This window comes from Erythrobacter sp. CCH5-A1 (assembly GCF_001557115.1).
In the GTDB taxonomy this organism is placed as follows: Bacteria; Pseudomonadota; Alphaproteobacteria; order Sphingomonadales; family Sphingomonadaceae; genus Erythrobacter.
Window position 1 is genome coordinate 1 of the sequence record NZ_LSKQ01000012.1, and the last position, 50941, is coordinate 50941.

At 68.7% G+C, this 50941-nt stretch carries 54 protein-coding genes; 21 read left to right on the forward strand and 33 right to left on the reverse strand.

The features are described 5' to 3' along the window. The first annotated feature begins 362 nt into the window (after window positions 1-362). The 8 genes from argB to AX708_RS19615 all read left to right on the forward strand — a co-directional run bounded on the left by argB (window position 363) and on the right by AX708_RS19615 (window position 6232). Entirely contained in the window at window positions 363-1286 is a 924-nt protein-coding gene (gene argB, locus AX708_RS00535; protein ID WP_066530386.1) for an acetylglutamate kinase, read from the forward strand. A 120-nt stretch (window positions 1287-1406) separates the two neighbouring features. Continuing rightward, on the forward strand, window positions 1407-1688 hold the full coding sequence (locus tag AX708_RS00540) for a YggT family protein (protein WP_066530388.1): 282 nt from the start codon (window positions 1407-1409) through the stop codon (window positions 1686-1688). Continuing rightward, entirely contained in the window at window positions 1688-2584 is an 897-nt protein-coding gene (folD, locus tag AX708_RS00545) for a bifunctional methylenetetrahydrofolate dehydrogenase/methenyltetrahydrofolate cyclohydrolase FolD (RefSeq protein ID WP_066530389.1), read from the forward strand. Before AX708_RS00540 ends, folD begins: the two co-directional genes overlap by 1 nt. Then, window positions 2581-3360 carry a hypothetical protein gene (locus AX708_RS00550; protein WP_066530391.1) on the forward strand — a complete coding sequence of 260 codons (780 nt, stop codon included), beginning with the start codon at window positions 2581-2583 and terminating at the stop codon, window positions 3358-3360. Before folD ends, AX708_RS00550 begins: the two co-directional genes overlap by 4 nt. A 19-nt stretch (window positions 3361-3379) precedes the next feature. Then, complete coding sequence (locus AX708_RS00555) at window positions 3380-4006, forward strand: MarC family protein (protein ID WP_066530406.1); 627 nt, start codon at window positions 3380-3382, stop codon at window positions 4004-4006. 9 nt (window positions 4007-4015) lie between these two features. Then, window positions 4016-4519, forward strand: coding sequence for a hypothetical protein (locus AX708_RS00560; RefSeq protein ID WP_066530393.1), 504 nt, complete (start codon window positions 4016-4018; stop codon window positions 4517-4519). 164 nt (window positions 4520-4683) lie between these two features. Then, on the forward strand, window positions 4684-5265 hold the full coding sequence (locus AX708_RS00565; RefSeq protein ID WP_066530395.1) for a TerD family protein: 582 nt from the start codon (window positions 4684-4686) through the stop codon (window positions 5263-5265). Window positions 5266-5332: 67 nt separating this feature from the next. Next, on the forward strand, window positions 5333-6232 hold the full coding sequence (locus tag AX708_RS19615) for a TerD family protein (protein WP_082747185.1): 900 nt from the start codon (window positions 5333-5335) through the stop codon (window positions 6230-6232). Between the two features lie 60 nt (window positions 6233-6292). Here the strand turns inward: AX708_RS19615 and dnaE are convergent, their stop codons facing one another. The 4 genes from dnaE to AX708_RS00590 form a co-directional block, all read right to left on the reverse strand. After that, window positions 6293-9793, reverse strand: coding sequence for a DNA polymerase III subunit alpha (gene dnaE / locus AX708_RS00575; RefSeq protein ID WP_066531007.1), 3501 nt, complete (start codon window positions 9791-9793; stop codon window positions 6293-6295). 78 nt (window positions 9794-9871) lie between these two features. Continuing rightward, window positions 9872-10351, reverse strand: coding sequence for a glutathione peroxidase (locus AX708_RS00580; RefSeq protein ID WP_066531005.1), 480 nt, complete (start codon window positions 10349-10351; stop codon window positions 9872-9874). A gap of 25 nt (window positions 10352-10376) precedes the next feature. Beyond that, a complete protein-coding gene (locus AX708_RS00585; protein WP_066530999.1) occupies window positions 10377-11057 on the reverse strand; it encodes an ABC transporter ATP-binding protein in 681 nt (226 codons plus the stop codon). After that, complete coding sequence (locus tag AX708_RS00590) at window positions 11050-12303, reverse strand: lipoprotein-releasing ABC transporter permease subunit (protein ID WP_066530997.1); 1254 nt, start codon at window positions 12301-12303, stop codon at window positions 11050-11052. The genes AX708_RS00585 and AX708_RS00590 overlap by 8 nt, the downstream gene beginning before the upstream one ends. Window positions 12304-12521: 218 nt before the next feature. Here AX708_RS00590 and purF point away from each other — a divergent pair, with 218 nt between their 5' ends. The 3 genes from purF to AX708_RS00605 all read left to right on the forward strand — a co-directional run bounded on the left by purF (window position 12522) and on the right by AX708_RS00605 (window position 15223). Continuing rightward, complete coding sequence (gene purF, locus AX708_RS00595; protein WP_197426162.1) at window positions 12522-14009, forward strand: amidophosphoribosyltransferase; 1488 nt, start codon at window positions 12522-12524, stop codon at window positions 14007-14009. Window positions 14010-14015: 6 nt separating this feature from the next. Further along, the gene (locus tag AX708_RS00600) at window positions 14016-14738 is read left to right on the forward strand and encodes an SDR family NAD(P)-dependent oxidoreductase (protein WP_066530994.1); all 723 of its coding nucleotides are present in this window, start codon (window positions 14016-14018) and stop codon (window positions 14736-14738) included. 137 nt (window positions 14739-14875) lie between these two features. Then, window positions 14876-15223, forward strand: a complete 348-nt coding sequence (locus tag AX708_RS00605; RefSeq protein WP_066530981.1) for a PilZ domain-containing protein — start codon at window positions 14876-14878, stop codon at window positions 15221-15223. Between the two features lie 22 nt (window positions 15224-15245). On the opposite strand, the gene AX708_RS00610 is transcribed toward AX708_RS00605, so the two are convergent. The 3 genes from AX708_RS00610 to AX708_RS00620 all read right to left on the reverse strand — a co-directional run bounded on the left by AX708_RS00610 (window position 15246) and on the right by AX708_RS00620 (window position 19002). Beyond that, window positions 15246-16475, reverse strand: a complete 1230-nt coding sequence (locus AX708_RS00610; protein ID WP_066530979.1) for a serine hydrolase — start codon at window positions 16473-16475, stop codon at window positions 15246-15248. A 70-nt stretch (window positions 16476-16545) separates the two neighbouring features. Further along, a complete protein-coding gene (locus tag AX708_RS00615; protein WP_066530978.1) occupies window positions 16546-17937 on the reverse strand; it encodes a deoxyribodipyrimidine photo-lyase in 1392 nt (463 codons plus the stop codon). Window positions 17938-18051: 114 nt separating this feature from the next. Further along, complete coding sequence (locus AX708_RS00620; protein WP_066530977.1) at window positions 18052-19002, reverse strand: metal-dependent hydrolase; 951 nt, start codon at window positions 19000-19002, stop codon at window positions 18052-18054. 94 nt (window positions 19003-19096) lie between these two features. Between AX708_RS00620 and AX708_RS00625 the strand changes: the two genes are divergently transcribed. Then, on the forward strand, window positions 19097-20047 hold the full coding sequence (locus AX708_RS00625) for an alpha/beta hydrolase (protein ID WP_066530970.1): 951 nt from the start codon (window positions 19097-19099) through the stop codon (window positions 20045-20047). Then, entirely contained in the window at window positions 20044-20526 is a 483-nt protein-coding gene (locus AX708_RS00630) for an RNA pyrophosphohydrolase (protein ID WP_066530968.1), read from the forward strand. The genes AX708_RS00625 and AX708_RS00630 overlap by 4 nt, the downstream gene beginning before the upstream one ends. A 4-nt stretch (window positions 20527-20530) precedes the next feature. Here AX708_RS00630 and AX708_RS00635 read toward each other — a convergent pair whose 3' ends face one another. Both AX708_RS00635 and AX708_RS00640 read right to left on the reverse strand, forming a co-directional pair. Next, window positions 20531-21028 (reverse strand): hypothetical protein, encoded by a 498-nt coding sequence (locus AX708_RS00635; protein WP_197426161.1) that lies wholly within the window; start codon window positions 21026-21028, stop codon window positions 20531-20533. Window positions 21029-21090: 62 nt separating this feature from the next. Next, window positions 21091-22269: an RsmB/NOP family class I SAM-dependent RNA methyltransferase gene (locus AX708_RS00640; RefSeq protein ID WP_066530960.1), complete on the reverse strand. Its 1179-nt coding sequence runs from the start codon at window positions 22267-22269 to the stop codon at window positions 21091-21093. 42 nt (window positions 22270-22311) lie between these two features. Here AX708_RS00640 and AX708_RS00645 point away from each other — a divergent pair, with 42 nt between their 5' ends. Further along, window positions 22312-22722, forward strand: coding sequence for a hypothetical protein (locus AX708_RS00645; RefSeq protein ID WP_066530957.1), 411 nt, complete (start codon window positions 22312-22314; stop codon window positions 22720-22722). Window positions 22723-22736: 14 nt separating this feature from the next. Here AX708_RS00645 and guaB read toward each other — a convergent pair whose 3' ends face one another. From guaB to AX708_RS00660, 3 genes are all read right to left on the reverse strand, one after another. After that, window positions 22737-24191, reverse strand: coding sequence for an IMP dehydrogenase (guaB, locus tag AX708_RS00650; RefSeq protein WP_066530951.1), 1455 nt, complete (start codon window positions 24189-24191; stop codon window positions 22737-22739). Between the two features lie 87 nt (window positions 24192-24278). After that, window positions 24279-25796 carry a M28 family peptidase gene (locus tag AX708_RS00655; RefSeq protein WP_066530948.1) on the reverse strand — a complete coding sequence of 506 codons (1518 nt, stop codon included), beginning with the start codon at window positions 25794-25796 and terminating at the stop codon, window positions 24279-24281. Then, entirely contained in the window at window positions 25793-26554 is a 762-nt protein-coding gene (locus tag AX708_RS00660) for a 3-hydroxybutyrate dehydrogenase (protein WP_066530941.1), read from the reverse strand. Before AX708_RS00660 ends, AX708_RS00655 begins: the two co-directional genes overlap by 4 nt. Window positions 26555-26654: 100 nt before the next feature. Here AX708_RS00660 and AX708_RS00665 point away from each other — a divergent pair, with 100 nt between their 5' ends. Together AX708_RS00665 and AX708_RS00670 are read left to right on the forward strand one after the other, a co-directional pair. Continuing rightward, the gene (locus AX708_RS00665; RefSeq protein WP_066530939.1) at window positions 26655-27530 is read left to right on the forward strand and encodes a neutral zinc metallopeptidase; all 876 of its coding nucleotides are present in this window, start codon (window positions 26655-26657) and stop codon (window positions 27528-27530) included. A gap of 5 nt (window positions 27531-27535) precedes the next feature. Beyond that, window positions 27536-28042, forward strand: a complete 507-nt coding sequence (locus tag AX708_RS00670; RefSeq protein WP_066530937.1) for a hypothetical protein — start codon at window positions 27536-27538, stop codon at window positions 28040-28042. Window positions 28043-28097: 55 nt separating this feature from the next. Here AX708_RS00670 and AX708_RS00675 read toward each other — a convergent pair whose 3' ends face one another. Both AX708_RS00675 and AX708_RS00680 read right to left on the reverse strand, forming a co-directional pair. Then, window positions 28098-29798, reverse strand: coding sequence for a M56 family metallopeptidase (locus AX708_RS00675; protein ID WP_066530936.1), 1701 nt, complete (start codon window positions 29796-29798; stop codon window positions 28098-28100). After that, window positions 29795-30184, reverse strand: coding sequence for a BlaI/MecI/CopY family transcriptional regulator (locus AX708_RS00680; protein WP_066530933.1), 390 nt, complete (start codon window positions 30182-30184; stop codon window positions 29795-29797). The genes AX708_RS00675 and AX708_RS00680 overlap by 4 nt, the downstream gene beginning before the upstream one ends. 126 nt (window positions 30185-30310) lie before the next feature. On the opposite strand from AX708_RS00680, the gene AX708_RS19620 reads away from it, so the two are divergent. Beyond that, window positions 30311-31894, forward strand: a complete 1584-nt coding sequence (locus AX708_RS19620) for an esterase-like activity of phytase family protein (RefSeq protein WP_082747186.1) — start codon at window positions 30311-30313, stop codon at window positions 31892-31894. Here AX708_RS19620 and AX708_RS00690 read toward each other — a convergent pair. The 10 genes from AX708_RS00690 to sdhC all read right to left on the reverse strand — a co-directional run bounded on the left by AX708_RS00690 (window position 31891) and on the right by sdhC (window position 39604). Next, entirely contained in the window at window positions 31891-32274 is a 384-nt protein-coding gene (locus AX708_RS00690; protein ID WP_066530914.1) for a PaaI family thioesterase, read from the reverse strand. The two genes, AX708_RS19620 and AX708_RS00690, sit on opposite strands and share 4 nt — an antisense overlap. Next, window positions 32271-32840 (reverse strand): TetR/AcrR family transcriptional regulator, encoded by a 570-nt coding sequence (locus AX708_RS00695; protein WP_066530912.1) that lies wholly within the window; start codon window positions 32838-32840, stop codon window positions 32271-32273. Before AX708_RS00695 ends, AX708_RS00690 begins: the two co-directional genes overlap by 4 nt. 17 nt (window positions 32841-32857) lie before the next feature. Continuing rightward, entirely contained in the window at window positions 32858-33316 is a 459-nt protein-coding gene (locus AX708_RS00700; RefSeq protein ID WP_066530909.1) for a YiiD C-terminal domain-containing protein, read from the reverse strand. A 317-nt stretch (window positions 33317-33633) separates the two neighbouring features. Then, complete coding sequence (locus tag AX708_RS00705) at window positions 33634-34629, reverse strand: C13 family peptidase (RefSeq protein ID WP_066530905.1); 996 nt, start codon at window positions 34627-34629, stop codon at window positions 33634-33636. 46 nt (window positions 34630-34675) lie between these two features. Beyond that, complete coding sequence (locus AX708_RS00710) at window positions 34676-35098, reverse strand: thiol-disulfide oxidoreductase DCC family protein (RefSeq protein ID WP_066530902.1); 423 nt, start codon at window positions 35096-35098, stop codon at window positions 34676-34678. Then, window positions 35095-36222: a saccharopine dehydrogenase NADP-binding domain-containing protein gene (locus AX708_RS00715; protein ID WP_066530900.1), complete on the reverse strand. Its 1128-nt coding sequence runs from the start codon at window positions 36220-36222 to the stop codon at window positions 35095-35097. The genes AX708_RS00710 and AX708_RS00715 overlap by 4 nt, the downstream gene beginning before the upstream one ends. Window positions 36223-36226: 4 nt before the next feature. Next, entirely contained in the window at window positions 36227-36907 is a 681-nt protein-coding gene (locus AX708_RS00720) for a hypothetical protein (RefSeq protein WP_067489163.1), read from the reverse strand. A 49-nt stretch (window positions 36908-36956) separates the two neighbouring features. After that, the gene (sdhA, locus tag AX708_RS00725; RefSeq protein ID WP_066530897.1) at window positions 36957-38825 is read right to left on the reverse strand and encodes a succinate dehydrogenase flavoprotein subunit; all 1869 of its coding nucleotides are present in this window, start codon (window positions 38823-38825) and stop codon (window positions 36957-36959) included. Then, the gene (gene sdhD, locus AX708_RS00730) at window positions 38825-39211 is read right to left on the reverse strand and encodes a succinate dehydrogenase, hydrophobic membrane anchor protein (protein ID WP_066530896.1); all 387 of its coding nucleotides are present in this window, start codon (window positions 39209-39211) and stop codon (window positions 38825-38827) included. Before sdhD ends, sdhA begins: the two co-directional genes overlap by 1 nt. A gap of 12 nt (window positions 39212-39223) precedes the next feature. Further along, on the reverse strand, window positions 39224-39604 hold the full coding sequence (gene sdhC / locus AX708_RS00735) for a succinate dehydrogenase, cytochrome b556 subunit (protein ID WP_066530891.1): 381 nt from the start codon (window positions 39602-39604) through the stop codon (window positions 39224-39226). A gap of 110 nt (window positions 39605-39714) precedes the next feature. Here sdhC and AX708_RS00740 point away from each other — a divergent pair, with 110 nt between their 5' ends. The 4 genes from AX708_RS00740 to AX708_RS00755 all read left to right on the forward strand — a co-directional run bounded on the left by AX708_RS00740 (window position 39715) and on the right by AX708_RS00755 (window position 43162). Further along, entirely contained in the window at window positions 39715-40437 is a 723-nt protein-coding gene (locus AX708_RS00740; RefSeq protein ID WP_066530888.1) for an SDR family NAD(P)-dependent oxidoreductase, read from the forward strand. Beyond that, a complete protein-coding gene (locus tag AX708_RS00745) occupies window positions 40427-41326 on the forward strand; it encodes an MBL fold metallo-hydrolase (protein ID WP_197426160.1) in 900 nt (299 codons plus the stop codon). The genes AX708_RS00740 and AX708_RS00745 overlap by 11 nt, the downstream gene beginning before the upstream one ends. Beyond that, window positions 41323-42243, forward strand: coding sequence for a 50S ribosomal protein L11 methyltransferase (locus AX708_RS00750; RefSeq protein WP_066530879.1), 921 nt, complete (start codon window positions 41323-41325; stop codon window positions 42241-42243). Before AX708_RS00745 ends, AX708_RS00750 begins: the two co-directional genes overlap by 4 nt. Window positions 42244-42340: 97 nt before the next feature. After that, window positions 42341-43162 (forward strand): sterol desaturase family protein, encoded by an 822-nt coding sequence (locus AX708_RS00755; protein WP_066530877.1) that lies wholly within the window; start codon window positions 42341-42343, stop codon window positions 43160-43162. A gap of 3 nt (window positions 43163-43165) precedes the next feature. Here AX708_RS00755 and AX708_RS00760 read toward each other — a convergent pair whose 3' ends face one another. From AX708_RS00760 to AX708_RS00800, 9 genes are all read right to left on the reverse strand, one after another. After that, a complete protein-coding gene (locus tag AX708_RS00760; protein WP_066530876.1) occupies window positions 43166-43753 on the reverse strand; it encodes a DUF1989 domain-containing protein in 588 nt (195 codons plus the stop codon). Then, window positions 43750-44475: a guanitoxin biosynthesis heme-dependent pre-guanitoxin N-hydroxylase GntA gene (gene gntA, locus AX708_RS00765; protein ID WP_156443435.1), complete on the reverse strand. Its 726-nt coding sequence runs from the start codon at window positions 44473-44475 to the stop codon at window positions 43750-43752. Before gntA ends, AX708_RS00760 begins: the two co-directional genes overlap by 4 nt. Window positions 44476-44553: 78 nt before the next feature. Then, window positions 44554-45741, reverse strand: coding sequence for an RNA polymerase sigma factor (locus AX708_RS00770; protein ID WP_066530874.1), 1188 nt, complete (start codon window positions 45739-45741; stop codon window positions 44554-44556). Between the two features lie 29 nt (window positions 45742-45770). Next, the gene (locus AX708_RS00775) at window positions 45771-46130 is read right to left on the reverse strand and encodes a YciI family protein (RefSeq protein WP_066530872.1); all 360 of its coding nucleotides are present in this window, start codon (window positions 46128-46130) and stop codon (window positions 45771-45773) included. A gap of 93 nt (window positions 46131-46223) precedes the next feature. After that, complete coding sequence (locus tag AX708_RS00780; protein WP_066530871.1) at window positions 46224-46715, reverse strand: CinA family protein; 492 nt, start codon at window positions 46713-46715, stop codon at window positions 46224-46226. A 16-nt stretch (window positions 46716-46731) separates the two neighbouring features. Then, window positions 46732-47415 carry a hypothetical protein gene (locus tag AX708_RS00785; protein WP_066530870.1) on the reverse strand — a complete coding sequence of 228 codons (684 nt, stop codon included), beginning with the start codon at window positions 47413-47415 and terminating at the stop codon, window positions 46732-46734. Between the two features lie 6 nt (window positions 47416-47421). Beyond that, on the reverse strand, window positions 47422-49488 hold the full coding sequence (gene ligA, locus AX708_RS00790) for an NAD-dependent DNA ligase LigA (RefSeq protein ID WP_066530864.1): 2067 nt from the start codon (window positions 49486-49488) through the stop codon (window positions 47422-47424). Beyond that, window positions 49478-49858: a putative quinol monooxygenase gene (locus tag AX708_RS00795; RefSeq protein WP_066530861.1), complete on the reverse strand. Its 381-nt coding sequence runs from the start codon at window positions 49856-49858 to the stop codon at window positions 49478-49480. The genes ligA and AX708_RS00795 overlap by 11 nt, the downstream gene beginning before the upstream one ends. A 13-nt stretch (window positions 49859-49871) precedes the next feature. Next, window positions 49872-50774 (reverse strand): alpha/beta hydrolase, encoded by a 903-nt coding sequence (locus AX708_RS00800; protein ID WP_066530858.1) that lies wholly within the window; start codon window positions 50772-50774, stop codon window positions 49872-49874. Between the last annotated feature and the right edge of the window lie 167 nt (window positions 50775-50941).

The window sequence follows — 50941 nt, forward strand, 5'->3', positions numbered from 1 at the left end:
TGCGGCGGTCGGTGCCTGAGCGGCGTTCGGCCTGGCGGCGGTCGGGGCCCTCGAAGGGGAGCTGCGCCTTGCGGCGGTCGCCCGCGCGGCGGCCTCCGCCCGAGGGGTCTGCGGCGGGGGGCGGGGGGCTGCTACTGCTGTCGTCGCTCATGGCCGCGTCTCCTCGATCCCGTCCTCCCCGGCTGGCGGGAGGGCGGCTGATGGTGATGTGTCAAATCTGCGACCGCGTTATGATTAACATCAACTTTCGGAAAAACCTAATCATGTTAGTGAGGTGCACCAACCGGCTTGGCCGCGCCCGCGCAAGCGGCTAGGGCGCCGCCGAGGACGCGCGGGAGCGCGCGCGACGCGAAGGACCGCCGGTGACCGACAAGCTCAACCCCACGCCGCCCCGCGCGGCGGCCGACACGCCCGACCTCGCCAAGGCCGAGGTGCTGATCGAGGCGCTGCCCTACTTCCAGCGCTATGCCGGGCGGACCTTCGTGGTGAAGTACGGCGGCCACGCGATGGGCGACCCCGAGGCCGCGCGCGACTTTGCCGAGGACATCGTGCTGCTGAAGGCGGTCGGCATCAACCCGGTGGTGGTCCACGGCGGCGGCCCGCAGATCGGGCAGATGCTGAAGCGGCTCGGCGTGGAGAGCACCTTCGTCGATGGCCTGCGCGTGACCGACAAGGCTACCGCGCAGGTCGCCGAGATGGTCCTGTCTGGCGCGATCAACAAGGAGCTGGTCGGCTGGATCGCGGGCGCCGGGGGCAAGGCTATCGGCATCTCGGGCAAGGACGGCGGGCTGGTGACCGCGAAGAAGGTCACCCGCACCACCCGCGATCCCGACAGCAACATCGAACAGGCGGTCGACCTGGGCTTCGTCGGCGAGCCGGCGGCGATCGACACCACGGTGATCGACACGCTGGTCGCGGCCGGCATGATCCCGGTGATCGCCCCGATCGCTCCCGGAGAGGACGGCGCGACCTACAACATCAACGCCGACACCATGGCAGGCGCGATCGCGGCGGCGCTGGGCGCGGCGCGGCTGTTCCTGCTGACCGACGTGGCGGGCGTGCTGGACGCGGACGGCGAGCTCCTCACCGACCTTACGCCCGCCGCCATCGAGAAGCTGCGCGAGGAAGGCGTGGTCCGCGGCGGCATGGTGCCCAAGCTCGAAACCTGCGTCGCAGCGGTGCAATCGGGCTGCGAGGCGGCGGTGGTGCTCGACGGGCGGGTGGGGCACGCGATGCTCCTCGAACTCTTCACCGCGCGCGGTGCGGGCACGCTGGTTCACGCCTGAGGCAGGAACACAGACTGGCGCGAGGCGTATTAACAGGCTAATACGCCTCGCAAGGGACTTGAACGGGCACTGCTGCTCGCCAGATGCAGCGCAGCGCCCTCGCAACGGAAACGACAAGCAATGACGCAAGCTCTCGTGGATATTCTCGGCATGGTGATCAGCACCGCCAACATGCTGCTGATCATCTGGTTCATCATCGGCCTGCTGTTCGCCTTCAACGTGATTAGCCCCAGCAACCAGTTCGCCTTCGCGGTGCACGATGCGCTCGGGCGCCTGTTCGAGCCGGTGCTGCGCCCGATCCGGCGGGTGATGCCCGATACCGGCGCGATCGACTTCTCGCCGATGGTGTTCATGCTGCTGCTGGCTGCTGTCGCGCGGATCCTGCAATACGCGGCCTATTGATGAGCGAGGCGCTGCGGATCGACGGGAAGGCCTTCGCCGAGGGCCTGCGCGCCCGCATCGGCGCGGGCGCGGCGGCGTTTCTCCAGCAGACCGCGCGCCGGCCGGGGCTGGCCGTGGTGCTGGTCGGCGATGATGCCGCGAGCCAGGTCTATGTCGGCGCCAAGGCCAAGGCCTGCGAGGAAGCGGGGATCGCCAGCTTCGAGCATCGTCTGCCCGCTACCGCCAGCGCCGCCGAATTGCTGACGCTGGTCGAGCGGCTCAACCGTGATCCCGAGGTTGACGGCATCCTCGTCCAGCTGCCCTTGCCGCAGGGTCTCGACGAGCAGGCGGTGATCGCCGCGATCGACCCCGACAAGGACGTCGACGGTTTCCATGTCATCAACGCCGGGCGGCTGGCGGTGGGGCAGAGGGGCTTCGTCCCCTGCACGCCGCTGGGGTGCCTGATGCTGCTTCAGGATCATCATGGAGACTTGAGCGGGCTCGAGGCGGTGGTGATCGGCCGGTCGAACATCGTCGGCAAGCCGATGGCGCAGTTGCTGACCGATGCGAACGCGACCGTCACGCTGGCGCACAGCCGCACGCGGAACCTCGCCGAGGTGGTGCACCGCGCGGACATCGTTGTCGCCGCCGTGGGCCGTCCGGAGATGGTGCGCGGGGACTGGATCAAGCCTGGCGCGACCGTGATCGACGTCGGTATCAATCGCCTGGCTCCCACCGAGGACAAGCCCAAAGGGCGCCTCGTGGGCGATGTCGCCTTCGCCGAGGCGGCGGCGGTCGCGGGCGCGATCACGCCGGTGCCGGGCGGGGTCGGGCCGATGACGATTGCGGTCTTGCTCAGGAACACGCTGGTGGCGGCCCATGCGCACGCGGGGCTGCCCGCGCCGGATGGACTATGACCCGCGCCTCCCTGCTGATCGCCGCCGCGCTACCGCTGATGCTGGCCGCCTGTGCCGGGAGCGGCGCGCCGCCCAAGCCGAGCAAGCGTCAGGTGGCGATGATCGACCGCGCGCTGGCCCGCGCTCCCGGGGCCGCGCAGCCGAGCACCATCGTCGCCGCCGAGATCGCCTTTGCCCGCGATGCGCAGGAGCTGGGCCAGTGGACCGCCTTCGCCAAGTATGCCGCGCCCGGCGCGCTGCTCCACGGCAGGAATGGCCCCTTCCCGATTGCTCCGTGGCTCGCGACCCAGAGCAATCCGCCGCAGGCTGTCACATGGAAGGCCCGCACCGTGGTGATGAGCTGCGACGGGGCGGTCGCGGTCAGCCAGGGGCGCCTGCGCGAGCCTGACGGCACGGTCGGCAATTTCGTCACCGTGTGGGAGCGCCAGCCGGACGGCGAATACCGCTTTGTCTTCGACGTTGGCGGGGCCGACGTGCCGCAGCCCCCGCCGCAGCCCAAGGTGGAGGAGCAGCCGGGCGACATCGTCGTGACCGAGATCGACGCGGTCCAGGGCCTCGTCGCCACCTGCCCGCGCGGCGATGCGCCGGTCCCGCCGCCGCCCGCCATCTCGCTCGGCGAGGACGGCAAGACCGAAGCGCGCCTTTCGCGGGACACCACCCTGCGCTGGCGCTGGGAGCACCGCGCGGACGGCACGCGCTATATCCTCGCCGAATACTTCTATCAGGGCCGCTGGCTGACAGGCATCGAACAAAGCCTTGTGCCGACCGGCGATTGATGGGAGGGGCCAGCCCGTGCTGACCGAGACCTTCCTTTCCGCCTTCGTCACGCTGTTCGTGGTGATCGACCCGCCGGGGTGCGCGCCGATCTATGCCGGGCTGACCAAGGGCGCGAGCCCTGCGCAGGCGCGCTCCATGGCGCTGCGGGCGACCGGGATTGCGAGCGTCATCCTCCTGATCTTCGCGCTGTTCGGGCAGGAGCTCCTGGGCGCGCTGCATATCGAGCTCAATTCCTTCCGCATCGCGGGCGGGCTGATGCTGTTCTTCATCGCCTTCGACATGGTGTTCGAAAAGCGCACCCAGCGCCGCGAGGAACGCGCCGAGAAGATCGCCCAGACACCCGAGATCGAGGACGTCTCGGTCTTCCCGATGGCGATGCCGATGCTCGCCGGGCCGGGCGCCATCGCGGCGGTGATGCTGCTGATGAACGAGGCCGACGGCAACCTGCCCGAGCAGGGCCAGATCCTCGCCGCACTCGCCGCGGTGCTGATCATCACCGCGGCCGCGCTGGTCGCGGCGGGCCCGCTGATCCGGCTGCTCGGCGACAAGGTCGAGGCGGTCATCACCCGGCTGCTCGGCGTATTGCTGGCCGCGCTCGCAGCGCAATATGTGATTGACGGGCTGAAGGGCAGCTTCGGGATATAGAGGGGCGCGATGACGGGCGAGACCACTGTCTGGAAAGGCCAACCCCATCAGGGCCTGCTGCTGCGCCCGATCGATGCCTTCCTCATCCCGTTCAGCCTGTTATGGAGTGGGTTCGCCGCGTTCTTGATTTTCGAGGTCTGGAGCAGCGGCGCGCCCCTGTTTTCCCAACTCTTCGGCCTGCCCTTCCTCGTTTTTGGGGCCTACGGCACGTTCGGTCGGTTCTTGCTCGATATCTATCTGCGCCGCGCCACCAGTTACACCATTACCACCGAGCGGGTCGTAATTGTGCGCGGATCGAAGACGGTCTCACTCGACATCCGGCATCTCCCGGCGCTCGAACTGACCGAGCTTTCCGACGGATCGGGCACGATCCGCTTCGGTCCGGCAACCAGCGTGTTCGACGGGCGCAATTTCGCCATCTGGCAGCCCAGCAGCGACCCCGTGCCCCAATTTCTGCGCATCCCGCGCGCGCGCTCGGTCTATGAGTTGATCCGTAAGCAGGCGGGGCGATGAGGGCTGCGCAATCAATTCACCGCATTGCACCCGGCCTTAATAAAAACGTAACGATAACAACACTAAGCCCCCGGCAATCCCTTCGGGCGCGGGGTTGACACCCTCGGGGCCTTCGGGGATACCCTGTCCCGTAACGGGACAGATCGCAGCGTCACGGGGGATCAGTGGGAATATCGCTCCAGAAGAGCCAGTCGGTCAGCCTCGCCAAGGAGGCGCCGCACGGTCTCACCCAGATCAGCCTCGGCGTGGGTTGGGACGTCGCCAAGAAGGGCGTCTTCGGCGGCCTGTTCGGCGGCAGCGGCGATATCGACCTCGACGCTTCGTGCATCACCTTCGATGCCGACCATGCGGTCCTCGAACAGGTGTGGTTCGGCAAGCTCGCCAATGCCGCCGGCACGATCCGCCACAGCGGCGACAACCTTACCGGCGAGGGTGACGGCGATGACGAGAGCATCGCGATCGAACTCGACCGGCTCGACGCGCGGGTCGAGCACATCGTGCTCACCGTCAATTCCTTCCGCGGGCAGACCTTCGACAAGGTCGCCAATGCCTTCGCCCGGGTGGTCGACAAGAAAAGCGGGCGCGAGCTGGCGCGCTTCGCCATTTCGGATTCCGGCCCGCACACCGGGCTGATCCTCGCCCGCCTGTCGCGCGCCGGCGGCCAGTGGGACTTCAAGGCGATCGGCGAGCGCACCTCGGGCCGCACCGTCCACGATCTCACCGCGCCCGCGCGCGCCATTCTGTGATCTGAACTCATCCCGGCCCGGCGCGCGAGGGGCGCGGCGGGCCTCTCAACACCGGGAGCAAATTCGCATGCAGCTGCAACGTGGGGAAAAGCGCTCGCTGTCCGACCTGGGGGTCGCCGGCAATTGCGAGGTGAAGGTCGAATTCGGCCTCGCCGGGATCGACATCGCCGCTTTCGGCCTCGAGCCGGGGCAGAAGATCGGCGATGATCGCTACGTGGTGCTGTTCTCCAACCCCGCGACCCCGGGCGGCGAGGTGCGGATGACGACCAGCGGCAACACGGCAAGCTTCGCGCTCGAGCTCGACCGCCTGCCCGCGAATATCGACCGCATCGTCTTCACCGCCACGCATGACAGCCGCGCCGTGGGCGAGAGCCGCCCGCTGATGGTGACGCTGGATGGCGGCAAGGCGAGCTTCGATGCCGCCGCCGCGCTCACCAACGAGAAGGCGGTGATGCTGGCGGAAATCTATCGCCATTCCTCGGGCTGGAAGATCGGCACGATTGCCGCAGGCTTTGCGGGCGGGCTGGCCGCCCTGATCCGGCATTTCGGCGGCGAGGTGGACGAGCCTGCCCCGGCCCCCGCTCCGCCGCCTCCGCCGCCCCCGCCGCGCCCCGTGTGCAACAGCGGGCCGTTCATCGTGTTCTTCGATTTCGACCGTTCGGACATCAGCCCGGAAGCCGGGAACATCCTCAACTCTGCCGCAACCGCCTACAGCAATTGCGGCATGGCGCGGGTGATGCTGGCCGGGCACACCGACAAGGCCGGGAGCGCGCAGTACAACCAGGGTCTGGCCGAGCGCCGCAATGCCGCGGTGCAGAGCTATCTCGCAGCGCGCGGGGTGCCGTCGGGCCAGATCATGTCGCAGGCCTTCGGCGAAAGCCAGCCGCGCGTGCCCACGGCTGACGGCGTGCGCGAGCCGCAGAACCGCCGCGTGGAAGTGACCTACGGCCCGGGTTCGGGGATGTAATTCACCTCGCCCGAAGGGTTTGACTCGAGGAAGGGGCCGGAGCGATCCGGCCCCTTTCTTCTATGCGACGAGCCGCAGGTTGCCGCGCTTCTTCAAGGGCGCAAGGTTGACCTTGGCGATCCCCCCGACGCTCGCAAGCCGCTCGGCCAGTTCGCCTGTCAGCACGAAATTGCGCCCCAGGCACATCCGCGCCTGCCCGCCATCGGCGAGCGCGAGGCTCACCACCACCTCGCCCGCGCCGGTCGGCCGGTCGCCGCGTGCAAGGTCGAGCTCGATCTTGAGTTCGAGCAGCGCCTCGGGCGTGGTGATATCGGCGGAGAGTTCCATCGCGGTGGTCCCGCTCACCGCCGCCAGCGGCCGCGCTCCGCGCACGGTAAGGCGGGGCGGCTCATCGGGGCTCGGCGAATCGAGTTCCACCGTCAGCAGCAGGCACTCGCCGGCCGCCGCCCAGCGCTCGAAATCGGGCACCAGCGCCTCCTCGAAGCAGGCGGCGGAAAACTGGCCGGAAGAGTCCGAAAAGTCCGCACGCACGAAGGTGCCGCCCTTGCGGGTGCGCGCCTTGGTGATGCCTTCGACCAGCACCGCCATCACCGCCGTCCCGCGCCCGCCCGGCGGGGCGCCGGCTTCCATCAGGCTCTGATAGGTGCGCGCCCCGTTGGCCGAGGCCGCCTCGCGATATTGCGCGACGGGGTGCGCGGAGAAGTAGAAGCCGAAATTCTCGCGCTCCTTCGCCATCTTCTCGGGGCGCGACCATGGGGCGCATGGTTGCAGGCGCAGTTCCTCGGCAGGCCCCGCGTCGCCGCCGAACAGCCCCGCCTGCCCGCTGGAGCGCTCGCGGATCGCGGCATCCGCCACCGCCATCAGGTGCTCGGCATTGGCGAAGAGCAGCCCGCGGTCGGGCTCCAAGCCGTCAAACGCGCCCGCGCAGATCAGGCCCTCCAATTGGCGGCGGTTCATCGTGCCCTGGGGCAGGCGCTCGAACAGGTCCTTGAGGCTCGCGAAGGGCCCATTCGCCTGCCGCTCGGCGACGATCGCCTCCATCGCCTTCTCGCCGACATTGCGGATCCCGGCGAGGGCATAGCGCACCGCGTAGCCCGTATCGGTCTGCTCGACCGTGAACTCGGCCTCCGAGGCGTTGATGCAGGGCGGCAGCACTTCAACCCCGCCCGCGCCGTTAGGATAGCGCCGCGCATCGTCGACGAAGACGTTCAGCTTCTCCGACTGGTGCATGTCGAAGCACATCGAGGCGGCGTAGAATTCCTCGGGGTAATGCGCCTTCATCCACGCGGTCTGATAGGCGAGGAGCGCATAGGCGGCGGCGTGCGACTTGTTGAAGCCGTAGCCTGCAAACTTGTCGATCAGGTCGAACAGCTCGTTGGCGCGCTTGGGTTCGATATCGGAATTGGTCTTGCAACCCTCGACGAAGCGACCGCGCTGGGCGTCCATCTCGGCCTGCACCTTCTTGCCCATCGCGCGGCGCAGCATGTCGGCCTCGCCCAGCGTGTAGCCCGCCAGCACCTGCGCGGCCTGCATCACCTGTTCCTGATAGACGAAGATCCCGTAGGTCTCGGCGAGGATGCCTTCGAGCTTGGGGTGCGGATATTCGATCGGCACCTGCCCTGCCTTGCGCTGGCCGAACAGCGGGATGTTGTCCATCGGGCCGGGGCGGTAGAGCGAGACGAGCGCGATGATGTCGCCGAAATTGGTCGGCTTCACCGCCTTCAGCGTACGGCGCATGCCTTCGGATTCCAGCTGGAACACCCCCACTGTGTTGCCCGCCTGCATGAGGTGATAGACCTGCGCATCGTCCAAGGGCAGTGCACCCAAGTCGATGGCAATGCCGCGCTTTTCCAGCAGGTCGACGGCCTTGCGCAGCACCGACAACGTCTTCAGCCCGAGGAAGTCGAACTTCACCAGCCCCGAGCTCTCGACATATTTCATGTCGAACTGCGTCACCGGCATGTCCGAGCGCGGATCGCGGTAGAGCGGCACCAGTTTCGCCAGCGGCCTATCGCCGATCACCACGCCCGCAGCGTGGGTCGAGGAATTGCGCGGCAGGCCTTCGAGCTGCATCGCAAGATCGACGAGGCGCTTCACCTCCTTGTCGTTGTCATATTCGCGCTTGAAATCCGCCGCGCCGTTGAGCGAGCGCGGCAGGGTCCAAGGGTCGGTCGGATGGTTGGGCACCATCTTGCAAAGCCGGTCGACCTGCCCGTAGCTCATCTGCAGGATGCGCCCGCAATCGCGCAGAACCGCGCGGGCCTTCAGCTTGCCGAAGGTGATGATCTGCGCGACGTGATCGCTGCCGTATTTCTGCTGGACATAGCGGATCACCTCGCCGCGCCGCGTTTCGCAGAAGTCGATATCGAAGTCGGGCATCGAGACGCGTTCGGGGTTGAGGAAGCGTTCGAACAGCAGGCCCAGCTTGATCGGATCGAGATCGGTGATGGTCAGCGCCCAGGCCACCGCCGAGCCCGCACCCGAACCGCGACCCGGCCCCACTGGAATGCCCTGCTCCTTGGCCCACTTGATGAAGTCGGCAACGATCAGGAAGTAGCCGGGAAAGCCCATCTTCACGATCACGTCGATCTCGAATTCGAGCCGGTCGGCATAGACCTTGCGCTCCTCCTCGGTGAGATCGGGATAGGCGGCAAGCCGCGCTTCGAGGCCCCGGCGCGAGTCCTCCGCCAGCATCCGCGCCTCGCCCGCAAGGTCGCCCGCAAGGCTGGGCAGGATCGGCTTGCGATAGGGCGGCGCGAAGGCGCAGCGCTGGGCAATCACCAGCGAGTTGGCGGTCGCCTCGGGGAGGTCGGCGAAGGCCTCCTCCATCATGCTGGCATGCTTGACGAAGGCCTGCGGGTTGGAGCGCGGGCGCTCGTCGGCCTCGATCTGGGTCGAGTTGGCGATGCACAGCATGGCGTCATGCGCCTTGTGCATGTGCGGTTCGGCGAAATTGGCCGGGTTGGTCGCGACCAGTGGCAGGTCGCGGGCATAGGCGAGATCGACCAGCGCCTCCTCGGCGCGCTCGCACACCGGATCGCCGGCGCGGGCAAGTTCGATATAGAGCCGCCCGGGGAACAACGCTTCCAGCTTCTCGATCAGCCGCAGGGCCGCATCCTGCTGTCCCTCGGCGAGTAGCCGCGTCACCCCGCCCTCGCCCGCGCCGGTCAGCGCGATCAACCCACCGGTGCGGCCTTCAAGCTCCGCGAGCGTGACATGCGGATCGCGCTCCAGCGGGCGTTCCAAGTGCGCTGCCGAGACGAGGTGGCACAGGTTGTCGTAACCCGCATCGTCCTGCGCGAAGAGCGGCAGGTAATCGACCACCGTCCGCGTCTCGTCGCGCGCCACGCCCAGCAGCGTGCCGATGATCGGCTGCACCCCCTCGCCCTTGCACGCGGCGGCGAAGGCCATGATGCCGTAGAGGCCGTTGCGATCACATATCGCGGTCGCCGGAAAGCCGCGCTCTTTCGCGAGCTTGGCAATGTCCTTCGGGTCGATCGCCCCTTCGAGCATCGAATAGGACGACAGCACGCGCAAGGGGACGAAGGGGGCGAAGGGCATGGGCTGCCAATCTAGGAAGTCGCGCCGATTCTCAAAGCGCCCCGCCCGCTTATGTTGTGCACAGGGCAGCGCAAAAAGTCAGAGCAGCGCCTCGATGTCCTTGGCGATGCTGGCAGGCGTATCGTTGGGGGCGTAGCGGCGCACCACCTTGCCTTCGCGGTCGATCAGGAACTTGGTGAAGTTCCACTTGACCGCATTGAGCCCCATCACGCCGGGCGCCTCGCGCTTCATCCAGTCGTAGAGCGGCGAGGCATTGGCGCCGTTGACGTCGATCTTGGCCATCAGCGGGAAGGTGACGCCGAAATTGACCTTGCAGAACTCGGCGATCTCGTCGGCATTCCCTGGCTCCTGGCCGAGGAACTGGTTGCAGGGGAAGCCGAGGACCTCGAAACCCCGATCCTTGTATTGCTGGTAGAGCTTTTCGAGCCCGTCATACTGGGGCGTGAAGCCACATTTGCTCGCGGTGTTGACCACCAGCAGCACTGTGCCGAGCTTGTCCTTGAGGTCGAGTTCCTGCCCCCGGTTGGTGGTGACGGTGAAATCGGCAATCGTCGTCATGGCACGTGTCCCCTTGTTGCTGCCCCTAGACCAGCACGCCTTCCTTCAGCCGCACCACCCGGTCCATCTTTGCCGCGAGCCGTTCGTTGTGGGTGGCGACCAGCGCCGCGCTGCCCTCGCCGCGCACCAACGCGAGGAACTGGGCGAGCACCGCGTCCGAGGTATGCTCGTCGAGATTGCCTGTCGGCTCGTCCGCCAGCACCAGCGTCGGCCGGTTGGCAAGCGCGCGGGCGACCGCGACGCGCTGCTGCTCGCCGCCCGACAGCTGGCTCGGGCGGTGGGTCAGCCGGTGGCCGAGGCCGAGGCTGGTGAGCAGGCTCTCGGCCCGCGCCTCGGCCTCGGCGCGGGGGGTGCCGAGGATCATCTGCGGCATCACCACATTCTCGCGCGCGTCAAAATCGGGCAGGAGGTGATGGAACTGGTAGACGAAGCCCAAGTGCTCGCGCCGCAGCTTGGTGCGCGCGTCACCCGCGAGCGCCTCGGCGGCGGTGCCGGCTATCGTGATCCCGCCCTCGAACCCGCCTTCGAGCAGGCCGACCGCCTGCAGCATCGTCGACTTGCCCGAACCCGAGGGGCCGAGCAGCGCGACGATCTCGCCTGGCTGAATCGCAAGGTCCACCCCGCGCAGCACCTCGATCCGCTCGCCCCCCTGTTCGAAGGCGCGCTTGAGGCCGCGAAGGGCGACGATGGGCGCAGTGTTACTCATAACGCAGCACCTGCACCGGATCGGTATTGGCCGCCTTCAGTGCCGGATAGAGCGTCGCCAGGAAGCTCATGCCGAGCGCCAGCATCACGATGCCGAGCACCTCCCACGGGTCGGTTCGCGAGGGCAGGGTCGAAAGGAAGCGCACCTCCGGGTCCCAGATCTGCTGGCCGGTGACGAAGGCGATTCCTGCCACGATCGGCTCGCGGAAGAACAGGATGACCGAGCCCAGCAGCAGCCCCGTCCCCGTGCCGATCACGCCGATGGTGGTGCCGGTGGTGACGAAAATCTTGAGCAGGCTCCGCCGCGTCGCCCCCATGGTGCGCATGATCGCGATGTCGCGGGTTTTGGCGCGCACCAGCATCACGAGGCTGGAAAGGATGTTGAACGAGGCGACTACGACCATGAAGGAAAGCGCGAAGAACATCGCCACGCGTTCGACCTGCAAGGCCTCGAACAGCGCCGAATTCATCGATTTCCAGTCCGAGATCACCGTTTGCCCCGAAAGCTGCTGCGCGGCCGGCGCGAGGATCGTGCCGACCTTGTCGGGGTTTTCGACCCGGACCTCGATCTGCGCCACCGAATCGCCCATCAGCAGCAGATTCTGTGCCTCGGCGAGGGGGAGCATGATGAACTTCTCGTCGAAGGTCGAAATGCCGATCTCGAAGATCGCGCCGACCTCGTAGGGGACTTGCCGCGGGGTGGTGCCGAAGGGGGTCGAGCGGCCCGCGGGGTTGATGATGGTGATGACATCGCCCACCCGCATGCCGAGGTTCTGCGCCAGCCGGCTGCCGACCGCGACCCGCGGGAAGCCGTCGGGCCCCGGCGGCTGCGACAGGCTGGCGATATCGCCGAGCAGCACCTTGTCGCGGTAGCCCGCCAGCTCCCTGTCGGCCTGGCCGCGCAGCAGGATGCCCTCGACATTGCCGTTGAAGCTCACCAGCAGCGGCTTTTCGATCATCGGGGTGGCCGAGACCACGCCCGGCGTCTTCTCGAGCGTGGCCATCACGCCCTGCCAGTCGTCGATCCGCCCGCCCACGGCCTGCACCACAGCGTGCCCGTTGAGGCCGGTGATCTTGTCGAGCAGCTCACCGCGAAAGCCGTTCATGACGCTCATCACCACCACCAGCAGCGCGACCGAGAGCGAGACCACGCCCACCGAAATCGCCGCAACCAGCGCGATGAACGCCTCCCCCCGGCCGGGCCAGAGGTAGCGCTTGGCAATCATCCATTCGAAGGGGGAGAGCATGAGAGGTTATTTGCGCCCTGAGAGGAAGTTGCCGCCGCATGTAGGGCGCGCGCGCGTCTGCGGCAATCCCCGTGGCGGCGCTCTCCCCTGACGGGGCCTGTCACACGGCGGTCGCCAAAAAGCCGGGCAGTGCGAGCCTTGTTGCCCTTGTAATTGATCCGTCACATCGCCATTGGGGGGGCGCGCCAACGCGGGTGTGCACGCGAACAGGTCTGGTGATGCCGATGAGCCTCCTGAATGTAACCCATCCCTTCCTCGATGCCGATGGCGACAAGCTGCGCGAGGAATGCGGCATCTTCGGGGTGATCCGCGCCAGCGATGCGACCGCGACCACCGCGCTCGGGCTCCACGCGCTCCAGCACCGCGGGCAGGAAGCCGCCGGGATCGTCAGCTTCGACGGCAGCGAGTTCTACGCCCGCCGAGGCCTCGGGCACGTGGCCGAGAACTTCTCCAGCTCCGAGGCGATTGCCGCCCTGCCCGGCCACATGGCAGCCGGCCACGTGCGCTATTCGACCACGGGCGGATCGGGCCTCAGGAACGTCCAGCCCTTGTTCGCCGACCTTGCCAGCGGCGGCTTTGCGGTGGCCCACAACGGCAATATCTCGAACGCGATGTCGCTGCGCACCGACCTCGTCAACAAGGGCTCGATCTTCCAGTCGACCTCGGACACCGAGGTTATCATCCACCTCGTTGCCACCAGCCGCTATCCCACCATCGCCGACCGGCTGGTCGATGCGCTGCGGCTGGTCGAGGGTGCCTATGCGCTGATCGTGATGACGCCCGAGGGCATGATCGCCTGCCGCGATCCGCTCGGCATCCGCCCGCTGGTGATGGGCCGGATGGGTGACGCGATCCTGTTCGCCTCCGAGACGGTTGCCTTCGACGTGGTCGGCGCCGAGTTGATCCGCGAGGTCGAGCCGGGCGAGCTGGTGCTGGTCGATTTCGCGGGCGAGATCCGCTCGGTGCGCCCCTTCGGCAGCCCGCCGGCGCGGCCCTGCATCTTCGAGCACGTCTATTTCAGCCGCCCCGACAGCGTGTTCGCCGGCCGCAGCGTCTACGAGGCGCGCAAGGCCATCGGCGTCGAGCTGGCCCTCGAAGCCCCGTGCGAGGCCGACCTTGTCGTGCCGGTGCCCGACAGCGGGGTGCCCGCCGCGATCGGATTTGCGCAAGCCTCGGGCCTGCCCTTCGAGCTCGGCATCATCCGCTCGCACTATGTCGGGCGCACCTTCATCCAGCCGGGCGACGGCGCGCGCCATTCGAGCGTCAAGCGCAAGCACAACGCCAACCGCGCGCTCGTCGAAGGCAAGCGGATCGTGCTGATCGACGATTCGATCGTGCGCGGCACCACCAGCCTCAAGATCGTCGAGATGATGCGCGAGGCGGGCGCGAAGGAAATCCACTTCCGCGTCGCCAGCCCGCCGACCGCGCATTCCTGCTTCTACGGCGTCGACACGCCCGAACGCTCCAAGCTGCTCGCCGCGCGTATGGAGTTGGAGCCGATGCGCGATTTCATCAAGGCCGACAGCCTCGCCTTCATCTCGATCGACGGGCTCTACCGCGCGGTCGGCAAGCAGGGGCGCGAAAAGGCCTGCCCGCAGTTCTGCGACGCCTGCTTCACCGGCGACTACCCCACCTCGCTCACCGACCTCGCGCTCGCCGAGGCCAAGAGCGCCCAGCTCCCCTTCGCTGACCCCAAGGCTGCCTGACCCGACATGACCGATACCACCACCGCCAAGCCGCTCGCCGGCCAGACCGCGCTCGTCACCGGAGCGAGCCGCGGGATCGGCGCCGCCACCGCCAAGGCCCTGGCCGCCGCGGGCGCGCACGTCATTCTCGTGGCGCGCAAGGTCAAGGCGCTGGAGGAAGTCGAGGACGCGATCCATGCAGCGGGCGGCACCTCGACCATCGCCCCGCTCGATCTGACCGAGCCCGATGCCGTCAGCCGCCTCGCCGCCGCCATCGCCGGGCGCTGGGACACGCTCGACATCATGGTGCTGGCGGCGGCCTATCTGCCCGAACTGACACCCGCCTCGCAGATGGAGCCCAAGCAGTTCAACCAGGCGCTGCTCACCAATCTGGTCGCCACCCAGGCGCTGATCGCCGGCTTCGATCCGCTGCTGCGCCGCGCGCGTGCCGGCAAGATCATCGGCCTCACCAGCTCGGTCGCGGCCGACCCGCGCCCCTATTGGGGGGCCTACAGCGCGACCAAGGCGGCCTTCGAGAACCTGCTCGCGACCTACGCCGCCGAAGTCGAGCGCCTCAGCCCCCTTCGCGTCGCGATCGTCGATCCGGGCGCGACCCGCACCGAGATGCGCGCGCGCGCCTATCCGGGTGAGGACGCCTCCAAGCTCAAGGGCCCCGAGGTCGTCGCCGAAAGGCTCGCCGCGCTGCTGACCGAGGGCTTCGAGGTCCTCCACCGCGAACGGATCGGCTGAGCCGTCCCGCGGGCGGCATGCCTAAGCCGCCGTTCACCAAAGATCGGAGCGATCGGTTAAGACTGATCTGCGCATTCTTGCGGTAGGACCAGTTCGCCCCAGAGAGACCGCAGGCTTCGATAGAAGGCAATACGGCAATGCCGCCCCATACCGATCCCTACCGCACTGCGTCACAGGAAGACCGCTGCGGCCCCCGCACCCGGCTGACGATCCCCGCCACCCTGCGAGCCTCGGGAGGCCGCGCCTTCCAGAGCGTGGTGCATGACCTGTCGATCTCTGGCTTCTCGGCCGCCTCGATCAACCGCATGCACGAAGGCCAGATGTGCTGGCTGACCCTGCCCGGCCTCGAATCGCTTCAGGCCGAAGTGGTGTGGTGGGACAACTGCATCGTCGGCTGCGCCTTCAGCGAGCTGCTGAGCCCGATCGTCCACGACAACATCCTGCAGCGCTACAGCAACGTGGGCTTCTACCGCCAGGCGATCTGACGCGCGGGCGCCACCGGGGCGCCTAGTCCGCCTCGGCGATGATCCGCGGCGCCATGGCGAGCAACCGCGCCCGCTCGGGCCCGCCGCTCGCCTTGGACCAGTTGCCGACGAAGGCGATGACGAGGCCCTTGGACGGCACCAGCGTGATGCCCTGCCCGAAGATGCCTTGGGCGCCGTAATTGCCGCCGGGATAGGCCCACCACTGGTAGCCGTAACCGAAGCCCGGCGCGTTCGGGCCGAAGCTCACCTGCGCCTTGCCGGCTTCGGCAAACCAGCCCTCGGGCACCACGCCCTTCCCGCCCTCGAGCGCGAAGAGCCCCATGCGTGCATAGTCCGAAAGGCGGATCGAAAGGCAGCACCCGCCGATATTGCCGCCCCTCGGGTCGACCATCCAGAACAGGTCGCTCTCGAACCCGGCCGGATCGACGATCTTCGCCTTGGCATACTCCGCAAGCGGCTTGCCCACGGCATTTTCCACCAGCACGCCGATGAGGTTGGTCTCGCCGGTCTTGTAGACCCACTTGGTCCCAGGCTCCGCCTCGCGCGGGAGCGCCTTCATCTGGGCGACGATGGCGTCGGCGCCGTATTCAACCACGAAGCGGTTCATCTGCGCGACGTCGGACTTGGGGTCGGCATAGTCCTCGTTCCACTTGACCCCGCTGGTCATGGTGGCGAGCTGCCTGACGGTGACGCCCTCATAGGCGCTGCCCGCAAGGCCGGGGATATACTTCGTCACCGGATCATCGAGGCTGGTGATGAACCCGTCCTTGATCGCCGCGCCCAGCAGGGTCGAGGTGAAGCTCTTGGCGACCGAGAAGCTGGTCCAGCGATCCGTCGGGCCGAGGCCGAGGTTATAGGCCTCGAAGCGCACCTCGCCGTCTTCGAGGATCATCATCCCGGCGGTGTTGGTCTCGGCCATCACTGCCTTGAGATCGGCCTGCAGCGCGTCGGAAAGGGCTGCGCCCTTGGCCAGCGCGCGAGGGGCGGGCGCGGCGGGGACTTCGTGCCCGGCGAACCACTGCTCCATTGCGCGGAAGCGCTCGGCGCGCTGGGCATCGGACCAGAACAGCACCTGCAGTTCGGACTGGTCGCGCGCCGGGGGCTGCGTGAGCCGCGCGATGGGCGCTTCGGGATATTGCGGCGGTCGGGCGAGCGCAGGGGCGTCCGCGGCGGTCTGCGCGTGGAGCGGCGCGATCCCGCTCAGCGCCAGCGCCAATGCCGCGCCCGCCAGCATGCCGTGTTTCAAGCCCATGATGTCACCCTCTCGTCTTGTTGTCGGCGAGAGGCATAGGCGGGCCGGGGCGTCGGGGGCAAGCCCCGCGTCAGGACTGCTTGATCGTCTTCAATGCCGCCAGCGCCCGCTCGCGCGCGGCCTTGTGAGGCACGATCTTGCGCGGATAGCCTGCGGGCCGCCGCCCGAATTCCTCGGGATCGTGGACGTAGGGTTCTTCCAGCCCTTTCAGCTCGGGCACATAGGTGCGGATGTAACGCGCCGCGTCGAATTTTTCGGACTGGCTGAGCGGTGCCATGATCCGGCTGAACATGTTGCTGTCCACCCCCGTCCCCGCGGTCCACTGCCAGTTGGTGGCATTGGAGGCGTAGTCGGCATCGACGAGCGTGTCCCAGAACCACTTCTCGCCCTCGCGCCAGTCGATCAGCAGGTGCTTGATGAGGAAGCTCGCGGTGATCATCCGCACCCGGTTGTGCATCCACCCGATCTGCCACAGCTGGCGCATCCCGGCATCGACGATCGGATAGCCGGTGCGGCCCTGCTGCCAGGCTTTCAGATCGCGCGCGGCGGTCTCGTCGGTGGCGGGATCGCGCCACGGGAAGCGGTCGAAATCGTCGCGGTAGTTCTGCGTGGCATAGGCGGGGAATTGCAGGATCGCATTCTGCGAATAGTCGCGCCAGATCAGCTCGCCTTCATAGGTTTCCCAGCCCTTGGAGGAGCGGTCCTTGAACCGGTGCCAGATCTGGATCGGGCTGATTTCGCCGAAATGCAGATGCGGCGAGAGACGCGAGACCTTGTCGACGCTCGGCAGATTGCGCTTGTCGTCATAGTCGTCAACGTCGGCCTCCCATGCGGCGAGGCGCTTGTGGGCCGCTTCCTCGCCCACTTCCCAGAAGTCGCGCATTCCGCCCGCCCAATCGGGCTTGGTGGGGAGGAGGTTCCACGAGGCCAGATCATCCGAGGCGGGCCAGCTTGCCGGGGCTTCGAGACGCTCGGGCGCGGGGACTTCGGTGCGCGGCGGGAATTCGGCGCGGACGGCGCGGCTGAAGGGGGTGTAGATCTTGTACTGCCCGCCCGTCCCGGTGGTGATGCTGCCCGGCACCATCAGGTAGTTGCCGTGGTGGAGTTGCAGGTCGAGGCTCTTGGCGAGCTTGCGCTCGGCATTGAGCCACCACGGCTCGTAATGGCAATTGGCGTGAATGGTGGTCGCGCCCGTCTCCTGCGCCAGCTGGGTCAGCACCGCGACCGCATCGCCGCGCCGGAGGATCAGCCTGCTGCCCCGCCCTTCGAGGGACTTCGCAAGGCTCGCCAGCGAATGATGCAGCCACCAGCGCGAAGCCCCGCCATAGGCGTGGTGCTTCGGGCTCTCGTCGTCGAGGATGTAGACGGCGATGACGGGGCCAGCCTTGGCGGCGTGGTAGAGCGCGGGGTTGTCGGCCAAGCGCAGATCGCGCCGCAGCCATAGGATTTGGGTTTGGAGCATTTGGTCCTGAAATTCTCTTGTCATTGCGAGGCGACGTAGTCGCCGCGGCAATCCATGGCCGAGCGGTGAGGTCCATGGGTTGCTTCGTCGCCTTTGGCTCCTCGCAATGACGAATTAGGGGCTGGGAAGTTCCTCGCACTTCATATCGGGCAGCGCGAGGCTGAACCTGTCCCCCACCCGCGGGTCGGTGAAACGCGCGTCGCGCAGCACCACCGATCCATCATCCGCGCGGGTAAGAAAGGGCACGCGCGACCAGAACAGGAAGGCGTCGAGCTGGGAATTGGTGCGGCGAGCCTCGGTGAAGTCGGGAAGTTCGCAATCGCCAACCACCTGCGTGCCAATCGTCCACCGCCCAACCGGGTAATTCGCAATCATCTCGCGCTCCCACGGGATGATCGGGACTGGTGAGGCAATCACCGCCCAACTGCAGGCCTCCGCTGTCTCTGAGCATTCGAGATAGGGACCGGTATTCGCAAAATGCTGACGTTCGATCCGCGAGACTGCCCCGTTCACCCCAATATAGGCGAGCACCGCCGCAATCCCCACCTGCGCGGGCCGCGCCCACTTCGCCGTCCCCGCCTTCTCCCGCCGCCGCGACACCCACACGCTCGCGATCAGCAGCGCCCACAGCCACGGGTCGATGATGAACAGCGTATCGCCGTAGAACCATTGGCTCGAAAACGGCTCCAGCAGCCGGATGCCGTAGACGTTGAGCCAGTCGAAGAAGGGGTGGCTGAGGCAGCCGATGAAGGCCATCGCATAGAGCCAGCCGAAGCGCACCGGCAGCCGCCCCTCGGCCCGCGTTCCGCGCTTGGTCTGCCAGCGGTCCCAGCCCCACAACAGGCCCGCCAGCACCAGCGGCAGCAGCACCAGCGCGGGCGGGCCGTGGGTGATGCCGCGGCGGAAGGCGAGGTGCTCGGTGCCCTCGAGCCAGAAAAAGCACGCCGCGTCCACGTCCGGCAGGTTCGCGCCGATAATGAGGGCGGGCATGGCAAGGCCGGTGGTCTTCTTGAGCCCCGCCTGCCCCATCACCGCGCCGACCAAGCTATGTGTCAGATTGTCCATGACTTCGCTGGCTAGCGCGCCGCCTGCAATCTAGCGAGTGGAAATCCGCCGTTCCCTCGCCTATCGCACGGCCCGACAAAGGGAGAGAACCACGATGACCGACGCGCCTTTCATCCGCCCCGACATGAAGGCCTTCCTCGACATGATGGCGCAGGTGAACGGGCCCAAGATCGTCGACATGACGCTGGAGGAAGCGCGTGCCTCCTATCAGGCGCTGCACAACCTCGCCGACCGCCCCGCACGCCAGCTCCCCGTGATCCGCGACCTCGCCTGCCCCGGCCCGGCGGGCGACATCCCGCTCCGCCTCTACGACGCGCGCGAAAGCCGCGAGGGGCCCACCCCCGTCATCACCTTCTACCACGGCGGCGGCTTCGTGATCGGCGATCTCGACACCCACCACGCGCTGTGCACCGAGATCGCGGCGCTGATGGATCTGCCGCTGGTTGCGGTCCACTATGCCCGCGCGCCCGAGGCGCCTTTCCCCGCGGCGATCCTCGATTGCGAGGCGGCGACGCGGTGGGTGGCCTCCTCGCCTGCCGAACTCGGCCTCACCGCCAACGGCATCGTCACCATCGGCGATTCGGCGGGCGGCAACGCGACCGTGGTCGTCAGCCAACTGCTTGGGCAGCAACCCGCCGCCGTCCCTGTGCTGCTGCAAGTGCCGATCTTCCCGCTGGTCGCCGACGCCAATGGCTCGGCGAGCATGGCGCAATTCTCGGAAGGCTTCGTCCTCACCGCCGAGACCATGGGCTTTTTTGATACCGCCTATGCCGCCGACCGCAGCGATCCGCGCGGCTTCCCGATCCTCTCCGACCACAGCAACGCCCCGCCCACCATCGTCGTCACCGCCAGCCTCGATCCGATCCGCGATTCGGGCCGCGCCTATGCCAAGGCGCTGGTCGATGCGGGGCGCGACTGCGTGTTCCTCGAGATGCGCGGCGTGACGCACTCCTTCGTCAACTTGCGCCAGATGGTGCCCAGCACCCAAGGCGATCTCGAACGCATCGTCGCGGCGATGAAATTCATGCTGGGCAATCCCGCATGATCGACCCCGAGACCCTCCCCTACCGCCCCTGCGCGGGCTTCATGCTGGTGAACCGCGACGGGCTCGTCTTCGTCGGCGAACGGATCGACCCCACCGCGCACGGCTTCTGGCAGATGCCGCAAGGGGGGATCGACAAGGGGGAGGACGTGCGCGCCGCCGCGCTGCGCGAGCTCGAAGAGGAAACCGGCGTCGGCCCCGACCTGGTCGAGATCATCGCGCAAGGCTCGCGCCCGATCCGCTATGACCTGCCGCCCGAGCTCGTCGGCAAGCTGTGGAAGGGGAAGTATCGCGGGCAGGAGCAATACTGGTTCCTCGGCCGCTTCCTCGGGCAAGACGCCGACATCGACCTCGAGGCCCACGACCCGCCCGAATTCCACGCCTGGCGCTGGATCGCGCCCGAACAGCTGCCGGAGTTCATCATCCCCTTCAAGCGCGCGGTCTATGAAGAGGTGCTGGCGGAGTTCCGCAGTCTGATCTGATGCCTCAGTTCGAGGTCGCCCCGTCGCTCTTGCCTTCGACCGCAAGCCGCGCAGGGGCACCGCGGGCGATGGTCGATTGCAGCGCCACCGTCTCGGGGCATTCGTCCCCGCACAGCGATTGCAGCTTGGCAAGGTTGCGCTTGGCCTTCTCGACCGCGCCCTTTTCCACCAGCGCCGCGCCCTCGCCCGAGATCGCGGCAAAATTGCCCGGATCGCGTTCCAGCGCCTCGCGGTAATAGCGGATCGCCTTGCCTTGCAGCCCCTGCTGGCGGGCGGCATCGGCAAGGTCGATGAAGATCGGCGTGTAGCCCGGGTCGACAGCCAGCGCCGCCTCGAACGCGTCGGTCGCGGCCTGGGCCTCGCCCGCCGCCAGCAATGCCTGTCCCTGCGCGATCAGCGCCGCGGCCCGCGGATCGGGCGCCGCATCGTCGCCGGCAATCGAAATGCTCGCCGTCATGGCGAGACACAGCGAGAGGGCGGCGGCAGCGGGCGCGAAACGCATCAGAAGCTCCTTCAGTGCTTGAGACCGGGAACCGGACGGCTGGGTCATAACACTGCAAGCTATCATGGTGAACGAAAGCACGCGACGAAAAAACCATCCGTGCCGTGATGGAGCGGATCGAGGCGGATTCCTGCACCGCGGGGCGTGCCGAAGGGGAGCGCCAGATCCTCGGCTTTCCAGCCGGGATGGCGCGTCAGGAAGGCGGCGGCGCGGTCTGCGCCTTCCGCATCGAGAACCGAGCAGGTAACGAAGGCGATGGTCCCGCCGGGCCGGGTAAGCTGCGCGGCGAGGCCGAGGACGTGGTCCTGCAAATGGTTAAGACGGGCGAGTTCGGCGGGGTCGAGTCGCCAGCGCCCCTCGGGGCTCCTGCGCCATGTCCCGCTGCCCGAGCACGGCGCGTCGACCAGCACGTGATCGGCCTTGTTCGCCCAGGGGTGGAGGCTGCGCATCTCGCGGCCCGGATCGAGCAGGACAATATGATCCACCGCCGCCCCGGCGCGCGCGGCGCGGGGCGCGAGGTTGCCGAGCCGGCGCTTGTCGGTGTCGGCGGCGACGAGGTTCGCGGCGTTCCCGAGTCGCGCCGAGAGCGCCAGAGTCTTGCCCCCGCCACCTGCGCACAGGTCGATGATGGTGTCGCCGGGGGAAACGGGGAGCGCCTCGACGATCAGTTGCGATCCGAGGTCCTGGATTTCGACAAGGCCCTGTTCGTAGGCCTCCCATTGCTCGACCGGCGTGCCCGAAGCGAAGCGCAGGCCCTGCGCGCTCGCCAGCGCCTCGCCTGCTTCGGGGAGAACCAGCCCCTCGCGGTCGGCCTTCAGCGCGTTGACCCGCAGATCGAGCGGCGCGCGGTCGAGCAACGCGGCAATCTCGCGCCCGCCGAGCTCTGAGGCACGCAAGGCGGCAGCGAGCCACTTGGGCGCGAGGCCGGTGCTGGCGGCTTCCTCGCCCTCCCCGCGCGGCGCAGGCCCGTGGGGCGAGCCGTCGAACAGCGCCGCTACCGCCCCGTCTTGCCCCGCCACCGCCAGCATCGCCGCGCGTCCGCTCGCAGGCACCGGCCCGCACAGCCGGATCGCGCGGTATACGAGATCGCGCACTGCCCTGCGGTCCTTCGACCCGGCATAGCGGCGCACGCGGAAATAGTCGGCGATCAGGCGGTCAGCCGGCGAGCCCTTGGAGCGCGCGGCGGGGATGATCTGGTCGAGCAGCTCGATAGCGGCCTGAACGCGCGCGGCGGGGGTCATCGGGGTTGCTCAATAAGAAAATGCGGTGCCATAGTCGCTGCGATGCGACGCAGGCTGACGCCAGAGGAACGGGAAATCCGCGAAAGCCGCGGCATCGGGCTCAAGCGATTCTGGGCGTTTCCGACCCTGTTGTTGGTCATCGCCTTTGTCGCTGCGGATACCGATCTGTTCGTCCGCTGCATAGGCGATCCCTTGGATGGCAACGGTCGAGGCCGCGGCGCGGCCGCGTTCCGCATGGCACTGGTGCTGCCCTGCAGCCCGTATCTCCTCACCGGATCGCTCTCCCAGGTTCTCAAATTCTTGGCCCTCTGGCTCCCGGTTCCGTTCATGGTGCTGAACTGGCGGTGGGCCAAGCGCCACAAGGCCTATTGGGACACGGTGCGCGCGCGGGAGAAAGAGCGTCGTGCCGAACGCGCTGCCAAACGCAAGGCTGCCCCTCCGCCGGAAGCCTAGCGGCGAGACTGGTCTTACCGCGTCGGGTAATTGGGAGCCTCGCGGGTGATGGCGACATCGTGGACGTGGCTTTCCGAAAGCCCCGCATTGGTGATCCGCACGAACTGCGCGCGTTCCTGCAGGTCGGTGATGGTGCGCGAGCCGGTGTAGCCCATCGCCGCCTTGATCCCGCCGACGAGCTGGTGGACCACGTCCGCCGCCGGGCCCTTGAACGGCACCTGTCCCTCGATCCCTTCGGGCACCAGCTTCATCGCCGAGACGTCCTGCTGGAAATAGCGGTCGGCCGAGCCGCGCGCCATAGCGCCGACGCTACCCATGCCGCGGTACGCCTTGTAGGAGCGGCCCTGGTAGAGGAACACCTCGCCCGGGCTTTCGGTGGTGCCGGCGAGCATCGAGCCGATCATGACGGAGGACGCGCCGGCCGCGAGCGCCTTGGCCGCATCGCCGCTGGTGCGCAGGCCGCCATCGGCGATCACCGGCACGCCCGACTTGGCGGCCTCGGCAGCGCTTTCCATGATCGCGGTCAGCTGCGGCACGCCCACGCCCGCGACCACCCGGGTGGTGCAGATCGAGCCCGGCCCGATCCCGACCTTGACCGCGTCCGCCCCTGCATCGACCAGCGCGCGGGTCGCCTCGGCGGTGGCGACATTGCCGGCGATCACCTGCACCGCGTTCGAGAGCTTCTTGACCCGCTCGACCGCGCGGGCGACTTCGATATTGTGGCCGTGGGCGGTGTCGATCACGATCACGTCGACCTCGGCATCGACCAGCGCCTCGGTGCGTGCGAAGCCCGCATCGCCCACGGTCGTTGCCGCCGCCACCCGCAGGCGGCCGGAGCCGTCCTTGGTTGCGTGGGGATAGTTCACCGCCTTCTCGATGTCCTTGACCGTGATGAGGCCGATGCAGTGGAAGGCATCGTCGACCACCAGCAGCTTCTCGATCCGCCGAGCATGGAGCAGGCGGCGCGCCTCCTCCTGCGACGTGCCCAAGGGCACGGTGGCGAGGTTTTCGGTGGTCATCAGCTCGCGCACGGGCTGCGCGGGGTTCTCGGCGAAGCGCACGTCGCGGTTGGTAAGGATGCCGACCAGCTTGCCGCCCGCGTCGACCACGGGGATGCCGCTGATGCGGTTGGCCTGCATCAGCGCCTGCGCCTCGCCCAGTGTCGCGTCGGGCTGAATCGTGATGGGGTTGACCACCATCCCGCTCTCGTAACGCTTGACCGCGCGCACCGCGGCGCATTGCGCGTCGATGTCGAGATTGCGGTGGAGCACCCCGATGCCGCCCAGCTGCGCCATCGCGATCGCCATGTCCGCCTCGGTCACGGTGTCCATCGCCGAGGACAGGACGGGGATGTTGAGGCGGATCTCGCGGGTCAGCCGGGTCGAGGTGTCGGCCATGCTCGGCAGGACGTTGCTCTCCGCCGGGCGCAGCAGCACGTCATCGAAGGTCAGACCGAGCGGGATATCCATGGAGCGCCACTTTCGCAGATGAGGGAGGAGGTTCTCCTCTGGCGGGAGATTCGTGGCGGCCCATGTAACGACACCTGCCCGCTTGCGCTAGGGGCGGGTGTCGTCCTTTGCCGGATAGCGTGCCGGGTCGGCGATGCGGCGGATCAGGTCCTCGTGGAGCAGCAGATCGTCGACCGCACCGCCCAGCTCGATTCCCGCCACCTCGTCCGAGGGCTGGTGGTAGCGCGCGGCGATGAAGGGATCGAGGATCGCGCGGCTGCCATAGGTGCTCGACAGCAGCACCGCAGGCACGCCCGCCTGGGCCAGCGCCCAGCCGTCCTGCCGCTGCAGGAAACTGTCGGCAAGGCTCTGGTCGCCGAGCGCGCGCCCGCTGCGATCCACCGCCGCGAGCACCGCCGCATCGAGCGCGGCGTCCGTCCCGCGCCCGATAAAGCCGACCGCGCTCCCGGCGGGGGCGACCGCCATCATGTCGAGGTTGAAGGCCGCGATGATGCTCGCCAGCGGCAGCGGCGGGTCCTTGACGAAGGCGCGGATACCCAGCAGCCCGGGCTCCTCGGCGGTGGTGGCGAGGAAATAGATGTCGCGCACCAGCGGCGGCCCGTTCTTCAGACGCTGCGCCAGTTCGAGCATCATCGCGATGCCGCTGGCATTGTCGGCCGCACCGTTGCAGATCCGGTCGATCGCGGCGGGCGGCCCGCATTCGCCGAGGTGATCCCAATGCGCCAGCACCAGCACCGCGCCAGATCCCGGCGCGCTGCCGGGGATCATGCCGATGATGTTCTGGCTGGCGAACTCCCGGCGGTCGCTGGTCGCCTCGAGGCTGACCGCAAGGTTGAGTTCGATCGGCGAGAAGGCGTGGTCCTGCGCCTCGGCCTTCCACGAGGTCCAGCGGCGCACGCCGATCACCTCGCCGAAGGCCTTGTCGGTGATGAAGGCGGCAAGGTTGTCCTGCTCCTCGCTCGCGAGCTGGAGGCGCGGGCGTTCCGCTTTCGCGCGCACCGCGGCAAGCGCCTCGCTGTCGGGAACCACGGTGAGCACGGCGGTGGCGCGCTGGCGGAACAGGGCCATGCGGCGCGCCTCGTCGCGCCCCGGATCGGCGAGCATCACCGCCACCGCGCCCGCCAGCGCATCGCCGAGCACCGAGCCGTCGCCGTAGCCGACGAACACCACCGGCACCCCCGTCCCCGGCCCGCCGAAGGCAAGCGCGCGGCGGCGCGGGGTGTAGACCGCGGCGGCCTCGGCTGCGACCACCACCCGCCGCTTGCCCTGGCCGAGCACCAGCTGCGCGGTCTCGGGCTGGGCGCTCAGCAGGTCGACCGGCAGGCGCCAGTAGGAGCCGGGATCATTGGTCCCCGAGACGAGGCCCGCCTCGCCCATGCGCTTCTCGATCCAGGCATAGGCATCGCGCCCTCCCTGCGTGCCGGGCTTGCGCCCTGCCAGTGCGTCGGATGAAAGCGCCGCGATATCGGCCTCGAGCCGCGCGGCGATGGCGGCACGGTCCTCCGCCGGAACGCTGGCCGCCCGGGGCGCTTGCGGCGCGCAGGCGGCAAGTGCCAGCGGGCCGAACAGCAGTGCCAGAAGGGCGAGCCAGCGCGACGGGCTCATTCGGCGGTCCAGCCCCCGTCGATCGCGTAGTTGGCGCCCGTGATCCCGCGCGCGGCCGGCGAGCACAGGAACACCGCCAGCGCGGCGACATCCTCGGGCGCGACGAACTCCTTGGTCGGCTGCTTGGCGAGGAGGATGTCGTTCATCACCTCTTCGCGCGTCATCCCGCGCGCGGCCATGGTGTCGGGGATCTGGTTCTCGACCAGCGGGGTCCAGACATAGCCGGGCGAGATGCAGTTGGCGGTGATGCCGTTCTGCGCGAGTTCCAGCGCGATGGTCTTGGTGAAGCCGGCAAGCCCGTGCTTGGCCGCGACATAGGCGCTCTTGAACGGCGAGGCGACGGCGGAATGCGCGCTCGCAGTGTTGATGATCCGGCCCCATCCGCGCGCCTTCATCCCCGGCACCGCGAGGCGCGTGGTGTGGAAGGCGGCGGTGAGATTGAGCGCGATGATCGCGTCCCATTTTTCGGGCGGGAAGGCCTCGATCGCGGCGACGTGCTGCATCCCGGCATTGTTGACGAGGATATCGACCGTGCCCACCTCGTCCATCATCGCGGCGATGGCGGCCGCGTCCATCAGGTTGGCGCCGTTGTAGGTCGCACCCAGTTCCTCGCACAGCGCGGCAATCTCGTCCGGGTCGCCCAGCCCGTTCAGAATCACCTCTGCGCCCCCGGCCGCCAGTGCGCGCGCGATCGCAAGCCCGATCCCCGAGGTCGAGCCCGTCACCAGAGCACGCTTGTCCTTGAGCATTGGCCGCATCTCCTGCACGTTCGGGCAATTGGCGTTCGCTTTTGCCGTGTGGCTCGTGGCTGTCCAATAAAATTGTTGCATCCCGGGGGACCAAGGGGAGGAATCGAAAATGCGTCTGGGGCCGTTCGACACGTCGAAAATCAACGTCCGCTCGTCCGATGGCGGCGGCGGCGGCGGCATGGGCCCGCGCGGGATCGGCTGCGGAACGCTGGTGATCGCGCTGATTGGCGCGCTCGTGTTCGGGCTCGATCCGATGCAGACCATCGGGGTGCTGCAGGGCGTCCAGCAGCAGACCGCCCCTGCCCAAAGCGGGAGCGGGCGGGAGCTCAGCGAACAGGAGGTCTGCACCCAGAGCGACTATGCGCGCGAGGCCTGCAACGCACTCACCAGTCTCGATGCCACATGGGCGGCGACCTTCCAGCGCGCCGGAATCGCCTTCGAGCAGCCGGTGCTCGATCTCTACCGCAACGGACAGGTGACAACGCAGGGCTGCGGCAGCGCAAGTGCGGCCGTCGGCCCGTTCTACTGCCCTGCCGACAAGGGCATCTATATCGATACCGGCTTCTACGATCAGCTCGCCCAGATGCCGGGCACCGGCGGGGATTTCGCGCGGCTGTATGTGATCGCGCATGAATATGGCCACCACATCCAGAACCTCACCGGCATCGCCGATCAGGTCCGCGCCGCCCAGCGCCGCAATCCGGCCGCCGGCAACCGCCTGCAGGTGGCCATGGAACTTCAAGCAGATTGCTATGCTGGGATGTGGGCGGGCAAGAACCGCAATCTTATCGAACCGGGCGATTTGGAGGAAGGTTTGAAAGCCGCCAGCGCCATCGGCGACGATACGCTCCAGCGCAACGCGGGTCAGGGGGTCAATCCCGAAAGCTTCACCCACGGCTCGAGCCGCCAGCGCATGGACGCGCTGCGGCGCGGTCTGGAGGCGGCCGACGACACCGCGTGCGACGTCTATTTCGAAGGAGCTTGATACCTATGCGCCCTGTCCTCTTGGCCAGCCTTGCCGCTTTCGGATGGGGCCTTGCCGCACCCCTCACCGCGCAGGTCATGCCCGAACCCGATGCGAAGGAGGTCGCCAAAACCCCCTTGCGCGATCTCAACATCGATTCGCGCGACATCCCGCAAGTGCTGCAAGCAGCCGTGCGCGATCCCTATGCGACCGCGGGCCTTGCCAAGTGCGACGCACTGGTGCGCGCGATCGCCGATCTCGATATGGTATTGGGTGCCGATTACGACATTGCCGAGGATGACGGCGAGAAGCGGATCAGCGAAGGCCGGGTCGGGCAGAGCGTGGTTGGCTCGTTCATCCCCTTCCGCGGGCTGGTGCGCGAGGCGAGCGGGGCGGCCGAGGCGGACCGCAACGAGCGGGCGGCCTACACCGCGGGGATGGTGCGCCGCGCCTTTCTGAAAGGCTGGGGCCTCGGGCGCGGCTGCGCCTATCCGGCGCGGCCCAAGGAGGCAAAGGCAGCGGGCGGGAAGTAGGCGGCTACGCCCCCTTCCCGCCCCCGCCGGGGCTCCCGATCAGCCCTTGTGGCTATCAGCTTTCGCGGCCGCTGCTCCAGCGGCTGATCTGCGCATCGAGCGTGCGCAGCAGCTGCTTGCGGGTCTCCTCGGGGATGTCCTTGTCCGCCGCGATTTCCGCGCGCGCTTCCTTGAGGCCCATCACCGCGCTCGCATGGATGCGCTTCTGGCAGATGCTGACGATCTGGACGCCGTCCTTGCTGGTGGTCTCGGATACCTCCTCGCCGCTCTGATCGCAGGCCTGACGGACAATCACGCGCGGGCGCGCAGCGGCGCTGGCACGGGCTTCGGCCTGGGCGCTGGCGGCTTCGGCGCGGGCCAAGGCGATGATGCGCGGCAGATCGGCAAGCGCCCGGTCGGCCTCGGCAAGCCCGGCGCGAACCTCGGCCAGCATTTCCTCGCGCTCGGCCTTGCTGAGGCCCTCGACCCCTTCGAGATCGCGGGCCAGGGCCTCGCCATCGGTCCGGCTGCGCGTGACGATCTTGACGCGGCGTTCCTTGCCCTCGGCATCGCGCCAGACGCGTTCGGTCACGCGGGATTCGCCGGGCGCCTGGGGAGCATCGGGATCGATCAGCAGGATGCTCGGCGCCTTGGGCGCGTCCGGAGCCTCGGGCGCCTCGGGCGGGGACGGGGGAACGGGCGGCGCCGGCGGCTCGGGCGCTTCGGGCGCTTCCAGCACGCTCTCGCTCGCGGCATAGGTGATCGAGGCGGTGAGCGGCAGCGCCAGCAGACCCGCGCCGAGCAGCGCGCGGCCGGCCATGCGGCGGCGGGGGGAAAGATCGGACATGGCAAGGCTCCTCAGGCGGTGGATGATCGATTTCTCGCCGAGCACCGGGCACGCCATCGGCGCGGTGAGGGCGGCGGTGTGGGCGGTGCCGGGGGCGGCGGCAAAGCGGGCGATGAGCGCGGCATAGGCGGCCTTCTCCAGCGCGCCGCGCCGGGCCATGACCCGCGCGTCGCACGCTGCCTCCTGGTCGCGCCGGAGCGCAAGCCAGCCATAGCGGCCGAGCGGGTTCCACCAGTGCAGCGCGAACAGCGGCTGGACGAGGATGTTGACGAGCAGGTCGCCGCCGCGGTGGTGCGCAAGCTCATGCGCCAGCGCCAGATCGCGTGCCCTGCGGTCGTGAAGCGCAAGGAAGCCGGGCGGCAGCGCGATCACCGGATCGAGCACGCCCATCGCCAGCGGCGCAAGGGTTGCGGGCGTCTCGACGAGGCGCACCGGCATGCCGAGCAGACCCCGCGCACGGCCAAGCTCGCGGCCGCCCTTCAAAAGCTGGTCGCGCAAGCTGAAATAGGCGGCAAAGCGCAAGGCCAGAAACACCGCCGACCCGCCGAGCCACACAGCCAGCAGCATCTCGGCGAACGGCCAGTCGGCGAGTGTAGCGAAGAGGTCGAACCCGGGCTCGGGCGCGGGGATTGGCGCGGCGGGCAATGTATTCGCAGGCAAGGCGGCGGCGGCCTCGAGCAGCGCGGGATCGGGCACCGGCGGCGCGTCAGCGGGAACGGGAGTGGCAGGCGCAGCAACCTTGGGCGCCATCCACGCCGGCAGCACCACCGGCGGCACCACAAGGCGCAGCAGCGGCAGCGCCCACAGCGCATAGGCCGCCTCGGCACCGAAATGCCGCGCGACGGGGCGGCGCAGCAGCAGCACCGCAGCGATCAGCACGCCGGTCCACACCAGCGTCTGGAGCAGCACCGCGCTCAGGCCCCCGGTCATTGGCGGAGCTCCTTCAGCAGCGCCTCGATCTCGGCGAGATCATCCTCGGTCAGCGCCTCGCTCTCGGCCAGATGTGCCACCAGCGAGGCCGCCCTGCCGCCGAACAGGCGGTCGACCAGCCGGCGGCTCTCGCCCCCGACATAGGCCTCGCGCGCGATCAGCGGCGAATAGAGGAAGCGGCGGCCATCGGGTTCGGCCGCGACAGCGCCCTTCTGGACCAGGCGCGATAGCAGGGTCTTGACCGTGGCGAGGCTCCAGTCGCGCTCCCCGCAGACATCCTCGCACACCTCGGCGGCGGTCAGGCGCGGGCGGTCCCACAGCACTTCCATCACCGCATGCTCGGCCTCGGTGATGCGCTCTCCGGGATGCTCTTCTGATGCAGACACGTCAGCGTCTCCCTCGCTTGATGATTACACCTGTAGTCATGGCGACTACGCCTGTAAACCTTGCGCCCGGCTGAACGATGCGCTTCCCGCCTTGCGCTTCGTCGAAGCGACGATACACCCGGACGAATGACATGGATGCCCCGGATCGCCCTAAAGACCCTTGGCACGGCCCTTGCGCTGATCGCCGCGCCGCTCGCCGCGGAGGCTGACGATGCCTTCCTGCCCGAGACCGCGCCCGCCGACCTCGGTGCCGCCGAGGTGGGCGCGCTGGCGTTTCGCGGCGGGGTCGAGATCTTCCCCGACAAGGCAGACATCGGCGGGATCTCGAGCCTCGAATGGCACGGGGACTCGCTCTTCGCCATCACCGACGATGGCCGGTGGATGGAACTGTCGCTCGACGAGGTGCAGGGCCGCCTCACCGATGTCGCCGGCGTGCGCTTGGGGCCGCTGCGCGATCCCAAAGGCGCGATGCTGGATGGCAAGGCGCGCGGGGATGCCGAAGCGCTGACCCGGCTCCCTTCGGGCGAGTGGCTGGTCGCTTTCGAGCAGGAGCACCGCATCTGGCGCTTCGCCGACCTCGAAGGCCCGGCGAGCGGCGTCTATCCGCAAGCGGCCGCGCTGCTCCCCGCAGGCGCGTCCAACGAGGGGATCGAGACGCTCGCCGCCTACCCCGGCGGGGTGCTCGCCTGCGGGGAATGGACCGATCCGGCGCGCCCCAACTGCCTGCGCATCGGCGCCGACGGCGCGGCCACGCCCTTCGCCCTCCCCGCGCCCGAAGGCATCGCGGCCTCCGGCGGCGTGCCTACAGATGCGACCTGCAAGACGGACGGCACCTGCTATGTCCTCTTCCGCAGCTACCGCGCGGACGAAGGCAGCCGCACCGCGATCGTCGCGCTCGCCCCCGACAACGGCGTCACCCCGCTCGCGGTCCTCGCCCCGCCGCTGAAGCTCGACAATTTCGAAGGGCTGGCGGTGCGCGAGGAAGAGGGCGCGACGGCGCTCTACATGATCGCGGACGACAATCTGCAGAATTGCGAGCGGTCGCAAAAACCCGGCTGCCAGCGCACGCTGCTCTACAAGTTCGCGCTGCCCGGCCCGCCTGCCGCCGCCCCTGCCGCCGACCCCGTCCTCACCGCCCGCCCGGGCGTGCGCCCCTTCCCCGAGGCCGCGAGCGTGACCGTGGTGCTCGAGACCGAGCTCGGCCCCGTCACCATCGCCCTCGAAACCGGGCGCGCGCCCATCACCGCGGGCAATTTCCTGCGTTATGTCGACGAGAAGCGCTTCGACGGCACGACCTTCTACCGCGCGATGGATCTCGAAGGGACACGCAAGCCCTCGGGCCTTGTACAGGGCGGAACGCGCGGCGATCCCAAGCGAATCCGCCCCAAGATTGCCCACGAGCCGACCAGCGCGACCGGCCTCACCCACACCCACGGCGCGCTGTCGATGGCGATGGCCGCGCCGGGCGATGCCGATGGCGACTTCTTCATCATGATCGAGGACCAGACCGGCTTCGACGCCGACCCCGCCGCCAGCGATCCGGCCTGGGCGGCAGGCTATGCCGCCTTCGGCTATGTGACCGGCGGCATGGACATCGTCGCCCGGATCCTCGCCGCCCCGCGCGATCCGGAGGCGGGCGACGGGGTGATGAAGGGGCAGATGCTGGAGCCGGAGGTGAAGATCATCTCGGCGCGGCGGGCGGCGCCCTAAAGCACCAGTTGCGTCTGGATCACCACCGCCACCGCCTTGCCGTCGGCGGTCTCCAGCGTGGTCTGCCACACCGACATGCGCCGCCCGGTCTTGAGCGGCACGCTGCGGCCCTTCACGAGGCTGCCGACCGGCGCGGCGCCGAGGAAATTGGTCTTGCTCTCGATCGTGGTCGTGCCCTTGGCGCCCTCGGGCAGGCAGGCCACCGCGCCCACCGCGCCGAGCGCATCGGCAAAGGCCATGATCGCCCCGCCATGCATGATCCCGCCGGCGGTGCACAGGTCCTCGCGCACCGTGATTTCGCCCTCGACACCCTGCGGAGAGGCGGCGGTGACGGTCACGCCCATGAGCTTCGAGAAAGGCATGGCATCGGCAGGGTTCATCGCATCGTCTCCTGTGGCGGGGCGAGGCCCGCGATCTGCAATACCTCGGCGGCGAATTCCTCGTCGCCGCGCATCTTCAGCATCCCGGCGCGCTGCAAACCGATCGCGCCGTGGGCGAGCATCCACACCCGCATGACTTGGCGCCGCCGCGTGTCGTCATCCGCGCCCGGCGTCGCGAGCGCATCGAGCGCGACCGCGATCACCCGGTCGACCGCCGCGCGCAGCGGGGGATGCGCGTTGATCTGCGCGTGGGTGCGCCCGGTCATCACCGCGTAGAGCCCCGGCTGTCCGAGCGCGAAGCGGACATAGGCGGCGAGGAAAGCGGCCGGATCGGGTGCGGGAGTGAGCGCGGCGGCGAGCCGTTCGAACCCCCGCGACGCCAACCCAGCGAGCAGCGCCTCGCGATCTTCGAAGTGGTTGTAGAGCGCCCGGTGCGCGACCCCCAGCCGCTCGGCGAGCGAACGCAGCGAGAAGCCCGCCGAGGGGTCCTCGGTCACCAGTTCCTCGGCCGCGTCGAGCGCGGCCGCCGCAAGATCGCCATGGTGGTAGGCCACACGCCGGTTCATTCGCTCCGCTTAGGCAATCACGCCGCCCGCGCCAAGGCCGAGACGTGCCAGTCGACGCTCATCCGCGCGACTTCGCGGCCCTCGCTATCCTCCATGGTGATGGCGACGGGAAAGCGCACCTTGCCCTCGCTATCGAGCGCGGCGAAGAGCGCCGCCTTGTCGCCATCGACCGCCGCCTTCGCGGTGATCGTGCCCTTGGCGGGCCGGGAATAGGCGATGGTGGAACTTGCCGCGACCGGGCGCAGGGCGGCGAGGCGTTCGAGGAACATCCCCGCCATCGCCGCGCCCGAGGCGGCTTCGGCCAGCGTGAACAGCGCGCCGGCGTGCATCGTGGCGATGTGGTTGGAGGTGTTGTGGCTCTGTTCGAGCGTGGCGGTGGCGCGGCCCTCGGCGATCTCCTCGAGCGTGACGCCCACGTAAGCGGCAAAGGGGACGACCGCGGAGAGCTGGGACTTCAGGGCATCGAAGGGGGTCATGGGGAATCGCCTTGCTGGGGTCTATGTATCCACTGGATACATTACCGCCGAGCAAGGTCAAGCGGGGCAGTCAGGAAGGCGGTTTTTGCGTGCCCACCCCCGGCGCCGATACCCGCCCCGGCCTCCGAGCCGGGGGCAAGCGGGAGGGGAGAAGCATTTTCCTACAGCTTCACACTTTGCTACGCCTGCGCAATCGGCTCTTTGGGACTGTCGAAAGCCCCCCCGCGCACACCCCTTCGGAGCGGAAGGAAATCCGCCTCTGGACAGTGTCTCATGTGTCTCCAACACGGCGCGAAACGCCCGGTCAGGGCTGCGCGCTACTCGGCGAAGGCCGGGCGGCCGACGGGCTTGGAGGCCTCGCGCGGCATGCCGGCCTCGATCACCGGCAGCCAGCCGCGCGCGTTCATGCCGATGTTGACCTGCGGCAGCGAGGCGAGGAAGCGCGACCGCGCCTCCCACTCGGCGACCGAGCGTCCGGCGATGCGCGCGGCCTCCTCGAGCCCGACCGGCTGGCGCAGCGCGCGGTTGATGAGCGCGTCGCCGAAGAAGGTCCAGTCGTTCTCCGCCATGCAGCCGAAGGACGAGCGGGTGCTGGCCGCGGCGGTGAGGATCGCGGTGTCGGGGCTCGCGACCACCGGCACGAAGACGCCCGAATAGCAGGCGCTGAGGATCAGCACCCGCCGCTTGATCCCCGCCTCGGCGAGCGCCTCCTTGAGGCCCTTGGGGCTGAGCACGCCGTAGCCGCTGTCGCCCCAGTGGTAGGCAAGCCCGAGGTCGTTGCCGTGGCTGGTGGTGTAGAGGACGAGCACGTCCTCACGCCCGTCCATCATGCTGCCGAGGTGTGCGATCGCCAGGCGCAGCGCGGTGATAGAACTGTGGGGCGCATCGTCGCGGGTGCCGTCGGGCCCGGCGAGCGTCAGGGTGCGGCCCGCGGCGCCGTAGCGGGCGGCGAGCACCCGCCCCGCCTCGCGCGCCTCGCGGGCGAAGACCGGGTCGCTGTCGAGCGCGACGGTGAGGACATAGGCGTCGGGCGTGCCGGGCCGCTGGGGCTGGAGCGCGGCAAGCGCACGCTCGAGCCGCTCGGCCTGCGCGCGCATGGCGCTGGCGGGAACGCCGCGATGGAGCTCGGGCGAGAGATCGTAGCTCTGCCGCCGCTCGGCCGGGGTCTGGCCGGTGGCGAGATCGGGCCAGGGCGCGGTGTGCGGCGGCGGCTGGGCGGGATTGGGCGCGGAGGATTGGGAGAGCGCGGGGAGGGCGGCAAGCGCCGCAACCAAGCCTGCCCAGCCCTTCAAGATCATCTGGCCCCGCTTCATCGCCGCCCAAGCTGCCCGCGCGAGGCTGGCCCGTCAAGCCGCCGCATCACACCAGCCGCGCGCGCTGGTCGGGTGTGAGGAGCTGGCAGGCCTCGGCGGTCTTGCCGAACCAGCGGTAGCGGTTGCGGGCGACGCGGTCGTAGACCCAGTCGCGCAAGGGGCGCGGCACGAGGCGGAAGACGAGCGTGAGCCGCCACCACCCGCCCAGCACCCGGGCAACTTCGAAGTAGCCGTCGGACTTGGTGAAGGCGCGACCGTCGCGGACGAAGACGTAGGTGGCGTTCCAGTCGATCCCGAAGTGGTCGCACAGCTGCTGGCCGAGCGGGCCCTGGGCGGGGGTGAAGGCGATCCTGCCGGTGCGGTCATGCTTCATGATGAAGCTGACCCCGCCCGAGCACAGCACGCAGACATGGTCGAAGATGAAGAGCGGGCGCGTGTCGCCCCAACCGGGGAGTTCAGGTTCGATCATGCCGAGGTCTCTGTAACATCGAAATCGGCAAAGGCAGCGCGGAATTCGGCGAGGCTGACCATGCCGAGGCAGGGCCGCGCGCCGGGGTCGAAGCGGCGGCCCGCTGCCATGGCCTTGGCGATGTGGATGACGGGGATGCACGGGATGTAGGGCCCGTGCCCCGAGCGCGCGACGATCCAGTGGCGGCAGGTGAGCGGCGCGCCGTCCGCCCCCTCCCCCGCGATGGTCATGAAGAACCCGCTGGTGCCGGTGCCGAGCCAGTTGAACAGGCTGGCGATGCGCACAAGCTGCGGAGCGAAGCGGTCGAGCCGGGGGAGGAGCCGCAAGCGGGTCAGCCAGCCCATCAGCGCGGTGCCGAAATGCATCGGCAGGATCGCGTGCCCTGCCCAGAAACTGTGCTCCTCGAGCCCCGGATAGCGCGCGGCGAAGAGGTCGAGATCGGGCGCATTGGCCCGGCCGAACCAGCGCGCGCCGATGCCGGGGATGGCGACGCGGCGCTGGTCGCCCCAGCCGGTGACCGCGACCATCCGCCCGCCGATGCGCTGCTTGAAGCGCTGGCCAACGAAGGACAGCACCGCCGCCACCGTCCCCGCCCCTGCGTTGGACTGCTCCGCGCCGCTGATGCCGTAGTCGAGCGAGCGGATGACGCGCATGTCTTCCAGCGCCGCGTCGGCATAGGCGGCGGTCAGCGCGGGGATCGAGCTCGCCCCCGCGATCACTGCGACTCCCGCCGCTTTCGCGCGCTCGTCCAGTGCCCCGATCCCCGTCACAAAATCGCGCGCATCGGCAATGTCGCAATAATGCGCCCCGCAGGCGATGGCCGCCTCGGCGACGGCGTAGCTCTGGCCGTTATAGGGCCCGACCATGTTGATCACGAGATCGGGCCGCAGCGCCGCCAATGCCTCGGGCGGCCCGGCGAGGTCGTAGGCCCCCGCCTCGGCGGGGTTGGCCGCATCAAGCGCCGCCGCCGCCGCTCGCGCCTTGCCGAGCGAGCGTCCAGCAAGGATCAGCCGGATCGCCGGATCGCCTGCAAGGCTGCGCGCGACATGGGTGCCGAAATTGCCGTAGCCGCCGATGATCGCGACCCGCAAACGGTCGGACGAAGCTGCAGTGCCGCCCGACATGCCCTTAGCTAGGTGGCTGGAGAAGCGCCGCCGACATGGCCTCGTCAAGCCCACGCAACCACGCCCAGTAAGTCGCATATTGTGCTTCGATGTCGGCGACGCGCGGGTCACCTGAAGGCACGTCCCTCAGCCCGCGGCGGGCGGTGTCGAGAATTGCGACAGGGAAGCCCGTTACCGCCTCGCTGGCGCGATCAAAAACACCGGGGTCAATGTCGGGATACAGAACGCGGGCCTTGGCCACGAGTGAGCCCAAGTGGGTCCAGTCGGCGTCGCGCATGTCGTCTAGCCGCTTCGCGTTGACCGCGCGGTACGCATCAAGCAGGTTGCGGCGTTCATCGACCATAGCGAGAATGCGGCCGACGCTTGTCGGAGCCTCGGAGCTTGCGGCAATTGCGCGCGGGGCTACTGTCAGGTCCGGTCCCCCCGCGTAAACTGCTTGCGGTCCGCCTGCCGCCGACGAAGGCGGAATCGTTGGCGCTGGCGCGACCACGGTTACCTGCACCGCACCGTCAGGAAGCACCACTGACGCCTCGATCGGCGTACTTTCATCCCGGCCTTCAAGGCCCTTTCTGATCGAGGAGAGATTGCGCCAGATGAAAAACAGAAAGATGCTAATCAGCAGTAGAAAGAAGGTCACCGCTTCGAGGGAAACCCCGATAGGTTGAACACCGGAATTCTCGACCATGCCGCCCCCCAACAAAGTCCCCTGCTGTTTGGCGCCGAGGCGCGGGTGATCAATACACCCGCGCCTTGGGCTCGATATACTTGATGTCGTCGGTCAGCGTGTACTCGTGCACCGGTCGGTAATCGATCCGGATGTTCGAGCCGCGCCCGCCCCAGCCGTCGAACCACGAAATGGTGTGCTTCATCCATTCCTTGTCGTTGCGCTCGGGGTAGTCCTCGTGGGCGTGGGCGCCGCGGCTTTCCTTGCGGTTGGCCGCGCTCGCCATGGTCACGTTGGCCTGCGCCATGAGGTTGTCGAGTTCGAGCGTTTCGATCAGGTCCGAGTTCCAGATCAGCGACTTGTCGGTGACGTGGATGTCCTCCATCCGCTTGTTCTGCTCGGCGAGCTTGGCGACGCCCTCGTCCATCAGCTTCTGGTCGCGGAACACGGCGCAGTGCTTCTGCATCGCCTTCTGCATTTCCGCACGGATCTGCGCGGTGGGCGAGCCGCCTTGCGCGTAGCGGAAGTGGTCGAGCCGGGTCAGCGCGAAGTCGGCGCTGTCGGCGGGCAGTTCGGGCTGCTTGGCGCCCGGCTTCAGATTGTCGCGCAGGTGGTGGCCGGTCGCGCGGCCGAACACCACGAGGTCGATCAGCGAGTTCGAGCCGAGGCGGTTCGCCCCGTGCACCGAAACGCAGGCCGCCTCGCCCACGGCATAGAGGCCGGGGATGACGGTGTCCGGGTTGCCGTCCGGCCCCAGCGTGACGACCTGCCCGTGGTAGTTACACGGAATACCGCCCATGTTGTAATGCACCGTCGGGGTGACGGGCAGCGGCTGCTTGGTGAGGTCGACGCCGGCGAAGATCTTGCCGCTCTCGGTGATGCCCGGCAGGCGCTCGGCAAGCACCTTGGGGTCGATATGGTCGAGGTGCAGGTAGATGTGGTCGCCATCCGGCCCCACGCCGCGGCCCTCGCGCATTTCGAGCGCCATCGAACGCGACACGACGTCGCGCGAGGCGAGGTCCTTGGCGGACGGGGCATAGCGCTCCATGAAGCGCTCGCCCTCGGAGTTGGTGAGGTAGCCGCCCTCCCCGCGCGCGCCTTCGGTGATGAGCACGCCCGCGCCGTAGATGCCGGTCGGGTGGAACTGCACGAACTCCATGTCCTGCAAGGGCAGGCCAGCGCGCAGCACCATCCCGCCGCCGTCGCCGGTGCAGGTATGGGCGCTGGTGGCGGTGTAGTAGCAGCGCCCGTAGCCGCCGGTCGCCAGCACTACGCTCTGCGCGCGGAAGCGGTGGATCTTGCCGTCATCGAGGCACATCGCCATCACGCCGACGCACTGCTTCACCCCGTCGCGCTCGGACATGATGAGGTCGAGCGCGAAGTATTCGATGAAGAAGTCCGCGTCATACTTCAGCGACTGCTGGTAGAGCGCGTGGAGCATCGCGTGCCCCGTACGGTCGGCCGCGGCGCAGGTGCGCTGCACCGGCGGGCCGGCGCCCATGTTCTGCATGTGCCCACCAAAGGGGCGCTGGTAGATCGTGCCATCGGCATTGCGGCTGAAAGGCACGCCCGCGTGCTCGAGCTCGTAGACCGCCGCCGGGGCCTCGCGCGCGAGATATTCGATCGCGTCCTGATCGCCCAGCCAGTCCGACCCCTTGACGGTGTCGTACATGTGCCAGGTCCAGTGGTCGGGCGAATTGTTGCCGAGCGAGGCGGCGATCCCGCCCTGCGCAGCAACCGTGTGCGAGCGGGTCGGGAAGACCTTGGAGATGTTCGCGGTGCGCAGGCCAGCCTCGGCCGCGCCCATCGTCGCGCGCAGGCCCGATCCGCCCGCGCCGACCACGACGACATCATAGGTGTGGTCGACGATCGTGTAGGCGCCCTTCAGATGCGCGCCGCCGACGTCGTCGGCGGTTCCCTTGGGTGCTGCGGTGGCCATTACGCCTTACCTCCGAAAACAAGCGCGGCGACGCTGAAAATCCCGAAGGCGCCCCCGCCGATGGTTGCAAGATTGAGCGCGGCAATCGCCGCAAACTTGGTGCCGGCGTCGTGGAGATAGTCCTCGATCAGCACCTGAAGGCCAAGCCGCGCGTGCCAGAACAGGCTGGTGACGAGCAGGATCATCGCCGTCGCCGAGACGGGCTGCGAGAGCCACTTGGCCACGCTCGCATAGCCATAGTCGCCCAGCAGCGCGAGGCTGACCAAGAGCCAGGTCATCAGCACGATATTGCCGATCGCGGTGAAGCGCTGGAGCAGCCAGTGATGCGGCCCTTCGTGCGCCGCGCCGAGCCCGCGAACGCGGCCGATGGAGGTTCCGTTACCCATGTTCGTGCTCCCTCAGGCCAGCAGGATCACGGCCCAGAAGGCCGCGGTCAGCAGAATGGCGATGATCGGCGCCGCGACCGACCACATGCGGTTGGTGTCAAGCTCGTAGCCCGCACCGATATCGAGCACGAAGTGGCGAAGGCCGCTCATCATGTGGGTGAAGAAGGCCCAGCTGAGGCCCACCAGCACGAGCAGACCGATCGGCGAGCCCATCGCGCCCTGAAACGTCTCGTAGGCCTCCGGCCCGCTCGCCAGCGCGCCCAGCCACCACAGCAGCACGCCGAGCCCGACCAGCGCCATGCCGTCGCCGGTCGCGCGGTGGAGGATGGATACGAGCATGTGCGGACCCCAGCGCCAGATCTGGAGGTGGGGCGATAGCGGTCTTTGGTTCATGATGATCCCGTCTGATCCCTCGAATTCGGCCCCCTCACTTAGCGCCGCTGGCGCGCGAGGCAAGCGGCGAGCAGTGGACATGGCTTGCAAAGTTTCGGATAGCGACTTGCATGGGACACATTCTCGTTACCGGATCAAGCCGCGGAATCGGCAAGGCGGCGCTCGCTGCGCTGGCGGCGCGGGGGGCGAAGGTGATCGGACACGCCTCGCGGCCCGTCTCCGCAGCAGGCGGAGTGCCCGTCATCGCCGCGGATTTCGGCGATCCCCTGAGCGTGCAATCGCTGTGGGATCAGGCGCTCGACATCGCGCATGGCGAGATCGACGTCGTGGTCAACAACGCGGGCCGCTTCGAGGCGAACCGGCTGGAGCGCTCGGATATCGAATGGCTCGATGCCTGGGAGGACACGATGCGCGTGAACCTCACCAGCGCCGCGCAACTCTCGCGCTGTGCGGTGCTGCACTGGCAGGAGCGCAAGGCTGCCGGCCGGCTGGTCCACGTGGCGAGCCGCGCCGCCTATCGCGGTGACAGCCCCGCGCACTGGCATTACGCGGCTGCCAAGAGCGGAATGGTCGGCATGCACAAGACCATCGCCCGCGCCTATGCCAAAGACGGCATCCTGAGCTTTGCGGTCACGCCGGGCTTCACCGACACCAGCATGGCGGGCGACTATCTGGCGAGCCGCGGCGGACCGGGGCTGCTGGCCGACATTCCGCTCGGCCGGGTGGCGACGCCGGAGGAAATCGCTGCCATCATCGCTTTCTGCGCGCTCGACGCGCCCCCCAGCATGACCGGCGCGGTCATCGACGCCAATGGAGCGAGCTTTGTCCGCTAGATTTCTCGCAGCCGCGCTGCTCGCCCTGCCATTGCTCGGGGCGAAAGAACCGCCGCCGCCCGCGGCGCGCGACAATGGTCAGGTCGCATGGGCCGAGGCCTGCAAGGGCGACGACGGCTGGGACACCCCCGGCCCGCCGTTCCGCGTCCACGGCAACACCTGGTATGTCGGTACCTGCGGGATTGCGGCCATCCTTATCAACGACGTATCCCGCGTGGTCGTGATCGACAGCGGGACCGAGAAAGGCGCCGATGTCGTTCTTGCCAATCTGCGCAGCCTCGGCGTCGACCCGAAGAACGTGCAATTGCTGCTCGCCAGCCACGAACATTTCGACCACGTCGGCGGAATGGCCAGGCTGATCGCGGCGACCGGTGCAGACCTGTTTGCCTCCGGTGAGGCCATCGCGGTCATGCAGACGGGCAAGGCCAACCGAGATGACCCGCAATTCGGCTCGCTCCCGCCGATGCAGCCGACGAAATGGGGCATACCCTATTATGCGCCGGAAACCCGCGGGCTGCTTGTCGACGTCATGGAGATCACTCCGATCGACACGCCCGGCCACACCCCCGGCGCGATGAGCTGGAGCTGGAAGAGCTGCGAGGGCGCGGATTGCAAGACCATCGTCTATGCCGACAGCCTCTCCCCGGTCTCGTCCGAAACCTACCGCTTCTCCGATCACCCCGAATATGTTGCGGCCTTCAGGGAGAGCATCGCCGCAATTGCCGCACTCGATTGCGACATCCTCCTCACCCCGCACCCCTCCGCCAGCGCCATGCCCGAGCGGGCGCGCACGGGCACGATGGTCGGCGGGATGACCTGCGCCCAATATGCCGACGCCAAGACCAAGGCGCTGGACGAACGGCTCGCGAAGGAAGCGGCGGCGAAGTGACCACCACCTGGAAACTCTCCGCCTTTGCGCCCAAGCCCGTCGTGCAGGCGGCGCTGCTGGCGCATGACAGAATCGACGACTGGGACTACGAACTCGTCATCGCCGGGCGCGAGGTTGCCGAGGACCGGCCCGAGGACTGGGTGCTCGAAGGCTGGTATCCGAGGAAGCCCGGCAAGGCCGAGACCGCCGCGCTCGCCGGGCTGTTCGAGGGCGTTTTGGAAAATGGGGCCCCCGCGATCACCGTCGAGGAACTCCCGCCCGAAGACTGGGTGACCTTGAGCCAGCACAACGCGCCGCCGATCCGCGCCGGGCTCTTCCATGTCCACACCCCCGATTACCCTGCCGACCCGGAAGCGATCGACTTCGTGATCCCCGCCTCGCAAGCCTTCGGCACCGGCCAGCACAAGACCACCGCCGGGTGCCTCGAAATGCTGGGGCACATGAAGGCGAGCGGGGTGGTGGCGCGCAACATCGCCGATATCGGCACCGGCACGGGCCTGCTCGGCTTTGCAGCCCTGGCGCTGTGGCCGCGCGCGACGATCACCCTCACCGATATCGACCCGGTCTGCACCGGGGTGGTCGAGGAGAACGCACGGCTTAACGCCGTGCCGATGGGCGCGCGCGCTGGCGAGGCGGTGATGATTGTCGCCGACGGGATGGACGATCCGCTACTCCAACTGCGCGGTCCCTATGACCTGCTGATCGCCAACATCCTCGCCGGGCCGCTGGTGAGTCTCGCCCCGGACTTCGGCAAGGCGGTGCTGCCGGGGGGGAGCCTGCTGCTCGCCGGATTGCTCGCGGGCGAGCAGGAGGCCGCGGTCAAGCGCGCCATGACCCGCGCCGGCTTCCGCATGGCCGCAAGGCTCCAGCGCGGCGACTGGGCGATCCTGTGGCTGCGCAGAAGGCGGGCGCGCTAGCCCTTCCCCGTCCCGCTTGCGGCGAGGAAAAAATCAGCGCTGTCCCCGCGCAATCAGGTGATGATCATTTGATGCCTTTGCGTTAAGGCTCCATGCCATGCCTGACGCCGCGCCTTCCGTGATCGACCTTGTCACCCAGCACATGACGCGGGTGCTCTATTTCGATCTCAGCCGCTACCTGATCGCGGCGGGCGCGCTGACGGTGCTGCTGCTGGTGTTCCGCGGCTTTGCCGAAAGCCGCCGCATCCAGCTCGGGCGCCGCGCGACCCGCGGCGACTACACCCGCGAGCTCCTGTCCTCGATGCGCACCGTGGCGGTCTATGCGGTCGTCACCCTCGCCATTCTGGTGGGGCGCGAGACCGGGGTGATCCTGATGAAGATCCAGCAGGCGAGCGCGTGGACGATCGCCTGGCAATTCGCGCTGATGGTGATTGCGCACGACGCGTGGTTCTACTGGGCGCACCGGGCGATGCACTCCAAGCGATTGTTCCGCGCCACGCACCTCCACCACCACAAGTCGCGCACGCCCACGCCGTGGACCGCCTACAGCTTCACCATGACCGAAGCGGTGATCGAGGTCGCCTTTGTGCCGGTGTTCCTGATCGTCACCAGCCAGCTCGGCATCGCCTATGCGGGCTACGCGATCCTGTTCTTCATCTGGCACCAGATGATCCGCAACGTGATGGCGCACGCAGGCAGCGAGCTGTTTCCGGCGGGATGGGTCGACAATCCCTGGACGAGCTGGATCGCGACCACCACGCACCACGATCTGCACCATTCCTCGGGCTGCAATTTCGGCTTCTACTTCACTTTCTGGGATCGCTGGATGGGCACCGAGCACCCGCGCTACCGCGAGGCGTTTCGCGAGGTGACCGAGCGGGGTCGCACCGCGCAGCCCGTCGCCGAGCCCGCCGAATAGGCCCTACCCCGCCCGCTCCACCGCATAGTCGATCGGCTTGAAGCTCCCGCCGTTCGAGGCATAGGCCGAGCACGCGGTGAGGCCGATCACGAGGTCCATCTCCGCCCGCAGCCGGACGAAGTCGCCCGCGCGGGTCCCGGGCGGCAGCACCGCCAGCTTGCCGTCCTGCGCAATGGTCACGTTCATGAAGACGTTGAAGGCGCAAGGGATCATGTCGGGCGTGACGCCGTGGGGCGCCAGCGCCTCGGCGAGATTGCCGAAGCAGCCGCGATGGACCGGCTTGTCAGGGTAGAAGTGGCGGAAGGTCGCCTCCGAACACGGTGTCAGCAGGAAATCGTGCTGCGGCGCTGCGTCCTCGAGGATCGTCAGCATCACCCGCGAGCGGTTGGACCACAGGCGCGCGCCCGTGGTAAGGCGTAGCGTCTCCTCGTAATCGAAGGTGCGCCCGTTGGACAGGAGTTCGCCCGGATCCCCGTCCGCCACCGCGACCAGATCGCTGACCTGCCCGCCCTCGGGATCGATCACGGTGAGGATGTCGCCCTTGGCCAGACTCAGCGCGGTGCCGCTGCGCGGAAGGATGCGCTGCGTCATGCGTTGCTGCCGGGACGGACGAATGGGCAGGCCCAGCCATCCCCGACCTCTCGCCCGCTGTACTGGCGCGCCTCGCTCACCTCGCCGTGGCGCGCGAGCATCGGGTTGGGCTCGCCGTCGAAGGCTTCGTCGCGGGCGAGGATGACCTCGCGCATCCGCTCGTAGCGGTCCTCGGCGCGCAGCTTTTCGAACTGGTTGTGGAGGTTGAAGACGATTCCCGGGAACGGCAGCCGCCGCGCGCGGCGCGAGGCGCCCGGGTGCAGGCCGACCGCGAAATAGGCGCGCCCGCCGAAGCTCAGCGCGAAATGGGGGTCGCCCGGATCGGTGCTGAAGCCGGGATCGGGGGCAAAGCCTGCTGCTACGTCGAGCGCGCTAAGGCTGGTGAGACGGTCCCACAGCGCGGCCTCGAACGCCGGCTCGTCCAGGTCGCGCGGGCCGCGGAAAACCACGGCGAGGCTGCGGAAATCGGCTTCGTCGATGGCGGGCATCCGGCTCCACCGGGCGAGCGCGCGGTGGATGCGGGCGTCGTCGGCGGGGCTGGTGATATCACCGGCGGTCTCGATCCTGAGGCCGCTCTGCGCGAGCGCGGCCTTGGCGCCGACGCAGGGGAAATCGGCTTGCTCGATATGGGCGCGGAGCGTGTTCGCCAGGGAACCGGCGCAAGGGGAGAAGGTGTCCTCGCCATCGTCGGTGGCACGGAAGCTGCGGGGCTGAATGTTCATGCCACCCGGCTAGGCGGGATGGCGACAGGTCACCCTAACCTCGGTGGCAAGCACAAGGCAGGCCGTGCGCGGCGCGCGTCAGGCGAGCGCGGCGCGGCGTTTCTCCATCCATAGCCGCTCGGCGCGCGGGGGATCGAGTGCGAGCGCGGCATCGAGCGCGGCGCGGGCCTCGGCGGGGCGGCCACAGCGCGCCAGCAGATCGGCGCGCGCCACGTGGAAAGGCCGCGCCAGCGCGAGCCGGTCGGCGGGTAGCGCATCGAGCGCCGCCAGCCCGGCCCCGGCACCTTCCACCTGCGCCAGCGCCAGCGCACGGGAGAGCGCGACCATTGGCGAAGGCCGCAGCGCCAGCAGCACATCGTAGAGCCGCAGCACCGCGCTCCAGTCGACCACGCCATCGAACGCGCGGCGCGTGTGGGTGAGCTGGATCGCGGCCATGATCTGATAGGGCCCCGACCGCCCGATCCGCTGCGCGCGATCCATCAGCAATTGCGCATATTCGATCCGCGAATAGCTCCAGCGCGTGGTGTCCTGCTGCGAGAGCGGCACCATCGCGCCTCCTGCGTCCAGCCGCGCGCCTTTGCGCGAGCGCGCGAGCAGCACCAGCGCGGCGAGCCCCAGCACGTCGGGCTCGTGCGGCAGCAGTTCGGCGACCAGCAGCGCGAGGTGCTCGACCTCCGCGCCCAGATCCTCGCCGAGATCCGCCGACAGCTCGCCCCCCGCATCGGCATAGGCGGCGGTAAACGCCAGTTCGAGCGCGAGCAGCACCGCCCCCAACCGCTCGGGCCAGTCGCGGCGCGGCGGGAGTTCGAAGGCGATCCCCGCCTCGCGCACCTTCGCCTTGGCGCGGGTGATGCGCTGGAACATCGTCGGCTCGCTCACCACGAAGAGCTGCGCGATCCGCGCCACCGGAAGCCCGCAAATGACCTTCAATGCCAGCGCCGCGCGCACCTCCGCGCCGAGTGCCGGGTGGCAGCAGATGAACAGCAGCCGCAGGCGTTCGTCGGGGATCGGGTCGGGAAGCGTGAGGATGTCGGCCACGTCGGCAATCTCCGCTTGTCGCTCGGCCTTGCGCGCCTCGCCGCGCGCCTTGCGGATCGCATCGAGCGCGCGGCGCTTGCCCGCGACGAACAGCCATGCGGCGTAATCGTCCGGCGGATCGGCGAGCGCGAGGCAGGCCTCGGTGGCCCCCGCAAAGGCCTCTTCCGCCGCATCGAGATCGCGCAATTGTGCGGCAAGCGCGGCCACCACCCGGGGCCGCGCCGCCATGATCGCCAGCGCCCGTTCGCGGGCCGCGCTCAGCCTTCGGGCCCCATCGGCCAGACCGGGCGCACCTCGACCCCGCCCTTGGGCACCGGAATGCGCCTGGCCCATGCGATCGCCTCGTCGAGCCCCGGCACGTCGATGATGTAGAAGCCGCCGAGTTCCTCGTGGGTCTCGGCAAAGGGGCCATCGTGCAGGGTCACGGTGCCATGGTCGGAGCGCACGGTGGTGGCCGTCGCAGCAGGCTTCAGCCGCTCGCCCGAGAAGGGGATGCCGGCCGCGACCAGATCCTCGGCAAGCTTCATGTGCCCGGCGAGCGTCGCCTCCAGCAGCGCCGCGCCGTCAGGCCCGGCATAGGCGCTTTCGTCCTCGTTGATCATCAGCATGTATTGCATCGGTCGTCTCCGTCATCGGCCAGCCGGAAGTGGCAAGGCTCTGACACGGAGACGCGCCTGCCAAGCCGGATTCGACAGGCGACGCGAAAAAAATCATCTGCCCAGTGCCTCTTCTAGCAGCGCCAGCGCGTTGCGGGTGAAGGCGGCCATGTTGGCGATGCGGTCGTCGCTGGCGGTTTCGACGAGGCGAGTGTGCTCCCCGCCCGGCCCCGCAATCGCCGCCACGCTGCGCCCCGCAGGCGCGCCGCTCGGGTGGCTTGACCCGCCGACCGAGCCGCTCTCGGCCAGCCCCCACTCCGCGCCGAAATTGTCCCGGATCGCCCGCGCCTGGAGCAACGCATAGTCCCCGGTGGCCCCGCGCATCCCCTTGTAGGCCTCGCGCGGCAAGGCGAAGAGCACGTCGCGCGCGCGGAAAGAGTAGACCACGCCCCCGCCGACGAAAAAGTCGAGCGCGCCCGGCACGGTAAGCAGCGTCGCGGCAATGAGCCCGCCGGTCGCCCCGTCGGCCACCGCCACCTTCTCGCCCCGCGCGCGCAGCAGCGCGGCGATGCGCGAGGCCTGAGGGTGAAGTTCCTCCAGAATCATCCCGCGCCTCCCCTTCTCATGCCAGCGTGACCCGCGCGCCGATCCTGCGTTCGAGGGCGCGGCGCTCTTCGGGCTCGAGCGCGGCGACCCAGCCCGCGATGGCATCGAAATCGAGCGCGCGGGCATCGGCGGGCACCGCGTCGCCGCTCGCGGCATAGTGGACCACCCAGCGGCTCACATAGGTGACGCTCTCGCGCCCGGTGTGCGCCATGCGGCAGCCGGCAGCGTCGAGCGCGGCGTGGAACACCCGGTCGCCGACCGCGGCGAGCGAGGGCGGGATCAGCGCCCAGCGGGCAATCACCGGGAAGGCGCCGGGGAGCAGGAACAGCCAGTTGGTGACGACCAGCCCGGGCTCCTCCTCGGCCGCGACCGGCGTGCCGCAGGGCAGGTCGATGCGGCGCCGGGCGACGATGAGATCGGGCGCATCGGCCGGTTCGCCGGCAGCTGCGAGACACAGCGCCACATGATCGGGATCGATGTGGTTGTCGGCGTCGAGAAAGCCGATGGCGTGATAACCCTCCCCCGCCGCCAGCAGCGCGCCGATGGCGCGCGCGACATTGCCGTGGTCAGCGTGGTTGCGGTCGAGCCCGAGGTGCCTCACGCCTGCGCCGTCGATCCAGTCCTGAGGCGCGCCATCGGCGACCAGCAGATGGTGGCAGGCCACGTACTGCTCCGCGACGCTGGCGATGCGCGCCGACACGGCCGGCTAACCGAGCGCCTCGGCAACGATCGCCGCCCAGCCCGCCTCGTCGGTCACCTCGATCCCGAGTTCGGCCGCTTTCTTGAGCTTCGATCCCGCGCCGGGCCCGGCCACCAGCAGGTCGGTCTTGGCGCTGACCGATCCGGCCGCCTTCGCGCCCAACCGCTCGGCCTGCGCCTTGGCCTCGTCGCGGCTCATGGTCTCGAGCTTGCCGGTGAAGACGACCGTCTTGCCCGCCACTCGCGAGGCGACGGTCTTGACCTCGTAGCGCGGCGGGGTGACTTCATTGAGGAGGTCTTCCCAGACGGCGACATTGTGCGGCTCGTGGAAGAAGTCGCCCAGCGCCTCGACGACGCTCGGGCCGATCCCGTCAATGGCGGTGAGTTCGCCCGCTGCTTCGGCGTCGCCCGCATGAGCGCGTTCGGCGAGCGCGCGCAGCACCGGCAGTTCGTGCAGATGCTTCATGAGATCGCGCGCGGTGACTTCGCCCACGTGCCTGATGCCGAGCGCGAAGAGCAGCCGCGCCGCATCGGGCGCGCGCTTGGCCTCGATGGCTGCCAACAGGTTGTCCACAGACTTGTCCTGCCAGCCCTCGAGCGCGAGGATCTCAGGCCGGCGGCGGCGCAGACGGTAGATGTCGGCAGGGCTTTCGAGCCAGCCGAGGGCAAAGAACTGCGCGATGGTCTTCTCGCCCAGCCCCTCGATGTCGAGCGCCTTGCGGCTGACGAAATGCTCGAGGCGCTGGGTGCGCTGCGCCGGGCAGATCAGCCCGGCGGTGCAGCGCACGTCGACCTCGCCCTCCTCGGCGACGGCTTCGGACTGGCACTGCGGGCAATGGTCGGGGAACACAAAAGGCGCGCGCGCCTCGTCACGGGTGAGGTTTGCGACCACCTGCGGGATCACGTCGCCCGCGCGTTGGATCACCACGCGGTCGCCGACGCGCAGGCCGAGCCGCGCGATCTCGTCGCGGTTGTGGAGCGTGACGTTGGTCACGGTGACCCCGCCGACCAGCACCGGCGCGAGGCGGCCCACCGGCGTGAGCTTGCCGGTGCGCCCGACCTGGATGTCGATGCCCTGCACGATCGTCTCGGCGCGTTCGGCCGGGAACTTGTGCGCGAGCGCCCAGCGCGGGGCTTTCGCGACGAAGCCGAGACGCTCCTGCCAGTCCAATCGGTCGAGCTTGTAGACCACGCCGTCGATGTCATAGGCGAGGTCCGGACGCGCAGCGCCGATGGCGTCGAAATGGGCGACCAGATCGTCGGCCCCGCCTTCTATCGTCACGAACAGCGGCGAGACCGGGAAGCCCCACTCCCTGAGCCGCGCCACCACCTCCGATTGCGTTGCCCCCGGCACCGCCGAGGCCGCGCCCCAGCCATGCGCCCAGAAGCGCAAGGGGCGCTTGGCGGTGACGCTTGCGTCCTTTTGCCGGAGGCTCCCGGCAGCGGCATTGCGGGGGTTGGCAAAGATCTTTCCCCCCGCTTCATGCTGCGCAGCATTGAGTGCGGTAAAGGACTGTTTTTCCATATAGACCTCCCCGCGCACCTCGAACACTTCGGGGACGCCCGCAGGGAGCTGCTGGGGGATGTCGGGGATGTGGGCGACGTTCGCCGTCACGTCCTCGCCCACCTGCCCGTCGCCGCGCGTCGCCGCACGCACCAGACGGCCGTTCTCATAGCGCAGCGAGCAGGAGAGGCCGTCGATCTTGTCCTCCGCCGTGACCGCCAGCGGCTCGCCTTCGGGCAGGTTGAGGAAGCGCCGCATCCGCGCCAGCCACTCGGCCACCTCCTCGCCGCTGAAGGCGTTGTCGAGGCTCATCATCCGCACCTCGTGCACCACCTTGCCCAAGGGCGAGGCGGCGATGGCGTGGCCAACCTTGCGGCTCGGCGAATCCGCGCGGACCAGATGCGGGAAGGCCGCCTCGATCTCGGCATTGCGCCGCACCAGCGCGTCGTACTCGGCGTCGGTGATCTCGGGCGAATCCTCGGCGTGATAGAGCCGGTCGTGATGCGCGATCTGGCGGGCCAGCCGCATCAGCTCGTTGGCGGCTTCCGCCTCGGACAGCTCAACCGGCATAGCCCACCGGACGGGTTTCCGCGCGCACCCCGAAGCCCGCGATCAGCGGACGGCCCCTGGCAATCGCGGCCTGCACCGCTTCCAGCTTGAGGCTGTTGGCGTGATCGGTCCGGGTCGCCCACACCTCGGTGATCCAGATCGCATCGGGATCGGCGAGGTCTTCGGCGATCAGGTAGAGGAGGTTGCCCGGCATGGCCCCGGTCCCTTCGCGCAGGATCGCCGCGAGCTCTGCCCGCTTGCCGGGAACCGCCTTCATCTGGCCGATCAGTCCGTAGATTTCTTCCATGTCCACTCCCGCAGCGAGCCCGGGCGCGGCGCCGGCCAGCAGGGCCAGCGCGGCCGTCCCGATGAATTCGCGTCGCTCGATCATGCCCGCAGCTTTTTCACCGCGCCCCGGCAATGTCCAGCAGCGCCGGAGCGATGGCCGCAAAATCCTTCGTGCCTGGGACGAGCAGGTTGAAATGCTGCTGCTGGTCGATGGCGATCACCTCGACCGCGACCCCTTGCGCCCTGAGCGCCGCGAGCAGCGCCGGATCGGGATCGGGCAGCGCGCCGTCGATCACCAGCAGGCGCCTTGCGAGCGGCGGGTTAGTGACGGGGTCGAGCATCGCGAAACGCCCCGGCACCTCGGCCGGGGTGCCGCCCACCAGCGGGGCGATCACCGGCTTGCCGCAGATCGCCGCATCCGGCCCGACGAAGGCGCCGAGCGCCAGCGGCCCGTCGAGCGCCACAACGCCGCGCACCCGCGGCAGCTCGCCCGCGACCACCGCATCGCCCTTGTCGCCGCTCGCCAGCCACACCGCGGGGGTGACGCCCGCCGAATGGCCCATCAGGGTGATGCGCGTAAGGTCCAGCGGATAGTCGCGCGCGAGCCTGTTCACATGGGCAAGGCCCTGCGCCCAGTCGGTGAAGGTGTTGGGCCAGCCCCCGTCCGAGCCCAGCTCGCGGTAGGAGGGCGACCAGGTCGCGATGCCGTTCTTCGCAAGGAAACTCGCCAGCGCGGCGAGGTTGGCGGTGCCCCCCATCCCCGCCCAGCACCCGCCGTGATAGAGCACCGCGACCGGGAACGGCCCCTTCCCCTTGGGCACCCGCAGCTCGCCATATTGCCGCGCAGAGGCGCTGCCATAGGCGATGCGCGCGGTCGGCGGATCGGAGGGGACGGCGTTGACCGTCATCGGGTTGTAGTCGGCCGTATCGGTGACGGCAAAGCTGGCGGCGGGCGGCTCCACCGGCGCGCAACCGGCGAGCGTGGCGGCCAGCGCGGTCGCGGCGATCAGGTGTTTCATGGCTGTTTCCCCCCTTGTCCTTGTCCGGCAATTAGCGTGCCCGAAGGCCGCCGCAAACCGTCACTTGATGACCGCCAGCATCGCCGCCTCGTTGGCCTCGTAGACCGGGTTGCCGGGGGTGATGATCGCGAAGTGGCTCGCGCCCGCGTTCTCGCGCACCGTCACCC

Bases quoted from the DNA above. Each gene is read 5' to 3' on its own strand.
- AX708_RS00540 (WP_066530388.1), top strand. From the start codon at position 1,407: ATGACGCAAGCTCTCGTGGATATTCTCGGCATGGTGATCAGCACCGCC.
- folD (WP_066530389.1), top strand. From the start codon at position 1,688: ATGAGCGAGGCGCTGCGGATCGACGGGAAGGCCTTCGCCGAGGGCCTG.
- AX708_RS00550 (WP_066530391.1), top strand. From the start codon at position 2,581: ATGACCCGCGCCTCCCTGCTGATCGCCGCCGCGCTACCGCTGATGCTG.
- AX708_RS00560 (WP_066530393.1), top strand. From the start codon at position 4,016: ATGACGGGCGAGACCACTGTCTGGAAAGGCCAACCCCATCAGGGCCTG.
- AX708_RS19615 (WP_082747185.1), top strand. From the start codon at position 5,333: ATGCAGCTGCAACGTGGGGAAAAGCGCTCGCTGTCCGACCTGGGGGTC.
- dnaE (WP_066531007.1), bottom strand. From the start codon at position 9,793: ATGCCCTTCGCCCCCTTCGTCCCCTTGCGCGTGCTGTCGTCCTATTCG.
- AX708_RS00580 (WP_066531005.1), bottom strand. From the start codon at position 10,351: ATGACGACGATTGCCGATTTCACCGTCACCACCAACCGGGGGCAGGAA.
- AX708_RS00585 (WP_066530999.1), bottom strand. From the start codon at position 11,057: ATGAGTAACACTGCGCCCATCGTCGCCCTTCGCGGCCTCAAGCGCGCC.
- AX708_RS00590 (WP_066530997.1), bottom strand. From the start codon at position 12,303: ATGCTCTCCCCCTTCGAATGGATGATTGCCAAGCGCTACCTCTGGCCC.
- purF (WP_197426162.1), top strand. From the start codon at position 12,522: ATGCCGATGAGCCTCCTGAATGTAACCCATCCCTTCCTCGATGCCGAT.
- AX708_RS00600 (WP_066530994.1), top strand. From the start codon at position 14,016: ATGACCGATACCACCACCGCCAAGCCGCTCGCCGGCCAGACCGCGCTC.
- AX708_RS00605 (WP_066530981.1), top strand. From the start codon at position 14,876: ATGCCGCCCCATACCGATCCCTACCGCACTGCGTCACAGGAAGACCGC.
- AX708_RS00610 (WP_066530979.1), bottom strand. From the start codon at position 16,475: ATGGGCTTGAAACACGGCATGCTGGCGGGCGCGGCATTGGCGCTGGCG.
- AX708_RS00615 (WP_066530978.1), bottom strand. From the start codon at position 17,937: ATGCTCCAAACCCAAATCCTATGGCTGCGGCGCGATCTGCGCTTGGCC.
- AX708_RS00620 (WP_066530977.1), bottom strand. From the start codon at position 19,002: ATGGACAATCTGACACATAGCTTGGTCGGCGCGGTGATGGGGCAGGCG.
- AX708_RS00625 (WP_066530970.1), top strand. From the start codon at position 19,097: ATGACCGACGCGCCTTTCATCCGCCCCGACATGAAGGCCTTCCTCGAC.
- AX708_RS00630 (WP_066530968.1), top strand. From the start codon at position 20,044: ATGATCGACCCCGAGACCCTCCCCTACCGCCCCTGCGCGGGCTTCATG.
- AX708_RS00635 (WP_197426161.1), bottom strand. From the start codon at position 21,028: ATGCGTTTCGCGCCCGCTGCCGCCGCCCTCTCGCTGTGTCTCGCCATG.
- AX708_RS00640 (WP_066530960.1), bottom strand. From the start codon at position 22,269: ATGACCCCCGCCGCGCGCGTTCAGGCCGCTATCGAGCTGCTCGACCAG.
- AX708_RS00645 (WP_066530957.1), top strand. From the start codon at position 22,312: ATGCGACGCAGGCTGACGCCAGAGGAACGGGAAATCCGCGAAAGCCGC.
- guaB (WP_066530951.1), bottom strand. From the start codon at position 24,191: ATGGATATCCCGCTCGGTCTGACCTTCGATGACGTGCTGCTGCGCCCG.
- AX708_RS00655 (WP_066530948.1), bottom strand. From the start codon at position 25,796: ATGAGCCCGTCGCGCTGGCTCGCCCTTCTGGCACTGCTGTTCGGCCCG.
- AX708_RS00660 (WP_066530941.1), bottom strand. From the start codon at position 26,554: ATGCGGCCAATGCTCAAGGACAAGCGTGCTCTGGTGACGGGCTCGACC.
- AX708_RS00665 (WP_066530939.1), top strand. From the start codon at position 26,655: ATGCGTCTGGGGCCGTTCGACACGTCGAAAATCAACGTCCGCTCGTCC.
- AX708_RS00670 (WP_066530937.1), top strand. From the start codon at position 27,536: ATGCGCCCTGTCCTCTTGGCCAGCCTTGCCGCTTTCGGATGGGGCCTT.
- AX708_RS00675 (WP_066530936.1), bottom strand. From the start codon at position 29,798: ATGACCGGGGGCCTGAGCGCGGTGCTGCTCCAGACGCTGGTGTGGACC.
- AX708_RS19620 (WP_082747186.1), top strand. From the start codon at position 30,311: ATGACATGGATGCCCCGGATCGCCCTAAAGACCCTTGGCACGGCCCTT.
- AX708_RS00690 (WP_066530914.1), bottom strand. From the start codon at position 32,274: ATGAACCCTGCCGATGCCATGCCTTTCTCGAAGCTCATGGGCGTGACC.
- AX708_RS00695 (WP_066530912.1), bottom strand. From the start codon at position 32,840: ATGAACCGGCGTGTGGCCTACCACCATGGCGATCTTGCGGCGGCCGCG.
- AX708_RS00700 (WP_066530909.1), bottom strand. From the start codon at position 33,316: ATGACCCCCTTCGATGCCCTGAAGTCCCAGCTCTCCGCGGTCGTCCCC.
- AX708_RS00705 (WP_066530905.1), bottom strand. From the start codon at position 34,629: ATGAAGCGGGGCCAGATGATCTTGAAGGGCTGGGCAGGCTTGGTTGCG.
- AX708_RS00710 (WP_066530902.1), bottom strand. From the start codon at position 35,098: ATGATCGAACCTGAACTCCCCGGTTGGGGCGACACGCGCCCGCTCTTC.
- AX708_RS00715 (WP_066530900.1), bottom strand. From the start codon at position 36,222: ATGTCGGGCGGCACTGCAGCTTCGTCCGACCGTTTGCGGGTCGCGATC.
- AX708_RS00720 (WP_067489163.1), bottom strand. From the start codon at position 36,907: ATGGTCGAGAATTCCGGTGTTCAACCTATCGGGGTTTCCCTCGAAGCG.
- sdhA (WP_066530897.1), bottom strand. From the start codon at position 38,825: ATGGCCACCGCAGCACCCAAGGGAACCGCCGACGACGTCGGCGGCGCG.
- sdhD (WP_066530896.1), bottom strand. From the start codon at position 39,211: ATGGGTAACGGAACCTCCATCGGCCGCGTTCGCGGGCTCGGCGCGGCG.
- sdhC (WP_066530891.1), bottom strand. From the start codon at position 39,604: ATGAACCAAAGACCGCTATCGCCCCACCTCCAGATCTGGCGCTGGGGT.
- AX708_RS00740 (WP_066530888.1), top strand. From the start codon at position 39,715: ATGGGACACATTCTCGTTACCGGATCAAGCCGCGGAATCGGCAAGGCG.
- AX708_RS00755 (WP_066530877.1), top strand. From the start codon at position 42,341: ATGCCTGACGCCGCGCCTTCCGTGATCGACCTTGTCACCCAGCACATG.
- AX708_RS00760 (WP_066530876.1), bottom strand. From the start codon at position 43,753: ATGACGCAGCGCATCCTTCCGCGCAGCGGCACCGCGCTGAGTCTGGCC.
- gntA (WP_156443435.1), bottom strand. From the start codon at position 44,475: ATGAACATTCAGCCCCGCAGCTTCCGTGCCACCGACGATGGCGAGGAC.
- AX708_RS00770 (WP_066530874.1), bottom strand. From the start codon at position 45,741: ATGGCGGCGCGGCCCCGGGTGGTGGCCGCGCTTGCCGCACAATTGCGC.
- AX708_RS00775 (WP_066530872.1), bottom strand. From the start codon at position 46,130: ATGCAATACATGCTGATGATCAACGAGGACGAAAGCGCCTATGCCGGG.
- AX708_RS00780 (WP_066530871.1), bottom strand. From the start codon at position 46,715: ATGATTCTGGAGGAACTTCACCCTCAGGCCTCGCGCATCGCCGCGCTG.
- ligA (WP_066530864.1), bottom strand. From the start codon at position 49,488: ATGCCGGTTGAGCTGTCCGAGGCGGAAGCCGCCAACGAGCTGATGCGG.
- AX708_RS00795 (WP_066530861.1), bottom strand. From the start codon at position 49,858: ATGATCGAGCGACGCGAATTCATCGGGACGGCCGCGCTGGCCCTGCTG.
- AX708_RS00800 (WP_066530858.1), bottom strand. From the start codon at position 50,774: ATGAAACACCTGATCGCCGCGACCGCGCTGGCCGCCACGCTCGCCGGT.